This is a genomic window from Streptomyces sp. MS19 (genome assembly GCF_047200595.1).
In the GTDB taxonomy this organism is placed as follows: domain Bacteria; phylum Actinomycetota; class Actinomycetes; order Streptomycetales; family Streptomycetaceae; genus Streptomyces.
This window is the reverse complement of sequence record NZ_JBJZOH010000039.1, coordinates 1-49,927: the sequence shown is the minus strand read 5'-3', so window position 1 is coordinate 49,927 and position 49,927 is coordinate 1. Positions and strand designations below refer to the sequence as shown.

The following is a 49,927-nucleotide window of genomic DNA, read 5'->3' as shown; positions in this document are numbered from 1 at the left end:
CCCCCCCCCCCCAACCCCCCCCCCCCCCCCCCCCCCCCCCCCCCCCGGGGCCGTTCTCACCTGGTGACCACGAGCAGATCCCGGCTGCCTTCCGCACGTCCCGGGTGGTCGTCCAGCCGGCCTACGACGCAGCGCGCGCCGTCACCCGCCCGCTCGGCGATCCGGGCGGGTGGAACGCCACTGTTCAGCCACGTCATGAGGCACGTGTGGCGCAGGTTGTAGACACGTTTACCGGTCGGAGTCCTGAACTCGTATTCGAATAGGGCCGCGGACGCGGCGGTGACACGCGGGGCAACCCTGGCCGGGTCGTACGGGTGTTCTGGCGCTCGGCAGAACGCGGCTCGGTAGAACGCGGAGAACAGGCGGCCGGGCCCGCTGGGGTCGTACATCCCGGGCAGCGGCCGGGCCGGCATCTCCAGGACCAGGCCCTGGGCGGTCAAGTGGTCGGCGAGCGCGGACGGTTCGGCTGCGCCGCGCCCGAGCCGCTTCCTTGTCGTGCGAGGGGGCGCTGCTCCAGGTCGCGGGCGCCGGTCCCGCCGGGAGGCCGTTGCTCCAGATCGGAGAGGTCGCCCTGACGGGCATCGGCTTCGAGGAGGGCCCGATGTCCGCCGGCGAAGTCCTCCGCTCCTCGGCCCGGGGCGGCGGCCGGGTGACGCCCGGCAAGATGCGCGGGGCCCGGCACGTACGTCCGCCGCGTGGCGAGCGTGCGTGCCGGGCCCCGGAGTGGCGTTGGTCAGGCCATCGGCTGGGCGCCGCCCAGCAGTGCCGACGCCGTGCTCACCGGGGACCGGTCGGCGGCGGGCGCGGCGGCCGGGGCGTGGCAGACGAAGCCGAGCTTGGTCAGCGCCCGGCTCACCTCGCCCGCCGTGAAGTCGCGGCGGTCCTGTCCCGTGATCACTTCCCCGGCCTGCTTGACGGGGTAGGTGCGGCGGCCGATGGTCACGGACGCGCCCGAGACGGGCTCCGGCCTGACGCCCTTCATCGCCCGCAGGACGTCGTCCTTGTGGAGGTAGAAGGGGGAGTTGGCGATGACACAACGCATGATGCCTCACAAGGTCGCGGGGAACGAGCGGAGAGGGAGCCGACAGCGGGCGCTGTCAGGCGGTGGGCGCGGGAACGGCGGGGCCGCCGTCGTGTGTGTCGTCCTGCGGGGACGCGCCCGGCGGCGGCTGCGCGGCGGGGAGGTCGCGCAGGCGTGTCCGGTCGCTGTACCAGGGGCCGCCCCGGTGGGCCGCGAGCTGGGCGCGGGTGACGCGGCCGGAGCAGCGCCCGTCCGCGTCCTGGAGGACCAGGTACGGGACGCGGGCGCTGACCAGTACGGACATCGCCACGTCCACCGTCATGTGGTCGTCCACCTGAAGTCCCGGCGTGGTGGGGCGGATCGCCGGGCAGGGTGCGGGGGCAGGTGTCAAGACCTCTCCTGTCGTCGGGGGCGTGCGGCGCGGCGCGCCTTGGAGGGCGTACGGGTCCGCCGTCCGGCCGGGGCGGCCTGGGCCGCCGGGGCGGCGATCGTGACGGGGACGCCGGAGGGCTCCCTGGCGCCGGTGATGCGGCGCAGCGCGGCGTCGCCGGGACGGACCTCGGTCGTCCGGGCCTTCACGCCCGCGTGGACCATCAGGCGCTCCACGTCGCGGCGCTGCTCGGGCAGGACGAGGGTGACGACGCTGCCGGACCCGCCGGCGCGCGCGGTGCGCCCGCCGCGGTGCAGGTAGTCCTTGTGGTCGGCGGGCGGATCGATGTTGACGACCAGGTCGAGGTCGTCGATGTGGATGCCCCGCGCGGCGACGTTCGTCGCGACCAGGACGGTGATCTGCCCGGCCTTGAACTGCTCCAGGATGCTGGTGCGCCGCGACTGGGACTTCCCGCCGTGCAGCGAGGACGCGCGGACGCCGACGGCCAGCAGGTTCTTGGCCAGCCGGTCGGCCGCGTGCTTGGTGCCGAGGAACATCAGCACCCGCCCGTCCCTGGCGGCGATCTCGGTGACCGTCGCCTGCTTCTCCGCGCCGCGCACGTGGAGCAGGTGGTGCTCCATGGTGGTGACGGCGCCCGCGGAGGGGTTGACGGAGTGGACGACCGGGTCGTGCAGGTAGCGGCGGACGAGGAGGTCGATGTTCCGGTCGAGGGTCGCGGAGAACAGCATGCGCTGCCCGTCGGGCCTGACCTGGTCGAGCAGGTGGGTCACCTGGGGGAGGAAGCCCATGTCGGCCATCTGGTCGGCCTCGTCCAGGACCGTGACGGCGACGCGGTCGAGCGCGCAGTCGCCGCGGTCCACGAGGTCCCGCAGCCGTCCCGGCGTCGCGACGACGACCTCGGCCCCTGTGCGCAGGGCGCGTGCCTGGCGGGCGATGGACAGCCCGCCGACGACGGTGGTGAGCCGCAGGTGGAGCGGCCGGGCGTAGGGGGTGAGCGCCTCGGTGACCTGCTGGGCGAGTTCCCTGGTGGGGACGAGCACCAGCGCGAGGGGCTGCCGCGGCTCGGCGCGCTGCCCGGCGGTGCGGGCCAGCAGGGCGAGGCCGAAGGCGAGCGTCTTGCCCGAGCCGGTGCGGCCGCGGCCCAGGACGTCGCGTCCCGCCAGCGAGTCGGGGAGGGTGGCCGCCTGGATGGGGAACGGGACGGTGACCCCCTCGGCGCCGAGCGCGGCGTGCAGGGGCGCGGGCAGGTCGAGATCGGCGAACGCCTCGGCGGGCGGGAGCGACGGTGTGCTCGTGGCCGGCATGGTGAACTCGGCGTGGGGCGCGGCGGGGCGGCTGCCGCCCCGTCCGCCCTGGCGTCCGGGCTGGCCGGCACGGGGGCCGCCGCCGGTCCCGCGGGCGGCGCCCTGGGGGCGGCCGCGGCCGTCCCTGCCGGAACGGCGGGGTGAGCGGTGGGGACTGTCGTCCCTGCGAACGGTGCGGTTCATGGCGAACCTTCCTCGATACGGCGCGTATCGAGGGAATGCGTACCGGCGGCGCGAGCCGCACCACGATTCACAGGATCGAGCCGAAAAGAAAAAAGAGCAGAATCCAGGCTGCGAAGGAAAACCGTATTCTCGGTGAAACTCCGGTGAATTCGCTTTCCGTGGACGGGGCGGACGCGGTCCGGCCGTCGGCCTGGTCGGTGGGGGGGCGGTCACGGCCGCCGGGTGCGCCGCGCGGTGCGCGGGGCGGAAAACGCGCGGGGCCCGCACCCGTGGGTGCGGGCCCGGCCGTGCGACGGGCTTCGTCGTCAGGCGGGAACGATGTTCTCGGCCTGCGGGCCCTTCTGGCCCTGCGTGACGTCGAACGTCACCTTCTGGCCTTCGGTGAGCTCACGGAAGCCGGAGGTGGCGATGTTCGAGTAGTGGGCGAAGACGTCGGCGCCGCCGCCGTCCTGCTCGATGAAGCCGAAGCCCTTTTCCGAGTTGAACCACTTCACGGTGCCGGATGCCATAGGAAACTCCTTCGGGGGCAGTGCCCGGATTCCGCACCTTGCGGAACCGGAGTCGCTGCGATGATTTCCCCTCCGGAAAATCCGGAAACGACAAGCATACTCACGGGCATCCGCCCGGAAAGCATCTGAAATCTTCGGGAACCACAACTGCAACTCATTTCACCGTAGCACGGCCCGGCCGGAGAGGGCGACGGTCCTCCGGTTCCGGTTCCGCCGCCGGCGAATTCCCGGGCGGCCCGTTTCCCCGTTTCTACAGCGGCGACAGGAGTTATCCGCGCGGCGGGGGCACGGGCGAGGACGCCGTCAGGCGCCGTCCCGCTCCTGCCCGGCGGCGCGGCCGAGGCGCAGTTCGTCGTTGATGCGCCTGGCCTCCTCCAGCTGGTCCTCCAGGATGATGATGCGGCAGGCGGCCTCGATGGGAGTGCCCTGGTCGACCAGTTCGCGGGCCCGCGCGGCGAGCCGCAGCTGGTAGCGCGAGTAGCGGCGGTGCCCGCCCTCCGAGCGGAGCGGCACGATCAGCCTGGCCTCGCCGATGGCGCGGAGGAACGCGGGTGTCGTACCGAGCATGTCGGCCGCGCGGCCCATGGTGTAGGCGGGATAGTCGTCGTCGTCGAGTCTGCTCGACGGGGTGGACGGATGGTCTGCGGTCACTTGCACCTCTTCGGGAAACGCGTCGAGGGGCCCTGGTGCCGTGTCGCACCAGGGCCCCGAGGGGGATCAACACCATCTACCGGCTATTGCCTCGCCGGTCTCTCTCGTCCGCACGGCCACCGACGAGGGCGGGTGCGGGGATCGTGACTGCTCGACCGGGGACCACCTTCCCATCCGGGGTCTGCGTCACCCGGGCGGACGTTCCCGCCTGGGCGATCCTGATGGCGTGTACCTCCCTTCCTCCTCCTGCTCTCCGGTCACCGGCTGCGCCGCCGGCCCGGTACTGCGGTACTGCGTACTGCATGCGGCCCCTGGGGCCGCCGGGCCCGGCAGCCAGCGGTGGAACCCTCACATCCGCCGGTCCCACCACTCGACTGCCGTGCCACCGGAACATCACTCATGACTCATGACTCATGCGCGCCAGTTCGTCATCTGCCGCGCGGCTCCGACTCTCACGTACGTGTACGACCCTAACCCCGGAGGCGGATCATGTCTACTCCGGCGGTTACAGATTTTCTGCGCCGCCGGTGCGGCGATGTGCGGGACCGCGGGGGAAGGGATGCGCGGCGGTCCGGCCCGGCCCGTGGAGGTACGGCGGGACGTGACGGACGGGGTGTGTGACCGACGCCATGCGGGGCTCATATCCGCTGGGCGTACGCGGTGCGCCATTCCGGCGCGGGGTCGCCGCCGACGGTCGTCCAGTACTCGCGGCCGCTGACGATGCGGCCGTCCCTGACCGTCCAGAACGACGCGACGCGGAAGTCGCCCAGCGTCTCGTGCGGGACGGCGACCTCCGAGGCGACGGTCTCGCCGTCCGCGACGACCGAGAGCACCTCGATCGACCAGCCCAGCGGGTAGGCGGCGTTGACGCCGACGATGTTCTCCCGGCCCGCGAACCGCTCGCCGCTGGCGAGCCAGTCGATCACCACGCCGTCGGCCATCAGCTCGCGCAGGCCGTCCCAGTCGCGGGCGCCCATGCGGTTCCAGAACTCGCGCACGATCTCCGAAGGATTCATGCGGTCACTATGGCACCCCCCACTGACAGGGGCCGCTGCGCTGCGGTGCAGGTCAGGGCGCCGCCGGGTTCTCGGGGAGCCAGCGGTAGCCGTGCTCGGGGCGCCCGACGTGCCCGTAGCGCGGGCTGCGCGCGGCGCGGCCGGTCTCCGCCAGGTGCTCCAGGTAACGGCGGGCCGTGATGCGGGAGACGCCCGCCTCCGTCCCGGCCTCCGCCGCCGTCAGCCCCGCGTCGCCCGCCGCGCGCAGCACGCGGATGACGGCCGCCAGCGTCGGGCCGCTCATCCCCTTGGGCAGCGCCGCCGGTCCCGGGGCGCGCAGCGCGGCCAGCGCGCGGTCCACCTCGTCCTGTCCCCCTGCCTCGCCCGCGACCGTGCGGAACGCGGCGTACCGCACCAGCCGGTCCCGCAGCGTGGCGAAGGCGAAGGGCTTCAGCACGTGCTGCACCACGCCGAGGGACACACCCTCCCGCACCACCGCCAGGTCGCGCGCCGAGGTGACGGCGATGACGTCGGCGCCGTGCCCGGCCGCGCGCAGCGCCCGCAGCAGCGCCAGCCCGTGCCCGTCCGGCAGGTACAGGTCGAGGAGCAGCAGGTCCACGGGCGTGCGGGCGAGCACGCGCCGCGCCTCGGCCGCGCTGTGGGCGATGCCGCGCACGGCGAAGCCGGGGACGCGTTCGACGTACCGCCCGTGCGCCTCGGCGGCCAGCGGGTCGTCCTCCACGACGAGGACGCCGATCTCGTCGCCCTCCCCCGCCCCCGCCCCCGCGCGCCCGGGGCCGGTCACGCCGGCACCTCCGTCCGCAGCGGCAGCCGGACCGTGAAGCGCGCGCCGCCGGGCGTGCCCGCGCCACCGGTCTCGACGGTCCCGCCGTGGCGGCGTACGGCCTGCCCGACGAGAGCGAGCCCGAGTCCGCGTCCGCTGCCCTTGGTGGACCAGCCGCGCCGGAACGCGGCACCGACCGCCTCGGGGGCGAGTCCAGGCCCGGTGTCGCCGACGCGCAGCAGCAGTTCGTCCGCCGAGGCGAGCGCGGTGACGGTCACCCGGGCCTGGCCGGGCGAACCGGCGGCGGCGTCCAGGGCGTTGTCGATCAGGTTGCCGAGGATGGTGACCAGGTCGCGGGCGGGGAGGCTGGGGGGCAGCAGCCCGTCGTCCATGCGGCTGTCGTCGGTGAGGACGAGTTCGACGCCGCGCTCGGCCGCCTCCGCCGCCTTGCCGAGCAGCAGGGCCGCGAGCACCGGTTCGCCGACCGCGCCGACCGCGCCCACGACGCGATCCGTCAGCGCCTGGGCCAGCTCCAGCTCGGCGGTGGCGAACTCGACGGCCTCGTCGGTGCGTCCCAGCTCGATGAGGGAGACGACGGCGTGCAGCCGGTTCGCCGTCTCGTGGGCCTGGGAGCGCAGGGCCTCGGCGAAACCGCGGGCGGAGTCCAGTTCGCCCGCGAGGGCGCGCAGTTCGGTGTGGTCCCGCAGGGTGACGACGGTGCCGTGCCGTTCGCCGCCGGCCACCGGTGAGGTGCTGACGACCACGACGCGGTCCTCCGTCACGTGCACCTCGTCCACCCGCGGGTCGCGGGCGAGCAGGGTCTCGGTGAGGGCGGCGGTCAGGCCGAGTTCCGCCACGGCGCGTCCGGTGGGGTCCTCGCCGGTGAGGCCGAGGAGCGCGCGGCCCGCGTCGTTGACCAGGCCGACGCGACCGGCGCCGTCGATCAGCAGCAGGCCCTCGCGGACGGCGTGCAGCGTCGCGTGGTGGTACTCGTGCAGGCGGCTCAGCTCGGCGGCGTTCATGCCGTGGGTGTGGCGGCGCAGCCGGGCGTTGACGGCGTACGTGCCGAGGCCGCCGATCAGCAGCGCGGCGGCGGCGACGGCGGCCAGGGCGGCGACCTGCCCGGCGAGCCGTTCGCCGATGGCGTGGACCGTGATGCCCGCGCTGACCAGGGCGGTGATGTCCCCGGTCGCCGGGTCGCGGACGGGGGTGACGACACGGACGGACCGGCCGAGCGTGCCCGTGTACTCCTCGGTGAACGTCTCACCGGCCAGGGCGGGCGCGGTGTGGCCGAGGAACGTCGCGCCGATCTGCGCCGGGTCGGGGTGGGTGAAGCGGGTGCCGTCCGTGTCCATGATCGTGACGAAGGTGACGTCCGCGTGGCGGCGGACGTCCTCGGCGTACGGCTGGAGGCGCGCGGACGGGTCGGGGTCGCGCAGGGCGGCGGCCACCGAGGGCGAGTCGGCGACGGCGCGGGCCGCGGCCGTCACCTTGTCGCGGGCGGCCTCCTCGGCCTGGGCGCGGTCCGTCAGGTACGCGAACAGCGCGCAGCCCGCGACGACGACGGCGACCAGCAGCACCTGCATGGCGAAGAGCTGTCCGGCCAGGCTCCGGGGCCGGGGCGCGCGGGGCAGTCGCATGACCCCAGTGTGCACGGCGTGTCGCGTGCCGGACCGAGACCGAAATGAACGTAAGGGTGACCGGCGTCACACGCGGGTGGATAGTCGCGGAAGCTCACTCCGCGACGACGAGGAGGCACGCGCCGTGACTGCCGTGACCGAAGAGAAGGACGCCCCGAGACGGCGTGACCGTTCGCATTACTTGTACCTGGCGGTGATCGTGGCCGTGGCCGCGGGCATCGCGGTGGGCCTCGCCGCGCCCGACGCGGGGGTGGAGCTGAAGCCGCTGGGCAGCGGCTTTGTCAATCTGATCAAGATGATGATCTCGCCGGTCATCTTCTGCACGATCGTGCTCGGGATCGGTTCGGTCAGGAAAGCCGCGAAGGTCGGGGCGGTCGGCGGGCTCGCGCTCGGCTACTTCCTGGTGATGTCCACGTTCGCGCTGGCCATCGGTCTGGTGGTGGGCAACCTGCTGGAGCCCGGCTCGGGGCTGCACCTCACCGAGGCGACGGCGGAGGCGGGCGCGGCGCAGGCCGAGGGCGCGAGCGAGTCCACCGTGGACTTCCTGCTCGGGATCATCCCGACGACGATGGTGTCCGCGTTCACCGGCGGCGAGGTGCTCCAGACGCTGCTGGTGGCGCTGCTCGCCGGATTCGCGCTCCAGGCGATGGGGCCGGCGGGCGAGCCGGTGCTGCGGGGCGTGCGGCACATCCAGCGGCTGGTGTTCCGGGTGCTGGCGATGATCATGTGGCTGGCGCCGGTGGGCGCGTTCGGCGCGATCGCGGCGGTGGTCGGCGAGACGGGCACGGACGCGCTGCGCTCGCTGGCCGTCATCATGCTCGGCTTCTACACCACCTGCCTGATCTTCGTCCTGCTGGTGCTCGGCGTACTGCTGCGGGTGGTGGCCGGGGTGAACATCTTCTCGCTGCTGCGCTACCTGGGCCGCGAGTTCCTGCTGATCCTGTCCACGTCCTCGTCGGAGTCGGCGCTGCCGCGCCTGATCGCGAAGATGGAGCACGCGGGCGTCAGCCGCCCCGTCGTCGGCATCACCGTGCCGACCGGCTACTCGTTCAACCTCGACGGCACGGCGATCTACCTGACGATGGCGTCGCTGTTCATCGCCGAGGCGATGGGCGAGCCGCTGGCGCTCGGCGAGCAGATCTCGCTGCTGGCGTTCATGGTCATCGCGTCCAAGGGCGCGGCCGGGGTGACCGGCGCGGGGCTCGCCACGCTGGCGGGCGGCCTCCAGTCGCACCGCCCCGAACTCCTCGACGGCGTCGGCCTGATCATCGGCATCGACCGCTTCATGAGCGAGGCGCGCGCGCTGACGAACTTCGCGGGCAACGCGGTCGCGACCGTGATCATCGGCACCTGGACGCACGAGGTGGACCGCGACCGCATGCGCGAGGTGCTGGGCGGCGAGCGGCCGTTCGACGAGTCCACGCTGACCGACGACGGGCACGGCGGGCCCGTGGCGGACGACGACGCGGCGGCGGCGCCCGTCCCGGCGCAGCAGCAGCCGGTGGGCGCGCGGGGCGCCTGACCCCGCCCCTGGGCGGCGGCCGGGTCCGTCTTTCCCCGGACGGTCCGGCCGCCGGAAGGAACGTGGGGTGGAGCGGGGCCCGGCCGGCCACCCGCTCCACCCCACGCGCGTCAGCCGGGGGGGCCGCGCAGGTCCGTACGCCTGGAGCAAAGCTGTGATCAGCAGGGGAACGGTACTGTGCGGATTGGGCGGAGCGTGACTCACGGCCGCCTCGCCTCGGGTGGCCGCGCGAGCCATGGCCTTCTGGTAACTGGCGTAGGGAAAGTTCGCCGGCATGCTCTTCCCCGAGAAGCCTCGCTTCTGGAGCAGCCGCGCGACCGTGTCCGAGTCCACCCAGGAGGTCCAGTCTTCGAAATGCCACAGGAGCCAGATCTCGAAACAGGGCGAGCTGAGGGCGACGTCAATTCCCGCGCGGTCGGCCTGTACGCACGCTCTTTCGAGAGCGGCGTGCTCGTCGACATCGACGACGCACCAGACCGCGTCGAACGGGTCCCCGGCGCTCGCCTCCGCGTCACGGCGGCGTATCGCCTCTTTCACCACGCTCAACGGGTCTCTGCCGACACCGAAGGGACGGACGCTGACCACCCGGACCGCCTGCGCCCGCAGCAGGGCGGCTAACCTCTCGAACTACTGCGGTTCCGTGGTGGTCCCCTCGGTGACGACGAGGATCTTCGTGCACTCACGGCGCCTGTTCTTCGATTTCGTGATCTTCTGCGCTCCGCGCAGACGCCGATGGCTCACGCCTGCGGCTCGGGTTGCAGGGCGGCGAGCAGCTCTTCCCAGGCAAGAGCGGGCACCGCTCCGTATCGCCCACCGAGGCAGCGGCGTTCCACGTTGTGATCCTTCTTCACGGGAAAATCCGTCAGCGGATAGATTTCCGTCGCTCCTGCCGGGGACTTCTCCGTGAACCACAGTTCCTCGGCATCGAGGCCATCACCCGAAAGATGTCCGAGCAGTGCGGTCTCGTGCGAGGTGAAGACGAGCTGAGCGCCACTCGTGTTGATCTCAGGAGATCGGAAGAGGGCGATGAGCGCCGATACGAGTCGGGGGTGGAGACTGGAGTCCAGCTCGTCCACCAGCAGTACGCCGCCGGTGGCCGCCGCTCCTCCAAGCGGCGGCCCGCGGGAGGGGCGCACCGGCCCCCCGCGTCGGAGGCGGCGGCTCAGGCGGTGGCGCGCCAGTAGCCGAGGGCGTGGACCCGCCGCCGGGGCACGCCGGCCTCGCGGCGCAGGTAGGCGGCGAGCGCGCGTGTCGTCGCCGTGTCGCAGGCGGCCCAGACGTACGCGGTCTCCGGGTCGCCGAGGACGGCGGGCAGTTCGGCGCGTACCTGCTTGAGGAGGTGGCCGCCGTCGTCGATCCGCTCGACGAGCCGCAGGTCGTGCCGGTCGGCGTCGGTCCGCACGGGCAGGACGCGGTCCGTGGGGTGCGGGGTCTCGAACCAGATGGTGGCCGGGGTGGCGGGGAAGGCGTCGAGGAGGGTGTTCAGGGCGGGCAGTGAGGCGGGGTCGCCGATCAGCAGCAGCCGCGCGGGGGCCGGTTCCGGCTGGTCGAAGCCGGTGCCCTGGAGGGTGGCCTCGATGGTGTCGCCGGGCGCGGCGGTCCTGGCCCAGTCACTCGCGACGCCGTCGTGCAGGGCGAATTCGAGCGCGAACGTCCCGGCCACCGGGTCGGGGTCGACCAGCGTGAACGCCCGCTGGTGGGGCTTCCCCTCCCGGGCGAACCACAGCCGTACCCACATCGTCGGGTGCGGCGGCACGGCGGCGAGCAGCCCGCCGTCCGACAGGTGCACCCTGCGGTACCGCTCGGTGACCTGCTCGGTCCCGATGACGGTGAACGCGTAGTCCTTGCCACGCATCAGCCGCAGTACGGCGCCTTCCCAGCCGTGTGCCATCCGGCGGTCCCCTCTCTTCCCGGTTCTCCCCGGTTTCTTCACGTCTCCGCGACAGGTAAGTTAGGCAAGCCTAGCCTAACTTCACCGGAGCGGGGCGGAAAGAGCTTTGGGGGTTCTCCGTTGACCATCCACATCCACCGTGACGACCGGGGCATACCGCACCTGCGCGCCGCCGACGCGCGCGAACTCGCCCACGCCCAGGGCCTGAACGCCGCCCGCGACCGCGCCTGGCAGATCGAGGTGGAGCACCGCCGCCTGCGCGGCACCTCGGCCGCCCTCCTCGGCGCGGACGCCGCGGCCTGGGACGTCCTCGCCCGCCGCGCCCGCCTCGCGCACACCGCGCGGCTCTGCTGGCTGGCGCTCGACGACGCCACCCGCGACTGGCTCGCCGCGTACACCGAGGGGGTCAACGCCGCGCTGCCCGAAGCCGCCCGCGACGCACCGGAGTTCGCCGCCACCGGCGCCGCGCCCGCCCGCTGGCAGCCCTGGGTGCCGCTCGGCATCTGGCTGTCGGCGCACCTGCTGTTCACCGGCATGCCCGCGAAGCTGTGGCGCGCCGAGGCCGCCCACCGCGTCGGCGACGCGACGGCCGGGCTGTTCGCCACCGGCGGCATCGGCACGGCGGGCAGCAACGGCTGGCTGCTCACCGGCGGACGCACCGCCTCCGGCGCCCCGCTGCTCGCGGGCGACCCCCACCGGTACGTCGAGGACCCCGGCGGCTACCAGCAGCTACGCCTGGCCTGCCCCGAGTTCGACGTCGTCGGCTTCGCCGTCCCCGGCGTCCCCGGTATCCCGCACTTCGGCCACACCGGCACCGTCGCCTGGGGCATCACCCACGCCATGGCCGACTACCAGGACCTCTACCGCGAACGCCTGCGCCGCACCCCCGGTGGCGGCGTCGAGGCGCTCGGCCCGGACGGCTGGCGCCCGGCGGAGCACGGCACCGAGATCGTCGAGGTGGCGGGCGGCGCGCCGGTGACCGTGGAGGTGGTCGAGACGGAACGCGGGCCGGTCGTCGTCGGCGGCCCCGACGACCCCGAGGCGATCAGCCTGCGCCATGTCCCCCGCGTCACGCGCGACCTGGGGTTCGCCGCGCTCCCCCGCCTGCTGCGCGCCAGGACCGTCGCCGACGTGGACCGCGCGTGCGACGCGTGGGTCGAGCCGGTGAACGTGCTGATGGCCGCCGACTCCGAGGGCGGCACCCTGCACCGCGTCACCGGCCGCGTCCCGGTGCGGCACCACGCCAACCGGCTGCGTCCCGTGCCCGCCTGGGAGGCGCGGTACGCGTGGCGGCCCGGCGCGTACGAGCCGCTCCCCCGCGCCGATGTCACCGGGCTCGCGGTGATGGCGAACGAGGCGGGGCTCGCCGCGCCGCTCGGCGTCGAGTTCACGCCGGGCCACCAGCACCGGCGCATCACCGCGCTGCTGACCGGCGCCACCGGCCTGACGGCCGCGGACATGGCGGCTGTGCACGCCGACACCCTCGCCGGTGACACCGCCGCCGTCCTCGGGCCGCTGGCCGCGCTGGACGGCCTCGCGGCGGACGCGGCGCTGCTGCGGAAACGTCTCCTCGCCTGGGACGGCCGGATGGACGCCGGCTCGGCCGACGCCGCCGCGTACGCCGCCGTCCGCGCCGCGTGCGCCCGGCTGCTGGCGGGCAGGCCGGAGTTCGCCGCGCTCAGGACGCTCGCCCGCGACGGCCTGACCGGCGGCGACCCGGCGGACGGCAGGCCGGGCGCCGCGTACCCCGAGGCGCTGTGGCCCTGGCTGGACCTCAGGCCCCGCGTCGCCTTCGCGCTGCGCAACCTGCTCGCGCCCGGCGCCGTTCCCGGGCTCGACCCGGCCGCGCTGGTGCGGGCGGCCGTGGAGGAGGTCGCCGCCGCCGGGGGCGAGGAGCGCACCTGGGGCGAACGGCACCGGCTCGCGCCCTGGCGCGCGCTCCCCGGCGCGCCGTCCGACGCCGAGACGGCGGGCCTGTCGGGCGACCACGACTGCGTCCTCGCCACCGCCAGCGTCCCCGGCGTGACGGACCTGAGCGCGCGCGGCCCCGTGGCCCGTTACGTGTGGGACCTGGCCGGGCGCGACGACAGCGGCTGGATCGTGCCCTTCGGCGCGCACGGCACCGCGGGCCACCCCCACCACCGCGACCAGGCGCCGCTGTGGCGGGAGGGGCGGCTCGCGCCGGTCGTCACCGACTGGGCGCGGCTGACGCACGAGGAGTCACTGATCCCGCGCACGCCCGGCCGGGCCGCCGTGTTCACGCGCGCGGTCCCCGGCTTCGGCACCGTGACGCTGACGCCGGTGGACCCGGCGGGCGACCTTGACCTGATCCACGCGTGGGTGTCGGAGGAACGCGCCCGCTTCTGGGGCATGACCGGCGCGGGGCGCGAAGGGGTGCTGGAAATCTACGAGTTCCTCGACTCGCTGGACACGCACCACGCGTACGTCGTCCGCCGCGACGGCACGCCCGTGGCGCTCTTCCAGACGTACGACCCGGCCGCCGACGAGGTGGGGGCCTGCTACGACGTGCGGGCGGGCGACATCGGCGTCCACCTGCTGATCGCCCCGCCCCCCGGCCCGCTGCGGCGCGGCTTCACGACCGGGCTGATGCCGACGCTGATCGCGTTCGTGTTCGCCGACCCGGCCGTCCGCCGCCTCGTCGCCGAGCCCGACCTGCGCAACGACAAGGCCATCGAACGCGCCCTGCGCACCGGCCTCGTCCTCGGCCCGCTGATCGACCTGCCCCACAAGCGCGCCCGGCTGGCGTTCCTCTCCCGCGAGGCGGCGGAACGCGCGGCCGGGTGACCGGCCGCCGGCCGCCGGCCGTCAGCCGCGCGGGCGGGCGTTGAGGCGGGCGGCCTGGCGCGTCAGGTGCTCGCGCTCGCGGAGGTCGGGGGCCTTGTGGGCCGCCTCCGCGTACAGCCGCGCCGCCGTCGCCGGGTCGCCGTCGCGTTCGTGGAGATACGCCGCCACCGCCGTGTGGCGGGGCAGCGAGGAGTCAAGATCCGCCAGCGCCTTCAGCCCGGCGCGCGGCCCGTCCGCCTCGCCCACGGCCACGGCCCGGTTGAGCAGGACGACGGGGTTGTCGGTCAGGCGCGCCAGCTCGTCGTACCACTCGACGATCTGCACCCAGTCGGTCTCCCCGGCCGTGGGCGCGTCGGCGTGCAGGGCCGCGACGGCGGCCTGGGCCTGGAACTCGCCGAGCCGGTCGCGGGCCAGCGCCCCCTGGAGGATCGCGATGCCCTCGGCGATCGCGCCGGTGTCCCACAGGCTCCTGTCCTGCTCCGCCAGCGGCACCAGGCTGCCGTCGGGCGCGGTCCTGGCGGCGCGCCTGGCGTGGTGGAGCAGCATGAGGGCGAGCAGGCCCGCCGCCTCGGGGTGGTCGACGCGGGGCGCGAGCTGCCGGGTGAGGCGGATGGCCTCGGCGGCGAGATCGACGTCGCCCGAGTAGCCCTCGTTGAAGACCAGGTAGAGGACGCGCAGCACGGTGGCGACGTCGCCTGGCTGGTCGAAGCGCACGCCGGACACCGTGCGTTTGGCCCGGCTGATGCGCTGGGCCATCGTCGCCTCGGGCACCAGGTACGCCTGGGCGATCTGGCGGGTGGTCAGCCCACCGACGGCGCGCAGCGTGAGCGCGACGGCGGACGACGGCGTCAGCGACGGGTGGGCACACAGGAAGTAGAGCTGGAGCGTGTCGTCCGCGGCGGGCGCGGGCCCCGGAGCGGGCTCCTCGTCGGCGCGGTCCTCGCGGCGGCGGCGTGCGGCGTCGGCGCGTGCCTGGTCGAGGAACTTTCGCCAGGCGACGGTGACCAGCCAGCCCTTCGGGTCGCGCGGCGGGTCGGCGGTCCAGGCGCGGACCGCCTCCACCAGCGCGTCCTGCACGGCGTCCTCGGCCGCCGCGAAGTCGGCTCCGCGGCGGACGAGGACGGCGATGACGCCGGGCGTGAGGCTGCGCAGCAGGGCCTCGTTCATCGACGGGTCACTCCGCGACCATGTCGTGCGCGGTCAGGAACGGGCGCACTTCGAGCCACTCGTGGATCGGCCTGCCGCCCGCGCCCGGGGCGGCCGACAGCTCCCCGGCCAGCTCGATGGCGCGTTCGCGGGTGTCCACGTCGATCACCATCCAGCCGGCGATGAGGTCCTTCGTCTCGGCGAACGGGCCGTCGGTGACCGGCGGGCGGCCCTCGCCGTCGTAGCGGACCCACAGCCCGTCGGGGGAGAGGGCCTGGCCGTCGATGTACTCGCCGGTCTTCTCCAGGCGGGCGGAGAAGTCGTTCATGTACTTCATGTGCGCGGAGATCTCCTCCGGGGTCCAGCGGTCCATGGGGACGTCGTTCACGGCCGCCGGGTTGCCGCGGTAGTGCTTGAGCAGCAGGTACTTCGCCATGGTGTCTCTCCTCGGTGCGTGGTGCGAGCCTATTGTGGTCGCCTTCTTCGCAGCGGGGACGGAGCGGGCCGCGCGTTCTCGACATCGCCGCCGGATTTTTCTGAGATTTTCTTGGTGGCTTCTCCGGGGGCTCGTCCGGGGGCTCGTCCGGGCCCGCCGGGTCAGCGGTGTGGGCGGGCCGGCGTCGTGCCGGGGGGCGGGCGGCGGGTCAGGCGCCGGGGCGGGTGGCGGCGGTGACCGCTTCGACGGTCGCGGCGAGCGCCGCCTCGTACCGCTGCGCGCGGGGTGCCCCGTAGCCGATGGCGAGGGCCGGGCGGCGGGCGGCGCGGCGGGGGGCGGCGGCGAAGGTGCGGAGTCCTTCGAGCAGCAGCCCCCGTTCGCGGGCGGCCCGTTCGACGCGCTCCTCGGGTGTGCCGGGCGGCAGTTCGAGGAGGCAGTGCAGCCCGGCGGCGAGGCCGGTGACGCGGCAGCCGGGCAGGGCGTCCGCGACGAGGGCGGCGAGCCGTTCGCGGCGGGCGCGGTAGTGGGCGCGGAGGCGGCGGACGTTGCGGTCGTAGTGGTGCTCCGCCATGAAGACGGCGAGCGTCAGCTGGTGCAGCGCGTCCGCGCCGCCGCCGGCCGACGCCATGGTGTCGAGGAGGGCGGGCAGGAAGCCGTCCGGCACCATCGCCCAGGCGAGGCCGACGGCGGGGGCGAGGGCCTTGCTGGCCGTTCCGGCGTAGAGCACGTGCTCGGGCGCGAGGGCCTGGAGGGCGCCGATGCCGCGCCGGTCGTAGCGGAACTCGCCGTCGTAGTCGTCCTCGACGACCAGCCCGCCGGTCCGTTCGGCCCAGCGCACGGCCTCGACGCGGCGCGCCGCCTCCAGGGGCACGCCGGTGGGGAACTGGTGCGCGGCGGTGAGCAGGACGGCGCCCGCGCCGGTGCCGGGGAGTGCCGCGACGACGGCGCCGCCCTCGTCCACCGGGAGCGGCACGGGGGTGAGGCCCGCCGCGGTGATGATCCGGCGGTGCCGTTCGTGGCCGTACTCCTCGACGGCGATCCGGCGTACGCCGCGGGTGCGGAGCGTGCGGCAGACGTGGGCGAGGAGGTCGCCGAAGCCGCGGGTGACGAGGACGTGCTCCGGGTCGCCGTGCACGCCGCGGGTGCGGGCCAGGTAGTCGGCGAGGACGCGCCGGAGGGTGGCGGTGCCCTGCGTGGGCGGGTAGCCGAGATCGGCGTCGGGGGCGCGGGTGACGGCCGTGCGGGCCGCCGTGGCCCAGGCGCGGCGGGGGAAGCCGCTGACGTCGGGGATGCCGCAGCGCAGGTCGAGCGGCGGGGTGCCGGGGGCGGGGCGCCGCGCGGCGGGGCGGGGATGTCCGGCGCGTTCGCCGACCCAGGTGCCGGCGCCGACGCGTGCTTCGCACCAGCCTTCGGCGACGAGCTGGGCGTACACGTCGGCGACGGTGTTGCGGGCCACGCCGAGGTCGGCGGCGAGGGTGCGGGAGGCGGGGAGGCGGGTGCCGGGGGTGAGGCGGCCGTCGGCCATGGCGGCGCGGAGGGCGTGCTCCAGCGCCCGCGCGGGGCGGGTGGGGGACTTTTCCAGGTGGAGCTGGAGGTGGAGGTCGAGTCCTGACGGATTGGCCCATTTTTCCGGCATGGCATTGCACTGTAGACCCGGGCCGATCGGGACGTAGCGTCGGCGGCATGAACACAGGCACCACCACCACACCGGCCACCCGTACCTACGTCCCGATCCCCCGGCGTCTCGACTTCGACGCCCTGGCACCCGTCTTCTCGCGGGCGGTGAGCGCGCTGGACGACGGCGCCACGGCCGAACTCGACCGGGCGGGGATCGACGCGCAGCTGCGCGAGTTCGTGCGGCTGCGGGCTTCGCAGCTCAACGGGTGCGCGTACTGCGTCGATGTCCACACCGCCGCTGCCCGGGATGCGGGGGCGACGGACCAGCGAGTGCACGCGGTCGCGATATGGGAGGACTCGCCGTTCTTCACGGCGCGGGAGCGGGCGGCGCTGGCGCTGACCGAGTCGGTGACGCGGCTGAGCGAGACGCACGTCCCGTCGTCCGTCGTGACGGGCGCGCTGGCGGAGTTCTCGGAGGAGGAGACGGCGGCGCTGATCGCGCTGGTGATCGCGATCAACACGTGGAACGCGATCGGCGTCGCCACCCGCTGCTGGAGCCCGCAGCCGAAGGGCGACTGACGGGGGCGGCGGCCGGCTGGGTTCACCCGTTCGAGCGATACCCATCCGGCTACGTAGCGCTTACGGTGAAGCCATGAACGATTACCGTAAGTCACTGGTTGATCTGTCCGGGCGGTCGGCGCAACCACCGCCGGAGCCGGCGTCGGAACCACCGCCGGAGCCGGCGCTGTCGCCGGGGCCCCGGGCGGGGCCCGGCGCGCGCGGGTCAGACCAGCGCCAGCCCGTCGGCGACGACGCGCCCGGCCCGCAGGACGGTGCGGTCCGTGCCCCGGTCCATGACGGCCGAGGTGACCGTGTCCCCGTCCACCAGCAGCAGGTCCGCCTCGTCGCCCACGGCCACGCCGGGGCGGTCGGCGACGGACGCGAGGCGCGGCAGGTCCGCGTGCAGGATCGACGCGCCGCCGCGGGTGGCGACGGCGACGCAGTGCTCGATCAGGTCGTCCGCCCGGTAGCGGTGGGTGAAGGCGAGCTGCCAGGTGCGGTCGAGCATGTCGCCGTTGCCGTAGGGCGACCAGAAGTCGCGCTGCCCGTCCTCGCCGAGGCCGACGCGCACGCCCGCCTCCGTCAGTCCGGCGAGCGGCAGGGCGCGCGTCTGCGCCGGGGCGACGGTGGCCATGGCGATGTCGAGCTCGGCGAACTCCTCGGTGAGCCGCCGCGTCGTCGCCTCGTCCACGCCGCCGAGGTCGTAGGCGTGGGAGATCGTCACCTGCCCGGCCATGCCGAGGGCGCGCACGCGCTCCAGGATCAGGTCCACGCTGAAGACGCCGAGGTGCGCCGGCTCGTGCAGGTGGATGTCCACCGGCGCCCGGTGCTTCTCGGCGAGGCCGAAGACGATGTCCAGGTGCCGCACGGGGTCGCGGTCCAGCGTGCAGGGGTCGATGCCGCCGACGACGGCCGCGCCCGAGGCGAGCGCCCGGTCCATCAGCTCAAGCACGCCCTTCTCGCGCAGCAGACCGGCCTGGGGGAAGGCCATGATCTCCACCTCGCAGCGGCCGGCGTGCGCCTCCTTCGCGGCGAGGACGCCCTCGAAGCGCTCCAGGCCGCAGTCGGCGTCTATCTGGGCGTAGCTGCGGACGCGGGTCGTGCCGCGTTCGATCATGCGGCCGAGGGTGTGGGTGGCGCGTTCGGCGACGGTCCACGGGTCCTCGCGCCAGTGCGCGCGGTCGTTCATCGTCATGCCCCAGACGCCGGGGGCGCCGGTGTGGGGGCGGAAGGGCAGGCCGATGCGGGTGGAGTCGAGGTGGCAGTGCACGTCGGAGAACGACGGCAGCGCGATCCGGCCGCGGCCCTCCACGGTCTCCCGGCCTTCCCGGCGCGCCGGGTCGTGCGGGTGGAGGGCGCTGATGCGGCCGTCCTGGATCTCGATGTCGCTGGGGTCGCCGCCCCAGGGGCGGACGTCGGTGACGAGCACGGGTGGTTCTCTCCTTGTGGAAGGGGGCGCGGACGGGGGCGCGGAAGGTGGCGGGACGGGGGGCGGGGTCAGCCGGGCGGGAGGACACCGGTCAGGGTGGCGAGCGACGGTTCCCGGCCCCGTTCGATGTGGGCGTACGCCAGCGCGCCCGCCAGGTCGGCCTTGCCCGCGTGGATGGCGGCGCAGATGTCCCGGTGCTCGGCGCACTGGACACGCGGGTCGCGTCCGCCGGTGAGCGTGAACACCCACTGCATGAGACCGAGGGACGGCTGGAGGGCGTTGCACAGCAGCCGGTTCCCCGTGGTGGCGACGATCTCCGCGTGCAGGGCGGTGTTGGCGGCCGGGATGTCCCGCGCGTCGCCGCGCCGGGTGGCGTCCTCCGCCGCCTCCATGGCCTCGCGCAGCCGCTCGCCGCCCGCGCCGCGCCCGCGGGCCTCGGCGGCGCGGCGCGCGGCGAAGACCTCAAGGCTGAGGCGCAGGTCGAAGAGTTCGGCGACGTCGCGCAGCGACAGGTTCCGGACCGAGGCGCCGCGCCGGGGTGAGATCTCCACCAGACCCTCCCCCGCCAGCCGGGTCAGCGCCTCGCGGACCGGGATGCGGGAGAAGCCCAGGGTGTCGGACAGGTCGCGTTCCCGCAGGCGGGTGCCGGGCGGGTAGGTGCCGGAGAGGATGGCGGCGCGGAGGGTCCGTTCCGCGTGGTCGGCGTGGGAGGCGGCGCCAGGCTCGGGGGCCTGGCCGGCGGGCGTGTCCGGCACGGCGTCTCACCGACAGGCCGGGCGGGCGGGCGCGGCCGTGCCGCCGCGTCGGCGGGTGCGCATGCGGGCCTCCTGCGGATGGGGGTGCGGGCCGCTCCGCGCGTCCGGTGGTCCGGGGGCGGAGACGAGGCGACCCTAACACTTGGCATACCAGATGCCGATCCCCCAGGGAGCGCGATGGCCATCGCATCAGCTGGGAGGGGAAGGCATCAGCGATCCAGGCCCACCCGGTATACCAAATGCTCCTGCGCCAGGTCGCCGTCCTGCCGCTCACCCCGCCGCACGGTCCACCGCCTCCTCGACCGCCAGACCGCGGGGACGGGGGCGCTGCTCGCAGGCGTGCTCGGTCCTGACCGGGGTGGAACGCATGCAGTAGCAGCACCGTATGCGCTCCACCACGGGTGGCAGCCCGCGTCCGGTTATCACCGTGATCTCGGGATCGGGGTCCCGTACCGGCGCGGGCGTCAGCACCAGCGGGCGGTACCGGTCAGCCACACGACTCCACCGCCCCGAACACCCGCGTCAGCGCCGCGTACAGCGCGTCGGGATCGGTGAGGCACCGCCCCGACGGCCGGTACACCAGCCACTGCGCCTCGCCCTCCCCGGTCCACGGCTGGCCGACGCGGTCGGCGGGCGGCACGGCGAGGATGTTGCCCCGGCCGAGCGCCCGGACCCCCGGCGGCCAGTCGCGGCGGCCCGCCGTGCCGGGCGGGACGAGCCAGTGGAGGACATGGCGCACGCGGTCCTCCACCACAGGACCGCCCCGGCCGGCGGACCGGAGCCTCGTGAACGCGTAGAGGCCCTGGAACTCCGGCACCCGCACGGCGTCGAACCACTCGCCGAGCGGCCGTGCCCGCACACGGCCGTCATACGGCAGCCAGTCGGGGAGAGAGACTTGGGAACGCACCTGGCACCCCCGCCATGATCGGTGATCGACTGACCACAGAAAGTAGTGGCGCGTGTGCGGCCCAATATGAACGGCGGGAATATCCGCAGGTCAGTCGTCCAGGTGGAACCTTGACGACATCCGCCGGAGACGTTCGGAGACCCCCGCGCGTCCGGCGCTCCTGATGCGGCGCAGCGTGGCGCGCGCGATCGGGTGGTTGCGGATCAGCTGCGGCGCCGTCGCCTCGGCGATCTCCAACTCGTGCAGCGCCCGGTCGCGTTCGCCCGACCACAGGTACGCGCGCGCAAGGTCGAGACGGTAGTGGCCCCGCCGGGAGCGCGGCAGCGACTCCAGCGCGCCAGGTTCCATCTCGCGGTGCAGGCGCAGGGCTTCGGACTGGTGGCTCATCTCCAGCTCGACGTTGACGGCGTGAATCGCCACGTTGCCCCGGCTGAACGTCAGGCTGTGCCGGTCGAACGGGAGGAGCGCGCCGCCGAGCCGCCCGGCCGCCTCGTGCGCCTGCGCGACGCGGTGCCGCGCCTCCCCGGCCCGGGAGGCGCGGGCGGCGGAGACGGCGGCGCGCAGCTGGAGCGAGCCCCACACGCGCACGGCCGCCGGATCGCCGCGCCCGTAGAGCGGTTCGACGCGGTGCAGCGCCTTGTCGGACAGTGCCATCGCGTCGTCCCAGTCGGCGGTGGCCCACATGTCCCACACCCGCATCCAGTCGGCGACGGCGGGCAGCAGCTCGTCGCCCGACCGGTCGGCGGCCCAGGCCGCGCGTTCGCAGGTCATCGTGACCAGTTCGGGGTGCCCGAGCGCGTGCGCGGCGGTGTGGCCGAACTTGCAGACGACCGCGTAGACACCGAACGCCTCCTCGCGCTGCCGCCCCCGCGACACCTCCACGAGGGCGCGGGCCTCGCGGAGCAGGTCGGGCAGGAGGGCGAGGATCGACGTGTTCTTCGCGTCGTCGCGCAGGCTGTGCAGCCCGCGGGTCTCGGCCCACAGCACCGGCGCGGGGCGCGGCGTGCCGTCGAAGACGGGCGCGAGGTCGTAGCGGCGCAGTTCTCTTATGATCGACGCCGCCGAGACGCGCCACTGGTTGGCGGACGCGGTGGTGCGGTAGGGGCGTTCGATCAGCTCGTTGGGATGGATGTGCAGCACGCTGGCGACCGCGTTGATCATGCTCGTGCGGTCCAGCTCGATGCGGCCCTTCTCGGCCTTGGAGACCCAGCCCTGGGTGTAGCCGAGCGCGGCGGCGACATCGGCCTGCGTCAGTCCCAGCCTGAGCCGCGCGTCCCGCATGCGCTGGCCGATGCTCTGCGCGTCGTCCATCAGACGGCCGTGCCTTCGGCGGCGGACAGGAACGGATTCATGATGGTCCCTCACGGTGTTCCAGCGAATGGCACTCAGGACGCTACCCCTCAAGGGAGTTGAGGCAAGCGCACGGACAAGCCGCCCTGCGGATCACGCCGCAGCCGCTCAACTCACGTTCATCTCACGTCAGTTGTTCCGCCACACCGCTGTCCGCACCACCCCGCTGGCCGGATAGGGCACCCCGCCGGTCATCTCATCGGCGGCCCCACCGCCCGCTGTTGCCGGACCGGCGTGCGGTGACGCGGGGATCGGCCGCTGCGGCCCCGGGGCACTCCGCTCGTGGGAGGGAGCGGCCGTCGCCCGAGGCGCCATGCTCCTCGTCCCGCGCCGTTCGCGCGGGAGTGGGCGGACCCAGCTCCGTGGCGACCGTCCCGGCGGTGGAAGACTGGGCCGGTGTTCGCCGAGAGCCATGTCACCGTCTCCTCCGATCCGGATGTGCGGCTGTTCGTCGCCCGCAGCGACGGGCCCCCCGGGCGCACGCTGCTGGTGATCCACGGCGGCCCCGACTGGGACCACACCTACCTGCGCGAACCCCTCGCCCACCTCGCCGGGCGCCACCGCCTCGTCCTCCCCGACCTGCGCGGCTGCGGGCGCTCGACGCGCGGCCTGCCCGACGACGCGTACTCCCCCGCCGCCGCGACAGCCGACCTCGTCACGCTGCTCGGCACCCTCGGCACGGAACCCGTCGATGTCCTCGGCTTCTCCTACGGCGGCCTGCTCGCCCAGCGCCTCGCCCTGGCGGCGCCGGAGCGCGTACGGCGGCTGGTCGTCGCGTCGAGCAGCGTCCTGCCGGTACCGCCCGCCGCGTACGGGGACCTGCCCGAGCGCGCCGCCGAGGCCGCCGTGTGGGCCGACCCGTCGCTGTCCGGCCCCGCCCGCACGCGCGCGGCGGCCGTCGCGGGCGCCCGCGCGAACGTCTGGCGCGCCGACGCGCTCCCCCACTACCTGCGGCTGCTGGACGGCGTGCGCTTCTCCGCCGAATGGCTGCGCCCCCTGCGCGCGGGCACACTCCCCGGCCCCCGCGTCCCCGACGCCGCCGCACGCCTCGCCGCCCTCGGCGTCCCCCTGCTCCTGCTGCACGGGCGGCAGGACTTGGTGTTCCCGGCGTCGCTGGTCGAGGAGACGGTGCGGCTGATCCCCTCGGCACGCGGCGTGATCCTGGAGGAGGCGGGCCATATGGCGCACGTCGACCAGCCCGACGCCTGGCTGGCCGCCGTGGCCGACCACCTCGCCTGACGGCTGGGCCGGAAGTTCCGTCTGCGTTCTGCGACCGGCGGCGTAGTGTCCGCGCGAGAACGGCTTCAGGAAATCGGCGGGGGAAGCGTCTCGTTGCGCCTCAAGAAACCGTCCACCTGTGCCATCCGGCGCGAGAAAGCGACGGGTGAGTGTTCGGCGAGGAGATCGAGGTGGTCCCCTGTCCAGTCCTCGGGTCCGCCTTTCAGCAGAACGAGCCGCTGGTCGAACCGGTAATGCGCCCGGTGAACGCGCTGAACGACGGACAGCGCGTGTTCGATGCTTTGTTCCGTTGCCCCCGCCACCTGCACGAGGACCGATCTGTCAGGGGCGTCCACCCGCGCGGTCGGACGCACGACGGAACCACGGGGCAGAGTGACCGTCGGCCGGGGCGTATAGGAGAGGTGAGCGTGATCGAGAAATTCGTAGAGCTGCCGCACAAGCTGGCTGTCCCTCGGTGGGCTGGCCATCCAGCGCAGTCCGTCCGCGGTCAGCATCGCGCTCGCTACGTCGGCGGCCAGGGCATCAGCTTGGGCAAGAGGTCGTCGGCCGACGATCCGGCCGTCGAGTTCCCGGAGGTCGAAGGACTTGAGGATGCTCTCCCAGGCGCCTGCGGCGCGGGTACCTCCGTAGACATCGACCCCCGCGTCCCCCAGGCGGACCGCCGTCGTGCCGCCGTCGCTCGCCAGCGCCTCGTCGCCGGACACACGGATCAGCACCGTGACGCCGTCACCGTCGGCGAAGTACTGCCGCCCGGTGAGCGCCACCGACCCCGGGCGTCCACCTGGCGCCATGTGCCAGCACTTCAGCACGTCAGCGAGCCGACGATCGACAAACTCAGGACTGCTCACGGGTAGTCCTCCATCCCGTCGAACGCCTCCTGCGTCGCTGGAAGCTGCGGCGGTACCCATACATCTCCTCCCCCCACGATCATGCGGCACTCGGCAACGAAAACGCGTACCACCCGATCGTACTTTTCGTCCATACCCGCCAGGGTGGCGTTCATCACCGGTTTCGGATCGTGCCGGATGTCGTCGGGGGCGTACACCTCTTTGTCGCCCCACGCCTGACTCCATTTGTGCTTGTGGGTTCGATAGATGAACTGCTCGACGGAATGGCGCGGCGCATGCGTTCCCCGGATGTCCAGCCGCCGCAGACAGACATGGTGCAGCGGGCTCAGGAGCATCAGCGAGTACTCCCACAGGGGGAGATTGCGTGCAGAAGCGAGCAAGTGCCGACATCATTGCGTCGCTCTGTCCCCCGGAATGGTGAAGCTCGCATGCGGCTCGGCGTGGTCAGGGTGTGTCGGTGAGCACTTCCTCGATCACGCGGGCCTGTTCGGTGTCCGTGGGGTCGGCCGCCAGGAGGATCAGGGCCTTCCAGAGTGCCCAGCCGCGTGCGCGTGCCCAGGTGCCGGGGTCCTGGGCGACGGCTTCGCGGAAGGCCGCGCGTGACGCGCCGTGGAAGAGCGTCCACGCGATGACCAGGTCACACGCCGGGTCGCCGACGCCCGCGGTGCCGAAGTCGATGACGGCGGCGAGGCGTCCGTCGCGTACCAGCAGGTTGCCGAACGCGATGTCGCCGTGGAACCAGACGGGCGTGCCGTCGAACGGGGTGGCCAGTGCCTTCTCCCACACGGCGCGGGCGTGAACGGTGTCGATCACCCCGTCGAGCGCCGTCAGGGCGCGGCGCGTCCCGTCGTCGTAGTGGCCGGGCGGGCCGCCGCGCCAGAAGCTGTGGGCGCCGTGGCCGGGGCCGCCGTCCGCCGTGTCGGCCTTCTGGAGCGCGGTGATGAAGCCCGCGATGTCCAGGGCGAACGCGGTGAGGTCGCCGATGCGTTCCGGCCGCGCGGTCTCGCCGTCCAGCCAGCCGCGGACCGACCAGTCGTACGCGTAGCCCTCGCCGGGGCGGCCCTGGCCGAGGACCCGTGGGATGGGCAGCGGGAGTCGCGGCGCGAGGAAGGGCAGCCAGCGGTTCTCCTTGCCGACGGCGAGGGCGTATCCGGCGGCGGTGGGCAGGCGCGCGGTCATGCGGTCGCCGAGGCGGTAGGTGCGGTTGTCCCAGCCGTCGGCCGCGACCGGTGTCACGGGCAGGCCGGCCCACTGCGGGAACTGGGCGGCGACCAGGCGGCGTACGAGCGCGGCGTCGATCCCGGCGCGGCCGTCGCGGGGCGCGGGGGGCACGGAGGGGGCGGGCATCCGGCGATGCTGTCCCACGTGCCGGGGCGGCGCAACGGGTTTACGGGCGGGGGTGGACGCTGCCGGTCCACACGTCGGCCGTGCCGGGCGGGTCCCAGCGGACCTCGACGTCGGTGCCGTGCAGGTCCCTGGCCAGTTCCACGACGAGGGCGGTCGCCGCGCCGCGGGCGGCGTCCGGGTCGGTGTCGGCGAGGGCGCGGGCGAGGCGGCCGGAGGCCATGCCGCCCTCGGGGGTGAGGATGCTGTGCCGCCAGCCGTCGGGGGTCCGGAGCAGGACGATCCCCTCGGGCATCCCTGACGGCGGGTGCCGGTGTGCGGAAGTGTTCCCCATCGTCGTATTCCACGGGTGTCGGTCGGCGGCACGGCGTCCGGCGGGCGGCCGGACGGCGACACCGGGGCGAAGGTACGGCGTGCGGCGGGGCCGCCCGCGTGGGGCGGCCCCGCCTGGGTGGTTCGGGTGGGGCGGGTGGCGCTAGTCGTTGACGATGAAGCGGAAGGTGCTGGTGGTGTTGCGGAAGTTCTCCGCGTTGCCGCTCAGCGTCAGGTTGTCGAACGTGGCCGAGCCGACCGCCGGGCCCTGGCCGGGCTCCGGCATCTCGTTCGCCCAGACCCCGATGCCCGACTTGTGGTCGTAGCGGTCGCCGCTGCGCCGGGCGCCGGTGATGGTGACGTCCGTGAGGACCGTGTCCGTCACCGGGTTCTGCGGCTGGCCGCCCACGTAGTTGGTCTGGAACATGATGCCGACGTACGTGGGGTCGATGATGTCCACGTCACTGATCCTGATGCCCTGGAAGACCTTCGACGCCGAGAACAGCCAGATGCCGGGGAAGACCTGGTCGCCCCAGAAGTGGCCGCCGGCCCGTTCGATGGTGATGTTCTCGAAGCGGGTCGGGGTGGTGCCGAAGCCGTTCATCGGGTAGCCGAAGTCCAGCGAGCTGATGGTGATGCCCGAGTAGACCAGGGTGTCGGCGACGCGGATGTTGCGGAACACGTTGTCGTAGCCGCCGTAGACGGCGATGCCGGCCGCGCGCCAGGTCAGCGTGGACGTGAGGTTCTCGTACACGTTGCTGTGCTCGTCGGCGCCGCCCGCGTCGATCGCCGAGAAGAGCGCGAAGCTGTCGTCACCGGTGGCGCGCGCGTCGTTGTTGGTGACGTGGTTGTGCGTGCTGCCGTTGGTCATGTTGACGCCGTCGGCGAACATGTTGCGGATGCGGGAGTTGCTGATGGTGACGCGGTCGGTGTTGGCGCCCCAGTAGAGGCAGACCATGTGCTCGTTCCAGATGTCGTCGATCTCGATGTCCGCGACGTTGGAGAAGTCGAAGACCTTGCCGGGACCGTCGATGCGGGAGTCGTAGTTGCCGAAGTAGGCGAAGTGCGCGAACCGCGAGCCCGCCGCCTGCTGTTCGGCCCGGAAGCCGATGTCGGTGTTGGACTGCCCGGAGGGCGCGTGGAAGCGCGTGTACCAGACACCAGCGCCGACGACCTGGACCGGCTTGCCGTAGACCTGGAACTTGCTGGACGTCTGGTAGTCGCCCGGCGGCAGGTAGACGCCGGTGAGGGTGCCCGTGGTGTCCATCCGGACGCGGTCCAGGGCGTTCTGCACGTCCTGGTGGCCGAAGCCGGCGGGGGTCACGTAGCGGGCCGGGTCGGGGTTGGGGAGGACGGAGACCTGCTCCGTGTCGATGAAGTCGAACGTGTACTGGGAGGTGTTGGCCGCGTCCTTCTGGAGGCGGATGGTGCTGCCGGCCGGGATGGTCTGGTCGAACAGCAGGTTGGCCTCGTCGTAGATGTGGCGCGGGCCGCCCGCCGAGGGGGAGTTACCGGGGCTCGCCTCGTTGCCGTACAGCCAGGCGTAGCGCGAGGTGAGGGGGAGGGCCTGGCGGAACTGGCCGTTGACGTAGACGTTGATCGTGCTGTTGATGCCGCCGCCGCCCGGCGCGTCCGGGATGGAGAAGCGGGTCACCAGCGTGTTGGTCGCGCCGCGGGTGGTGAACTCGACGTATTCGCCGGTCGCGTCGAGGGTGACGGCGCGGCGGCCCGAGGCCTCGCCCGCGAGGTGGCCGACGTCGCGGCTGGGGCCGATGACGGTCGCGCCGCCGCCGGTCCTGCCGTCCTCCGCCTCGTAGGTGGTGTACGGCATGTGCGCGCCGCGGCCGACCGCGATGGCGCGGCTGGTCGTGTTGTTCTGGCGCTTGACCGGAATCTCGTTGGCGTCGGCGGCGACCGCGGCGGTCAGCGTGTAACTGCCGTTGGCGGCCGTCCAGTTGCCGAGGCTGATGACGGCTGACGTCGCCCCGGGCGCGAGGGCCCCGGTGAACGTGCCGGTCTGCGTGCGGACGGTCTGGCCGTCCGAGTTGACCAGCGTCAGCGTGACCGGGTGCGCGCCGCCGGCCGAGGCGAGGGTGCCGCGGTTCTCCAGGCGCGCGCTGAACGTGACCTGGTCCCCGGCGCTGGGCGTCGAGGGGTCGGAGGTGAGGGCCGTGACGACGAGGTCGGAGCTGGGCACCGGCTCGACGACGAGCGGCGCGGGCCGTTCGAAGGTGTTGTTGGCCTCGTTCTGCTCGGAGACGGCGTTCTCCGGGTCCACCTCGGCGGCCAACGTGTGCGAGCCCTCGGTGAGTTCGCCGACGCTCGCGCCGACGTTCACCGTGGCGCCGGCCGCGATGGCGGGGACGGTGGCGGTGGCCGCCTCCTCGTCGTCCACGAGGAACGTGACCTGCGTCGCCGGGGAGGCGACCGGGCCGGTGTTCCGCACGGTGGCGGTCAGTTCGACGTCGTCCGACTCCAGCGGGGTCGCGGGGTCGGCGGTGATGGCCGAGACGTCGAGGTCGGGCGCCGGGGCGGGTTCGCCGTGGACGAGCAGTTCGGCGACCTGCCCGGCGGGGGCGCCGGTGTTGGCGGTGAACGACAGGCGCACGTCCGTGGCGCGTCCGCTGACGGGGACGGTGACGGAGTTGCCGGTCGCCGGGGAGAAGGCGTAGTCGGCGGCGGGGACGAGCGTGGTGAAGGAGCCGTTCGCCGTGGCGCGGCCGAGGACGGCGAAGCGCTGCGTGCGCGGGCCCCACTCGTTGCCGGGGTTGAGGCGGACGGTCAGCGACGTCAGGTCGGCGGCGGGGCCGAGCTGGACGGTCAGGGTGCCGGGCCAGGCGCCGGAGCCGCCTTCCCAGTAGGTGTTGACGTCGCCGTCGTTGGCGTTCGTGGCGATGAAGGTGTGGACGTACGAGGACGCGGTGATCGGCTTGCCCTGGGCCAGTTCGCGCGCGTCGCCCGAGCCGCTCGCGCGGCGGGTGACGCTGGCGCTGTTCGGCGACTGGTTGCCCGCGGCGTCGCGCGCGCGGACGTAGTACGTCAGCGTGGTGCCGGTCGGCTGGGTGTCGGTGTAGGAGGTGGCGTTCCCGGCGACGCGGGAGCGCAGCGTGTCGTTGACGTAGATGTCGTAGCCCGCGACGCCCGTGTCGTCGGTGGAGGCGGACCAGGTGAGGCGGATCTGTCCCGGCGAGGGCTCGGTCAGCGCGAGGTTGCCCGGGGCGGTCGGGGCCTGGGTGTCGCCGGACGGGGAGCCGTAGATCTCCAGTTCGCCGATCTGGGCGCCGTTGTAGCCGGTGTTGGCGCTGACGAGGACGCGGATGTAGCGCGTGGTCGTGCTGTCGAACGCGAGGGTGACGGAGTTGCCGCCGCTCGCGTTGTCGAAGCGCTGGCCCTGCTCGGCGGTCAGGTCGGTGAACGTGGTGCCGTTGTCACTGGCCTGGATCTTCAGCGTCTGGGTGCGGGCGCTCCACGTGGTGGGCACGCGCAGGACGACGCGGTTGACGGAGCGGGACGAGCCGAGGTCGGCGCGCAGCCACTGCGGGAAGCCGCCGGCGCTCTGCCAGAAGGTGGCGCGGTCGCCGTCCTTGGCGGCGCCGGGGGCGTTGCCCTGGGAGCTGCTGCTGGCGGCGAGGGTGGCGGCGGTGGCCAGGTTGTCGCCGGACTCCTCGGAGGAGTGGACCTCCAGTTCGGAGAGCTGGGCGGCGCCCCAGCCGGTGTTGTCGGTGATCTCGACGCGGACGTAGCGCGTCTGCACGTCGTGCAGCGGGATCGTCACCGTGTTGCCGTCGGCGGGGTCGAAGACGTGGGTGGCCGAGGCGGCGAGGGTGGTGTAGCCGGAGCCGGTGAGGCTGCCCAGGACCGAGAGGGTCTGGGTGCGGCGTTCCCAGTGGGTGGGGAGCTTGAGCCTGACTTCGGCGACGCGGTGGGTGGCGCCGAGGTCGATCTGGGCCCACTGCGGGTAGGCGGCGCCCGCGCTCTCCCAGTAGGTGGCCTGGTCGCCGTCCGAGATGTTGGGCGCGTTGTAGGGGTTGTTGGAGCTGCTGGCGGTGGCGGTCCTGCCCACGCCGATGTTCGCTGCGGCGGCGGTCATGGCGCCGACCGACATGCCGGTCAGCACCATGAACATCGCGACCAGGGCGGCGGTCAGCGCGCGCGCTCTGGATCGTTGGCCTCTCATGCGGTTCCCAATCTCCGGCCCCGGCGCGGACGCGCGGGGGGTCGCGGCTCCTGGTGACGGGTGGTCCCCGTGGTTCTGCCTGCGCTTCCTCTTTGTGCGTGATCATGTACATGATTTTGCAGATTTCCGTCAGAGAGTTGCAGTCAACTGCGGGGCTGTCCACCGTTCGCGCACGGGGGAAAACGGGTGCGGGGTACGGGTGTCCGCGACGCGGCGGGCGGTACGCAAGCGCGCCCCACCGCGTGAACTGGCGCTTGCACGCCGTCTTGACAGGGGGACCCGTCAACCCGCAAGCGGCGCAAGGAAATTACGTTCCGATTGCGTAAGGCCGGGACGGGCGTCCCGGCGGTGGGTCACGCGCCGGGGGAAGGCGGCCGGGCGGCGCGGCTCAGCCGAGGCCGAACCGTTCGGCGACCTGCCGCGCCCGGCGGGCCCCGAGGTGAATCGGCCGATTCACCTCGGGGGTCACCCGGCGGCGCGCAGGCCCGCCGTCACGATCCCGATCACGCGGCTCCGCCCGTCGCCGTCGTCGGGGCGAGAGAGGCAGCCGATCAGCATGGCGTTGATGTCGGCCATGTCGATGCCGGTCCGTACCGCCCCCGACCGCTGTGCGCGCAGGAGCAGTTCGTACAGCCACCCCAGCACGTCGCGGTCGGGGTCGGCGGTGATGGTGGTGCAGTCGAAGCCCGCGCCCTTCAGCGCGTCGGCGAGGCCGCGGTCGACCGCGCCCTCCCGCACGAGGAACGTGAAGTACGCCAGGAACGCCTCACCCGGCTCCGCCGCGTCCGCGAGGGCGCGGGCGCGCTCGACGTAGCGCGCGAAGCGGTCGCCGAGGACGGCCACGAACAGCGCCTCCTTGGTGGGGAAGTGGCGGCTGACCGTGCCGGTCCCCACGCCCGCGCGGCGCGCGATCTCCTGCACGGGCACGGACAGCCCCTCGGTGGCGAACGCGTCGCGCGCGACGTCGAGGATGTGCGCGCGGTTGCGGCGCGCGTCGGCACGCAGCGGGCGGCCCCGCGTCGTGTCCGGTTCGGCGCGGTCGGTCGGTGTCGCCATGGGTACGGTCCGCTCTCGTGGAGGGCGACGGTGCCCGCTGGGCCCGGCCCGCTGGGGGAACGTCCGTATCGTAGCTCCGTTCGCCCGATATCCACCGCCCTGGGCGGGAGTTGGCGCCCAGGACCGGAAGCCCGCCCTCCGGCCCGCCGCGCACGGTCACACGCGGGGCGCGGGGCAACGGGCGGCGGGCACCGGCGGTTTCGGCGCAGCGCCCGGCACGCCCCCTGAACTGGTCTTCCCCACAAAAAGGTTGACGCCGGCACGCGCCCGCCCGCCCGTTGCCCCGCGCCCTGTACGCCGACCGGGCGACCCCCCGTGGCACGGTCGGACGACCGGCACGGGGCCGTCCGGGTCGTGTCCGGGTCTGGTGGGAACTGTGTGGCTTCTGTGTTCGATGGTGCGCGTAGGCTGCGCCTGTTTCCGGAGGAGACCGCTCCGCCGGTGGCTGCGGGGCGCGCGCCCCGCGACGGCACGGAGGAAGACAGCACCACGGCACCACGGCACGGAAAGAGGAACCACCATGGCAGGGAGACTGACCGGCAAGGTCGCCTTCATCACGGGAGCCGCACGCGGCCAGGGCCGGGCGCACGCCGTGCGCCTCGCGCGCGAGGGCGCCGACATCGTCGCGATCGACATCGCGGGGCCGCTGCCGCACGTGCCCTACGACTCGCCCACCCCCGCCGACCTGGAGGAGACCGTCCGCCTGGTCGAGGCCCAGGACCGCCGGATCGTCGCCGAACGGGCCGACGTCCGCGACCTGGCGTCGATGCGGTCCGTCGTGGACAGCGCGGTGGCCGAGCTGGGACGGCTCGACGTCATCGTGGCGAACGCGGGCATCTGCGTTCCGGCCACCTGGGACCAGACGACGCCCGAGGTCTTCCAGGACACCATGGACATCAACGTCGTCGGCGTGTGGAACACCGTCATGGCGGGCGTCCAGCACCTCGTGGACGGCGGCGGCGGCTCGATCATCCTGACCAGCAGCTACGCGGGCAAGAAGGTGCAGCCGTTCATGGTGCACTACACCGCGAGCAAGCACGCCGTCACCGGCATGACCAGGGCGTTCGCCGCCGAGCTTGGCAAGTACAAGATCCGGGTGAACAGCGTGCACCCGGGCGGGGTCAACACCCCGATGGGCTCCGGGTCGATGCAGTCCGAGCTGGAGGCGGCCGGGCGGACGAACCCGCCGCTGAATCAGATGGGCACGCCGTTCCTCCCCAAGTGGTCGGCCGAGCCCGAGGAGATCGCGGCGACCGTCGCGTTCCTCGCCTCGGACGAGTCGGCGTACATCACCTCGGAGCACCTCAGCATCGACGGCGGCGCGCAGTACTTCTGAGCCGGCCGGACGGCGTGTGACGGCGGCCCCGGCGCGGATTCACGCGCCGGGGCCGCCGCGCATCGCCTGCGCGACGACCTCGCCGATCAGCACGGCCGTCGCCGCCGGGCCGCGCAGCGGCGCCGTGGGCAGGATCGACGTGTCCGCGACGCGCAGCCCCCGCACGCCGCGCACGCGCCCGTACTGGTCCACCACCGCGCCCGGGTCGTCCGCCGGCCCCATCGGGACGGTGCCGCAGGCGTGGACCGAGGTCCCGAGCCGTTTCCGCACCCACGCGTCCAGCGCGCGGTCGTCGTCCAGCACGCCGCGCAGCGCGTCGGGCCCGTGCCCCGGCGGCCCGGCGGCGAGGGAGCGGAACGCGCGCGTCCCGATCAGCCCGGCCGCCGCCCTGACCGCCTCCCGCAGGCGCCGCCGGTCGCCGTCCGTCGCCAGGTAGCCGTGGTCGACGCGCGGCGTGACAGCCGGGTCCGCCGACGCGAGGCGCAGCGAGCCGCGCGCGACCGGTGTCTGCACGGACACCAGGAACGGCAGCGGCGCGCCCGGCAGGTCGTAGTCCCCCGCCACGAGGCCGCCCATCGGGACGAGCGACTGGAGGATCTCCACGTCCCCGCCCGCCCCGCCCCCGTCGGACGTCAGGTGCAGCGCGCCCGCGAGCCAGTTGTCGCGCGGTGGCGGCATGCGGCGCGCCGGGGTCCACTCGACGACGATCTGCGGGTGGTCGCTGAAGCGCGCCCCCACCCCCGGGGCGTCGAGCACGACCGGGATGCCGTGCCGCTCCAGTTCGGCGCGCGGCCCGATGCCGGACAGCTGGAGGAGCTGCGGCGTGGCGAACGCACCGGCGCACAGGACGACTTCGCCCGCGCGCAGGATCTCCCGGTGGTCGCCGCGCGCGATCTCGACGCCGGTGGCGCGCCCGCCGGCGACCAGGACGCGCAGCACGGTCGCGCCGCCGAGCACGGTCAGGTTCGGCCGGGGCGGGGCGCCGAGCAGGTAGGCGAGCGCGGTGTTGATCCGGACGCCGTCCACCGCGTTGGAGGGCACGGGTCCGAAGCCGGGCGGGCCCTGGTCGTTCTTGTCCGGCTCCTCGGGGTGGCCCAGCTCGGCCGCCGCCGCGCGGAACGCCTCGGCCGCCGGGTGGTCGAGCCGGGGGCGCCGCACGCGTACGGGCCCCGCGCCGCCGTGGACGGCCGTCGCGCCGAAGTCGAGGTCGGTCTCCAGGCGGCGCAGCGGCGGCAGGACGCGGTCCCAGGACCAGGCGGGCCCGGCGGCCGCCGCCCAGCGGTCGAAGTCGGCGCGCCGGGCGCGGATGAAGTACCCGCCGTTGACGGTGGTCGAGCCGCCGAGGAATCGTCCCCGGACGACGGTGTACGGCCGTTCGGGCGTCAGGTGGGCCGGGTAGGGGACGCTGCCGGGGTGGCCGGGGCGTGCGCCGGGGACGAGGCGGGCGTCGAGCAGTTCGGGCGCGAAGTCGGACGCGTGCCGGGGGGCGGCCCCGGCCTCGACGAGCAGGACGCGCCGGCCCGGGTCCTCGCTCAGCCGCGCGGCCAGCGGTGCCCCGGCGCCGCCCGCGCCGACGACCAGCACGTCGGGCGGCGGCCCCGTCCCCGCGTTCACCGGCCGCCGCCCTCGCCGTCGCCGTCGCCGTCGCCGTCGCCGCGGAACGTCTCGTCCAGCACGGCGAAGGCCGACGCGAACAGGTCCGGCAGGTCGGCGTCCTCCCGGCGCAGCCACTCCTCGTACGCCGACAGCGACGCGGCGAGGAACGTCCAGGCGATCACCTGGGGCCGCAGCGCGTCCGCCGGCTCGCCGAGGCGGCGCGCCGCGTACTCCGCGATCACCTGGCGCCACGCGGCGTACCGCAGCGTCGAGTGGGCGACGAGCGTCGGCACGCTGAGCAGCAGCTCCATGCGCCGCCTGTGGTACTCGACCTCCTCGGGCGGGAACTCGTTGAACCTGATCACGGCGGCGCGCAGCGCGTCGAGCAGCGGGACATCCGGCGGCGTGGCCGCGAGGTGCTCGCGCATCCGCTCGACGAGGGCGTCGAAGTCGCCCCAGGGCACGTCGTTCTTCGACGGGAAGTACCGGAAGAACGTGCGCCGCCCTATGCCGCACGCGGTGGCTATGTCGTCCACGGTGGTGGCGGCGAAGCCGTTGCGGACGAAGAGCTGGAGCGCGACGTGGCCGATCTCGGCCACCGACGTCGCGGGCTGCCTCCCGGCGCGTGGCGCGGGCTGCGGGACGTCGGCCGATGGGGTCACGGGAGGTTCCTTCTTCCATTTGACACCGGGTGCCATTATTGTTGCGATCATCGGGCCGGAGGCCCGCCGCGGACCGTGCGGCAGGCGTCCTCACGCCTCTCAAGGAGCATGGTATGAACGAGTCCATCGCCCAGCAGTCCGAGCAGCCCGAGCAGCCCGAGCAGCCCGGCGCGGTCGCGACCATCGACCAGGACGCCCCCGCCGCCGAAGCGCTGATCGAGGCCGACGAGCTCGTCGAAGAGGTCTCGATCGACGGCATGTGCGGCGTCTACTGAGCCGCCCCGTGAGCCCGCTGGACATCGACCGCGCCTGGGACCTGCACCCGCAGGTCTCGGTGCGGCCGGAACCCTTCGGCGCGCTGCTGTACCACTTCGGCACGCGCAAGCTCTCGTTCCTCAAGGACCGCGGCCTCCTGGCCGTGGTCCAGGGCCTGGCCGGCGCGCCCACCGCGCGCGCCGCCTGCGCGGCCGCCGGAATCCCGGAGGCCGAGCTGCCCCGGTACGGCCGCGCCCTCGCGACGCTCGCCGCGTCGTCGATGGTTGTGGAAAGGACGCCCGCATGACCGCCCCCGTGACCACGGCGCCGGGCACCACCCGGCTGGTGGACCTGTTCGAGTACGGCCTCGACGCGCCCATCTGCCTGACCTGGGAACTCACCTACGCCTGCAACCTCTCCTGCGCCCACTGCCTGTCCAGCTCCGGGCGGCGCGACCCCCGCGAGCTGTCCACGGCGGAGGCGAGGGCCGTCATCGACGAGCTGGAGCGGATGCAGGTCTTCTACGTCAACATCGGCGGCGGCGAGCCGACCGTCCGCCCCGACTTCTGGGAGCTGGTGGACTACGCCACCGCCCACCACGTCGGCGTCAAGTTCTCCACCAACGGGGTGCGCATCACCCGCGAGGTCGCCGCCAGGCTCGCGTCCAACGACTACCTGGACGTGCAGATCTCCCTGGACGGCGCCACCGCCGACGTCAACGACCATGTGCGCGGCGCCGGTTCGTACGACACCGCGATCCGCGCGATGGCGCACCTGCGCGACGCCGGGATGAGGAACTTCAAGCTGTCGGTCGTCTGCACCCGGCACAACATCCCGCAGATGGACGCGTTCAAGGCCATCGCCGACCGCTACGGCGCGCAGCTGCGCCTCACCCGCCTGCGCCCCTCGGGACGCGGCGCCGACGTGTGGGACGAGCTGCACCCGCTGCCCGGACAGCAGCGGGAGCTGTACGAGTGGCTGCGCGCGCACGGCGACAGCGTGCTGACGGGCGACTCGTTCTTCCACCTGTCGGCGTACGGCGAGGCGCTGCCGGGCCTCAACCTGTGCGGCGCGGGCCGCGTCGTGTGCCTGATCGACCCGGTGGGCGACGTGTACGCCTGCCCGTTCGCCATCCACGACGAGTTCCTCGCGGGGAACGTCAGGGAGCCCGGCGGGTTCGCCGGGGTGTGGGGCGGCTCGGAGCTGTTCCGGCGGCTGCGGGAGCCGCAGTCGGGCGGGGCCTGCGCGTCGTGCTCGTTCTACGACACCTGCAAGGGCGGGTGCATGGCGGCGAAGTTCTTCACGGGGCTGCCGCTCGACGGCCCCGACCCGGAGTGCGTCCAGGGGTACGGCGAACAGCTGCTCGCCGCGCGCACCGGCGACAGGTCCGGGGTACCCCGGCCGTCGCAGGACCACTCGCACCGCATCGCACCGGCCGCCGGACGGCGGACGGGCCCGGTGCCGGTGACCCTCACGCGCCGCCGGGACCTGGACCGGCCGCCGGTGAGCGCGTGCGCGGAGAGCCCGCTGGCCGGGTTCACGCCGGACTGACCCCCGGCCCGCGGCCCGTACGGGAGCCGCGCGGCGCCGCCGCCGGGCTCACGGACGAGGAGGGCAGGCTGCCGCCCGCCTCGCCCCGCCGCGGCGGCAGCGACGACATCGACCTGGACCGCGACCTCTTCGTCCGCGAACGGGCCCGCGCGCCCCGTGCGGTCGTCCTGGCCGTGGAACTGTCGGGCTCGCTGAGGGGCGGAACGGGTCCGCGGGGCCGCCGCGACCGTGGTTGCGCCGGCCGCCGAGCTGGAACGGGACGCGCTCGCCGTCGTCGCGTTCCGGTCGGACGCGGCGCTGCTGCTCGGGCTCGGCGACGAGATCAGGCCGTCCGAGCTGCTGGACACGATGCTGCGCATCCCCGCCCAGGGCCTGGCCAACGTGGCGTTCCCGCTGCGCCCGGCCGCGCGGCAGCTCGCGGCGGTGCCGGAACGCGGCGCGCGCGTCCTGCTGTTGGCGGGCCGCACGCACCACGACATCGCTCCGGCGCTGAGCGACATTTTCAGGGCCTGACCGCATCTTCCAGGAGTGAGAGAAATGTTCCGGAATCCATGGTTCGAGACCGTCCTCGAAGCGCAGCGCCGCGCCAAGAAGCGGCTGCCGAGCAGTGTGTACGGCGCGCTGGTCGCCGGCTCCGAGCGCGGCAGGACGATCGACGACAACACGCGCGCGTTCGGCGAACTCGGCTTCGCCCCCCGGGTCGTCGGGCACCACGCCGAGCGCGACCTGTCCACGACCGTCCTCGGCGTCGAGACGTCGATGCCGGTGCTGATCTCCCCCACCGGCGTGCAGGCCGTGCACCCGGACGGCGAGGTCGCCGTGTCCCGCGCCGCCGCGAACCGGGGCGTGATCATGGGCCTCAGCTCGTTCGCCGGCAAGCCGGTCGAGGAGGTCGCGGCCGTCAACGACAACGTGTTCTTCCAGATGTACTGGACGGGCACGCGCGACGCGATGCTCCAGCGGATGGAACGCGCCAGGGCCGCCGGGGCGAAGGCCCTGATCGCGACGCTGGACTGGTCGTTCTCCAACGGGCGGGACTGGGGCAGCCCGTCCATCCCGGAGAAGATCGACCTGAAGACCATGCTCACGTTCGCGCCGGACGTGCTGCCGCACCCGCGCTGGCTGTGGACCTTCGGCAAGACGGGCCGCATCCCGGACCTGACCGCCCCCAACCTCCAGCCGCCCGGCGGCGCGGCGCCCACGTTCTTCGGCGCCTACTTCGAGTGGATGCAGACGCCCCCTCCCACCTGGGAGGACGTGGAGTGGTTGCGCGAGCAGTGGGGCGGCCCGTTCCTGCTGAAGGGCGTGACGCGCGTGGACGACGCGAAGCGCGCGGTGGACGCGGGCGTGACCGGCATCTCCGTGTCCAACCACGGCGGCAACAACCTGGACACCACCCCGGCGACCATCCGCGTCCTCCCGTCGATCGCCGAGGCCGTCGGCGACCGGATCGAGGTGCTGCTCGACGGCGGCGTCCGGCGCGGCGGCGACGTCGCGAAGGCGCTGGCGCTGGGCGCCCGCGCGGTGCTGGTCGGCCGCGCGTACCTGTGGGGCCTCGCCGCGAACGGGCAGGCGGGCGTGGAGAACGTCCTGGACATCCTGCGCGGCGGCCTGGACTCGGCGGTCCTCGGCCTCGGCCACCGGTCGGCGCACGAGCTGTCGCGCGACGACCTGGTGATCCCGGACGGCTTCGCCCGTACGCTCGGCGGCGCGTCCGTCGCGTCGGCCCGTCCGGTCGCCTGACGCGGATGGCGGACCGAGGGGAGGGGACCGTGCCCGAACTGGCGCGCGCGGTATGGCCCGCCGTGCCGCGCGCCGCGCTGGTCCTCGTGCCGGTCGGCTCGATCGAGCAGCACGGGCCGCACCTGCCGCTGACCACCGACACCGTCGTGGCGCGCGCCGTGACCCGCCGGGTCGCGGCGCACCCGGCGCTCGCCGCGCCCGCGCCGCCGCTGGTCGCCCCGGCGATCGCGTACGGCGCGAGCGGCGAGCACGCCGGTTTCCCCGGCACGGTGTCGGTGGGCCACGAGGCGCTGCGCGCGGTGCTGACGGAGACGGTCAGGTCGCTCGCGCTGTGGGCGGACCGTGTCGTCTTCGTCAACGGGCACGGCGGCAACGTCGCGACGCTCGCCACCACCGTGCCCGTGCTGCGCGACGAGGGGCACGACGTGGCGTGGACGCTGTGCGCCGTCCCGGGCGGCGACGCGCACGCGGGCCGCACCGAGACGTCGCTGATGCTGCACCTGGCGCCCGGCGAGGTGCGCACGGCGGACGCCGTGGCGGGCGACACGCGGCCACTCGCCGAGATCATGGCGGACCTGACGACCCGTGGTGTCCTGGCCCTCTCCCCCTCGGGGGTGCTGGGCGACCCGGCGGGGGCGTCGGCCGACGAAGGAGCACGGATCATGGGCCAGTTGGTGGAGACGATCGCCCGCCGCGTCGCGGGCGGGGCGGTCAGCCCGCACGGGCGCCTGGTGGAGCCGGAGGGCGGGCCGGCATGACGCTCCCCGTCGGCTTCGCCGTGACGCTCGACCGCAGGGTCCGCGTCGTGGACGGCGGCAGGGCGCTCCTCGGCGGCTTCCCCACCCGGCTGCTCAGCCTCACCCCGCGCGCCAGGCCGCTGCTGACCGGCCGCACCGTCCGCGTCACGGGCCGGGCGAGCGCCGTTCTGGCGGACCGGCTGCTGGAGACGGGCATGGCCAACCCCGTGCTCGCCGAACTGCCGCCGCCGGGCGAGGACGCGCGCTGGACGTACGTGATCCCCGTCCGCGACCGCCCCGAAGCGCTGGACCGGCTGCTCGCGAGCATCGGCATCGGGCATCCGGTGGTCGTGGTGGACGACGCGTCGCTGCGCCCCTCGGACATCGCCGATGTCGCCGCGAAGCACGGCGCGCGCCTCGTCCCGCTGGCGGTCAACGTCGGTCCTGGCGGCGCCCGCAACGCCGGACTGCGGCTGGTGGAGACGCCGTTCGTGGTCTTCGCGGACTCCGACGTCGTGCTGCCGGAGGAGACCGTCCCGGCGCTGCTGCGGCACTTCGCCGACCCCCGCGTGGCGATGGCCGTGCCCCGGATCGCCGGGCTGCGCACCGGGGGCGCCGAGGGCTGGCTCGGCCGGTACGAGGACACCCGCTCGTCGCTCGACCTGGGCGGCGACCCGGCGGCGGTCAGGCCGGGCACGCCCGTCGCGTGGGCGTCGACGGCCTGCGTCGTCGCGCGCGTGGACGCGCTGGGCGGCGGCTTCGACGCCGCGATGCGCGTCGGCGAGGACGTGGACCTCGGCTGGCGGGTGCTGGAGCGCGGGCTGCGCATCCGGTACGAGCCGTCCGTCGTGGCGTGGCACGAGCACCGGACGCGGTTCGGCGACTGGTTCACGCGCAAGGCGGTGTACGGGACGGGCGCGCATCCGCTGGCGGTGCGGCACCCGGAGTACATCGCCCCGGCGATCCTCGCGCCGTGGAGCACGGCTCTGGTCGTCGCGCTGCTGGCGCAGCGCCGCTGGTCCGTCCCGGCGGCGGCCGCCGTCTACGCGGGGACGACGCTGCGGATCGCGCGCAAGCTGGACCGCGCCGAGCACCCCGTGCGCCTCGCCGCCTGGCTCACGGCGAACGGCACCGTCAGCGCGCTGTCGCAGGCGGGCAACCTGCTGACGCGGCACTGGTGGCCGCTGACGGCGGCGGGCTGCGCCGTCTCGTCGCGGGTACGGCGGGCGGCGGCCGTCGCGGCGCTGACGGACATCGCCTTCGAGTACCGCAGGGACGACGCGCGGCTCGACCTGCCGCGTTTCGCCGTCGCCCGGCGGCTCGACGACCTGGCGTACGGCGCGGGCGTGTGGCTGTCGGCGGCACGCGGCAGATCGCCCGCCGCGCTGCTCCCCCGCCTGGTACGCCGCACCCGGCGCCGCCCCTGACACGTCCCGGGCGCGGACGCGCGCGCGAGGAGTTGACGCGTGTCCCCGGTCCCGGGCGGCCGGCAAGGCGGAACCGCGCCGGAACTGCCGTGCTCAGCCCCGGAGTCGGCGGCGCGGTCACCGGTCCCGCGCGGCCGGCGCGGCGCCCTGACGGCGAGCCGGGACGGCTTTGCCAATCCTTCGCGATCGGAAATCACCGGCGGCCTCATACCGGTGCGCATACGGCGGGAACACCCGTTCCGCCGGGGCGCGGGCCTGCGCGGGCGGCGGCGGAATCTCAAGTTCTCGGCAAGCTTGCGAAGATCCCTTGGCCCGGCGACTTCCGCTGTCTAACATCGCGAGACGGCCGGTCCGCGGCGCGCCCCGGACTCTCACGGCAACCAGGGTGCGGACGAGCACGAGGAGTTGACCCATGTCCGAGGTGACGTTCAGGAAGACCGATGTCGAGGGGAAGCTCGGCTTCCTCACCGAGTCACCATGGCAAACGCACACGAACTTCCTGGCCGAGATCGACACCGCCGACATGGAACTCCAGGCGACCTCCTTCCGGCGGGCGAGCGGCGAGGCGGCCGAAGCGGGCAGCCTGGGCCGCGCCGCGACCAAGAAGGCCGCCGACGCCGGCCAGGCGGACGGGCAGTCGCTCGTGGACGCGGACGAGCGCGTCGCCACCACCTCCGGCGGCCTCCAGGACGACGGCGAGGACATGGAGACGGCCTCCGACGTCGTCGAGAAGTCGATGGCCCTCGCGCAGCAGACGGCCGAGCAGCTCGACGCCCTGGTCAAGGGGCCGACCGGCGAGAGGTTCACGGAGGCTCTCGACCCGCTGTTCGACAGCACACTGGCCCACACCGAGGACAACTGGGCCAACTGGCGGGAGAAGTTCGCCACCGAGCTCAACCCCTACGAACCGGGCACCGGCCTGCGCGTGCAGTACGGCGACCTCGTCGTCGATTTGCACGCGCCCGACTTCGGACCGCCGCTCGCCCTCGCGGTGCGGCTCAAGGAGGACGGGATCGAGCATGTCGCCGTGGCCGCGCGGAGCGCCGCCAAGGAGATGAAGGACACGCTCGCCCACTACCGGAAGACCCTCACCGGCTACGGGCATGAACTGGTCGGCATGGGCTACGACTTCTCCGGCAGCGAGCTGAGCCTGTGGACCAGCGGCGAGATGCTCGACTACGCCGTCGAGGCGATCAACAACGCCAAGCCGGGCGACGAGGACACGATCCGCCCGCACCTCGCCGCGGTCGAGGCGCTCCTCGCGGCGGCCGAGGGCGGGCGGGAACTCACCAGGGAAGAGGCGTCGTTCCTGGGTACGTTCCTCCACCGGCTCGACGACGGCAAGCTGCTGGCCATCTCGGAGCACGCCACCGACACCTCCTCGATCTACCCCGGCATGCCGGGCTGGGCCTCCGTCTCCGGTACGGAACGCACCTCGGCGGACGTCCTCGCCGACGCGGTCATGGTCCTCAACAATCCCGACTTCCACGAGTGGAAGCGTGACTTCATCGAGGCGCCGGGCGGTGTCCACCTGATCTACCCGCGCACGCACGGGGTGGACGACGTCTACACGGACCCGGGCGCCGACGACGGACCCGAGTACCTGAAGGACTACGACGCCATGACGCAGTTCCTCGCCAGGTCGGACATCCCGCCGGGTGACCTGATGGCGGAGCGGATGACCGAGTCCGCCCTGTACACGCAGGAGTTGTACACCCAGCACGAGGAGTACCGGGGCGGCGTGGCGAACCCGGGCGCCAACCGGCTGCTGGAGCTGGCCGCGAAGAACCCCGACGCCGCCGCCGGGATGCTGGCCGACGGGGAGTTCTCGGATCGGCTGTTCGACCAGAAGTGGGAGAACAGCTCGGGCGCCGCCGCCTTCGTCACCGCGGGCACCACCTACCCCGACGGCTTCGCCACCGACCAGCGCGACGAGTCCGACTACGACAAGGCACGGTCGAACGTGATCGACATCGGCAGGACCGACTACGACGCGGTACGCACCGGACGCGGCGAAACCCCCGAGGACATGCCCCTGGACCACACCGACCTGGAGGCGGCGGTCCAGCCGATACTGCCGACCTACCAGGTGCCGCTGCCACCCCACTGAACCGGCCCCAGGTGTTTCCGATCCCTTCGCGACTGGGAAACACCCGCCACGCGCATACCGGGGCGTATACGGCGGGAACGCCCGTTCCGGCGGGGCGCGGACCGGCGCGGACGGCGGAGAATCTCACGTTTCCGACAAGCTTTCCACAGTCCTTCCACCACGCGCCTCTTGGCGCCTAACATCACGAGACAGCCGGTCCGCGGCGCGCATCCGGGCCTCCGCGGCGGCCGGAGAGCGGACGAGTACGAGGAGTTGACCCATGTCCCAGGCGTCCTTCACCCGAGCGGATGTCGAGGGAGAACTCGGCAACCTCGAAAAGTCGCCCTGGCAAAGACATAAGGACTTCCTGGCCGAGATCGACACCGCCGACATGGAGATCCAGGCGACCTCCTTCCGGCGGGCGAGCGGCGAGGCGGCCGAGGCGGGCGACCTGGGACGCGCCGCGAGCGGCGAGGCCGCCGACGCGGGCCGGGCGGACGGGCAGTCGCTCGTGGACGCGGACGAGCGCGTCGCCACCACCTCCGGCGGCCTCCAGGACGACGGCGCGAACATGGAACAGGTCAGCCGGCTCGTCCTCCTGTCCCGGGACCGCGCGCTGGAGACCGGCGACGGCCTGGACATCGGAATCGACTCCCTGAACGCGAAGTTCGACCGCGAGCTGGCCCATGCCGAGGAGACATGGGCCGACTGGCGGTCACTCGTCACGGAGACGCCCACCGGCTCGCAGCTGCGGTACGGGAACTTCCTCCTGGAGTGGGAGGAGAAGAACCCCGCCTCGGCGCCGGCTTTCGCGGGACACCTCAGGCACAGGGGCATCGAAAAAGTCCGCGTCGAAGCGATCGTCACCGCTCGCGACATGGTGGAACTGCTCGCCGCCTACCGCCACGACCTCACCGGGCTCGGCCAGGAACTCACCGAGCTGGGCTACGACATCGCCGGCAGCCCGCTGGGACTGTGGACCAGCGAGGAGATGCTCGACTACGCGGTCGACGAGATCAACGCCGCCAAGCCGGGCGACGAGGCCGCCATCCGCCCGCACCTCGCCGCGGTCGAGGCGCTCATCGCCGCGGCCGAGGGCGGGCGCAAGCTCACCTGGGAGGAGTCGCATTACCTCAGCGTGTTTCTCAACAGGCTGGACGACGGCAAGCTGGTCGACATCTCGGAGCACGCCGTCGACACCTCCTCCCTCTACCCGGGCATGCCGGGCTGGGGCTCCGTCTCCGGCACCGAACGCACCTCGGCGGACGTCCTCGCGGACGCCGTCATGGTCCTCAACAATCCCGACTTCCACGAGTCGGAGCGCGACTTCGTCGATGCCCCGAACGAGGTCGGCCTGCTCAACCCGCGTACATACGGCGTGGACGACATCCGCAGGGACCCGGGCGCCGACGACGGCCCCGAGTATCTGAAGGACTACGACGCCATGACGCAGTTCCTCGCCAGGTCGGACATCCCGCCAGGCGAGCCGATGGCGGAGCGGATGGCCGAGTCCGCCTTGTACACCCAGGAGTTGTACGCGCGGAACGGCGACTACCGGGGCGGCGTGGAGAACCCGGGCGCCAACCGGCTGCTGGAGCTGGCCGCGAAGAACCCGGACGCGTCCGCCGGGATGCTGGCCGACAGCGACTTCGCGCAGCGGCTGTTCGACCAGAAGTGGGAGAACAGCTCGGGCGCCGCCGCCTTCGTCACCGCGGGCACCACCTACCCCGACGACCTGCGCCTGGACAAGCTTGAGGACTCCGACTACCACCACGCACGCACCGTCGTGGGCGAGATCGGCAGGACCGACTACGACGCGGTGAAGAGCGGACGCGGCGAGACCCCCGGCGACATGCGCCTGGACCACACCGACCTGGAGGCGGCGGTCCAGCCGATGATCCCGGTCTACGACGGGCCGATGCCGATCGAGTGAGCGTCTCCCGCGCTCAGTTCCGCGCCGTGGCGGGCGCGACCGGTCCCAGGGGGCCGTCCGCCCGTACGCGTCCGCCCGTACCCACCGGCGGCGGCGGCGCGGGGAAGAGCGTGCCGCGCGCGGCGGCCCGTACGGTCCTGGCCGCCACCGTCGCCCACGCGCACACCAGCCCGGCGTACAGCGCGACGGCCACCGCCTCCAGCGCCGTCGCCCCGGTGCGCGCGGCGAGCGCGCTCGTGCCGGTGACGCACGTGCCGAGCGGGAAGGTGAAGCTCCACCAGGTGAGGGAGAACGGCAGCCCGCCGCGCGTCGCGCCCGCCGTCCGCGCCGTGACGGACGCCGCGAGCGCGAGCCACAGCATCGCGAAGCCCCACACCGGCAGCCCGTACAGCAGCCCGAACGCCTCGGCACCGGCGGCGTACGGCCGCGGCAGCACGTCGCGGGCTGCGTTCCCCAGCGCGTTCACGGCGGTCACGGACTGGCCGAGCGGCCCGAGGACGATCCACAGGGTGGGGACCATCGCGGCGGGCCCTGGGCCGTGCCGCGTGAGGCGGTCCCACAGCTGCGCCAGGACGAGCAGCGCCGCGAGCAGGCTGACGCCCACCAGCGCGTAGCAGCCGAGGAGCAGCGTCAGCCTGACCTGGCCCTCCGGCGCGTGCGGCACGAGGGCCGCGCCGGTGGCGGCGGACACCATGGGCGGCACGACGGGCATCAGCCGGCCGCCGAACGCCGCGTGGGGCGCGTCGGGTTCGGCGGCGTGCCGCGTCATGGCGCGCAGGGGTATCCAGACGGCGACGAGGAGGCCGAGGGCCGTTCCCGCGCACCACAGGACGGTGGCGGCGGCGAGGGCCGCGCGTTCGCCGATCCAGTCGGCGCCGAGCGTGAGCGTCCCGGCCCCGACGGTCATCAGGGCCATGGGGGGCGCGCCCCAGAAGTGGGCCATCACGGGGTGGTCGGCGTGCGGGCGCGTGCGGCACCGCCCGTGGACGGCGGCGACGGCCGTGATCGCGACGAGCAGCGCGGCGGCCAGCGCCCACACGGCGGTGGCGGCGGTCCGCAGCCCCGGGAGGTGAACGGGCAGGGTCACGGCGGCGGTGGCGACGATGCCGGTGCCCATGACGGAGGCGTACCAGTTGGGCGCGATGTGGGGCGCCAGGTCACGCGGCGGGTGGGGGGCGTGTGGGGGCGTGCGGTGGTGCATGGTCCCAGCCTGGCGCCGCGGGGCCCGCTCCGGCAGGGACCGATCGCCGATGCGTCCATAGACTGGGCCTATGCCCCTGCCGCACCGAGTATCCGACCTGTCCGCCTTCGACCTGCTGCTCTCCGTCGCCGAGCTGGGCAGCATCGGGGCCGCCGCCCGCGCACACGCGATCACGCAGCCGACCGCGAGCGCCCGCCTGAGCGGTCTCGAACGCGGCCTCGGCATCGCGCTGCTCGACCGCTCGGCGCGCGGCTCGCGCCTCACGCCGGACGGCGCGCTGGTCGCGGACTGGGCGCGTACGGCGGTGGGCGCGGCGGCGGCCCTGGACGTCGGCATCACGTCGCTGCGCCGCTCGCGCGAGAGCCGCGTCCCGGTGGCGGCGAGCCTGACCGTCGCCGAGTACCTCCTCCCCCACTGGCTCGCCGCGCTGCGCCCGGCCGCCGAGGGCACGTCGGTCGCGCTGACGACGGGCAACTCGGACGACGTCGCCGCCGCCGTCCTCGCCGGGACGGCCCGCCTGGGCTTCGTGGAGGGCCCCGACGTCCCTGCCGGGCTGACGGCCGCCACGGTCGGCCGGGACACGCTGACCGTCATCGTCGCGCCGGGGCACCGCTGGGCGCGCCGCCGCTCGGGGATCACGGCGGCGGAGCTGGCCGGGGCCCCGCTGGTCAGCCGCGAGCGCGGCTCGGGCACCCGGCGTTATCTCGAACGGGCCCTGCGGCGCGGCACGCCGGCGCCGCTGGAGGAGCCGCTGCTCGAACTGTCCTCCACGACCGCCATCAAGGCCGCCGTCGCGGAGGGCGTGGCGCCCGCCGTGCTCAGTTCGCTCGCGGTGGCGGCGGAGCTGGCGGCGGGCACGCTGGTCGGCGTCCCCGTCATCGGCATCGACCTGACGCGCGACCTGCGCGTGGTCCACCCCGCGGGCAGCCCGCTGACGGGTACGGCGCTGACCCTCGCGTCGATCGCGCGCCGCTCCGCCTCCTTGCGGCCGTGACCCCCGGCGTGTGACCGTCGTTCCACCGACCGTGCGGGCCGAGGGAGTTGGTGTGGACGACGACAGGCGCATGACACGGCGGCCGGAGGACTGGGACGGCTGCCCGGTCACGCGGGGGCCGGACGGCGTGTGGCACGTGCGCGGCCTCCCCGAGGCCCGCGCCCTGCTGCGCAGCGGCGACACGGTGCAGGCGGGGCTCGGCGTCGAGACGGTGGAGATGCTGCCGAAGCGCGTACGCCGCCCCGTCCTCTACCGCGACGGGCCCGAGCACCGCGAGCAACGCCGCCAGACCGCCCGCTACTTCACGCCCCGCCGCGTCGACGGGCAGTACCGCGACGTCGCCACGCGCGTCGCCGACGCACAGCTGGCGAAGCTCCGCGCGTCCGGCAGCGCCGACCTCTCCGAGCTGGCCTTCCACCTGTCCATCGGTGTCACCTGCGCCGTGATCGGCCTCACCCACAGCAGGCCCGGCATCCGCCGCAGGCTGGAGAGCTTCTTCCCCGAACGGTTCGGCACGCCGGGGCTGACGACGCCGCGCGGCCTCTACTGGACGGTCCGGCAGGGCGTCAACTGGCTGCGGATCTACGTGTCCGACGTCCGCCCCGCCGTCCGCGCGCGGCGCCGCGCGGGCGCGGACGACCTGATCACGCACCTCGTCGGCCAGGGCAGGACGACCGCCGAGATCCTCGGCGAGTGCCTGACGTTCGCGGCGGCCGGGATGATCACGACGCGCGAGTTCGTCAACGCGGCGGCCTGGCACCTCTTCTCGGACGACGCGCTGCGCGCCCGTTACCGCGCCGCCGACGAGCCGGAGCGGCTGGCGCTCCTGCACGAGATCCTGCGCCTCGAACCGGTGGTGAACCTGCTGCGCCGCCGCACGACCGCGCCCGTCGCGCTGCCGGGGGCGACCGTCCCGGCGGGCGCGGTGGTCGAGGTGCACGTCGATCACGCCAACACCGACCCGCGCGCGGTCGGCGACGCCCCCACCGGGCTGTGCCCGGCGCGCCCCCTGGCGCACGGCGCCGAACCGTACGCCCTCTCCTTCGGCGACGGCGCGCACAAGTGCCCGGGGGCGCCGATAGCGATCCTGGAGACGGACGTGTTCCTGACGCGCCTGCTCGCGCTCCCGGGCGTCCGCATGACGTCGCCGCCCACGGTCCGGCCGCTGGACGCCATCGGCGGCTACGAACTACGCGGCCTGACCGTCGCCGTCGCCCCCTGACCGGGCGCCGCCCCCGAGCCCGCCCACCACGTCCAGCTCCTGCCGGGTGAACTCACCGGTCAGCAGCGGCAGCGCGCGGCCGATGGCCGCCTCGCTGCGCCAGACCTCCGTGACTCAGATCGTGTCGTCGTCGCTGCGCGAGACGCTGACGGGGTACTGCTCGCATCCCAGGGGCGCGCAGCCCGTCCACCCCTTCGAGCAGCAGGGACACCAGCTCGTCCCGGTGTCCCGGCACGGCCTTCATCGATCCGATGTAGCCGTACGTCGTCCCGCCTGTCGGTCGGCGGGCATTCTGCCACCCTTCCCCGGGGCCTCCCCCGGATCGGTGCGGCGGGTGTGGACGGGACGGACGAGATACAGGAAAGTGACGAGGGATTGCCCCGTACACGACAATCTCCCCCGCCCTTCTTCCTCTGGAGTGAGGACGCACTCATGATCCGGTCACGGCTCTTCCCCCTCTCCTCGGTCGCCGTCGCGGCCCTGGTCGCCACCGGCCTCGGCGCGACGCCCGCGGCGGCGCAAGGCAGCACGACCGTCGGCGCGGACTGGGACGGGCGCACCCTGTCCATCGTGTTCCAGGGCGGCGACGAGGCGAACGACCTGCACGTCTTCCCGATGAACACCGGCCCGGAGGTGCGGCGCATCGGCTTCTCGGACATCGTGCCGATCGAGCCGGGCGAGCACTGTCTCCATCTCGACCCGGACGACGAGACGTTCGTCGCCTGCGAACTGCCGGTGGGCGACCGCAGGCCCGATGACATCCGCGTCCTGCTCGGCGGCGGCGACGACGAGGTGATGACGAGCGACCCCGGCGTCACCCAGGTGCGCGGCGGCGACGGGAACGACGAACTGCACGCCCACACCGCCGAGTTGGTCAGGGGCGACGACGGCGACGACATGCTGATGGGCAACGGCGTCATGTTCGGCGGCGCCGGGGACGACCATCTGATGGGCGGGCCCATCGACGAGGTGCTGCACGGCGGCCCGGGTGACGACATGATCGACGGCTGGGACGGCGACGACATCGCCTACGGCGACGCCGGGAACGACCACATCACGGGCGGCGAGGGCGACGACATCCTCGTGGGCGGCGCCGGGGACGACCACATCACGGGCGACGGCGGCCGGGACATCGCCATCGGCTGGCCGGGCCGCGACCACGTCATGCCCTGACGTTCCACGCGCGGGGGCGGGCCCGTCGGCGCGCCCCCGCACCCGCTCAGGCGCGGGTCTTCGGCTCGTAGGGGCTGTGCATCGTGAGGTAGTGGACGTCGAGGTCGCCCTGGAGGTAGTCGAGGCGCGTCTCCCAGAACGCCTGCATGTGCGGGAGCGCGAGGTGGGCCTCCAGGTCGGCCTTCGAGCGCCAGGCCTCGTAGAACCAGAAGAGGCCGGGCTCCTCGCTGTCCTCGTGGAAGTGGTACTCCAGGCAGCCGGCCTCCTTGCGGGTCGGCTCGACGAACGACAGCAGGAGCTGCTTCAGCTCCTCGGCGCGCTCCGGCTTGGGACGGGCGGAACCGACGAGGGTGAAGGGCTGGGACATGGCGCTGCTCCTCGATCAAGGTAAGACGATATTCGTACCTCAGGGACGGTAGCCACCCCTTTAGGTACAATGCAAGTCGTACCTTCTGTGGCATGAGGAGAGACGCGGATGCCCGACAGCGAAGGCCACCCGGCGGTGGACGAGATGGCGCTCGGCGCGGTGCTCGCCGCGCTCGCGGACCCGCTGCGCCGCCGGGTCGTACGCGAGCTGGCGGCCGAGCCGGAGGGCGCGGCCCGGACGTGCAGTTCGTTCGCCCTGCCGGTGTCCAAAGGCACCGTGACGCACCACTTCCGCGTACTGCGCGAAGCCGGGCTGGTCAGGCAGGTGGACCGGGGAAACAGCCGCATGGCGACACTGCGCCGCGCGGACCTCGAAGCCCGCTTCCCCGGCCTCCTGACCCTCGTCACGACCGAGCCCGCCCCCTGACGTAGACCGGGCCTACGGCAGTCCGCGTCGGCAGCGGACGGCGCCGACCGGCGGGCAGCCGGGCCACGAGCAGCGTTCGCCGCGCAGCAGCGCGAGGTGGTCCTCGATCGCCCGCCCCATCGCATCGACCTCGGCACCGAGATTCCGCACGGGCGTCCGCTTGTCCCCCTCCTGGCCGTCCCCGTCCACGGCCGTACTCTCGTTCACCGCTCGTCCGCCCGTTCGGGAACACCCCGCAGGACGGCCAGCAGCCGGACGGCCGTTTCCACGTTGCAGCGCCCCAACTCGATAAGCGGGGCACGGTAGTACGGCTGCGACGTGACCGGATCGACCGCCAGCGAA

At 73.8% G+C, this 49,927-nt stretch carries 48 protein-coding genes and 1 pseudogene; 18 read left to right on the top strand and 31 right to left on the bottom strand.

Going from position 1 to position 49,927, the window contains the following annotated elements; all coding sequences use genetic code 11:
• Positions 1 to 56 precede the first annotated feature (56 nt).
• The 9 genes from ACL02R_RS25645 to ACL02R_RS25605 form a co-directional block, all read right to left on the bottom strand.
• Complete coding sequence (locus tag ACL02R_RS25645; RefSeq protein ID WP_412799336.1) at positions 57 to 440, bottom strand: hypothetical protein; 384 nt, start codon at positions 438 to 440, stop codon at positions 57 to 59.
• Between the two features lie 293 nt (positions 441 to 733).
• The gene (locus ACL02R_RS25640) at positions 734 to 1,042 is read right to left on the bottom strand and encodes an SCO5918 family protein (protein WP_412799335.1); all 309 of its coding nucleotides are present in this window, start codon (positions 1,040 to 1,042) and stop codon (positions 734 to 736) included.
• Positions 1,043 to 1,097: 55 nt separating this feature from the next.
• The gene (locus tag ACL02R_RS25635) at positions 1,098 to 1,412 is read right to left on the bottom strand and encodes a hypothetical protein (RefSeq protein ID WP_412799334.1); all 315 of its coding nucleotides are present in this window, start codon (positions 1,410 to 1,412) and stop codon (positions 1,098 to 1,100) included.
• Positions 1,409 to 2,899, bottom strand: coding sequence for a DEAD/DEAH box helicase (locus tag ACL02R_RS25630; protein ID WP_412799333.1), 1,491 nt, complete (start codon positions 2,897 to 2,899; stop codon positions 1,409 to 1,411). Before ACL02R_RS25630 ends, ACL02R_RS25635 begins: the two co-directional genes overlap by 4 nt.
• 305 nt (positions 2,900 to 3,204) lie before the next feature.
• Complete coding sequence (locus ACL02R_RS25625) at positions 3,205 to 3,408, bottom strand: cold-shock protein (RefSeq protein ID WP_362955360.1); 204 nt, start codon at positions 3,406 to 3,408, stop codon at positions 3,205 to 3,207.
• Between the two features lie 303 nt (positions 3,409 to 3,711).
• Complete coding sequence (locus tag ACL02R_RS25620) at positions 3,712 to 4,059, bottom strand: MerR family transcriptional regulator (protein ID WP_412799332.1); 348 nt, start codon at positions 4,057 to 4,059, stop codon at positions 3,712 to 3,714.
• 638 nt (positions 4,060 to 4,697) lie between these two features.
• Positions 4,698 to 5,075, bottom strand: coding sequence for a nuclear transport factor 2 family protein (locus ACL02R_RS25615; protein ID WP_412799331.1), 378 nt, complete (start codon positions 5,073 to 5,075; stop codon positions 4,698 to 4,700).
• Between the two features lie 52 nt (positions 5,076 to 5,127).
• On the bottom strand, positions 5,128 to 5,859 hold the full coding sequence (locus tag ACL02R_RS25610; RefSeq protein WP_412799330.1) for a response regulator: 732 nt from the start codon (positions 5,857 to 5,859) through the stop codon (positions 5,128 to 5,130).
• Positions 5,856 to 7,478 carry an ATP-binding protein gene (locus tag ACL02R_RS25605; RefSeq protein WP_412799329.1) on the bottom strand — a complete coding sequence of 541 codons (1,623 nt, stop codon included), beginning with the start codon at positions 7,476 to 7,478 and terminating at the stop codon, positions 5,856 to 5,858. The genes ACL02R_RS25610 and ACL02R_RS25605 overlap by 4 nt, the downstream gene beginning before the upstream one ends.
• Positions 7,479 to 7,602: 124 nt before the next feature.
• Here ACL02R_RS25605 and ACL02R_RS25600 point away from each other — a divergent pair, with 124 nt between their 5' ends.
• Positions 7,603 to 9,000, top strand: a complete 1,398-nt coding sequence (locus tag ACL02R_RS25600) for a cation:dicarboxylate symporter family transporter (protein WP_412799328.1) — start codon at positions 7,603 to 7,605, stop codon at positions 8,998 to 9,000.
• A gap of 159 nt (positions 9,001 to 9,159) precedes the next feature.
• Here ACL02R_RS25600 and ACL02R_RS25595 read toward each other — a convergent pair.
• The 3 genes and pseudogenes from ACL02R_RS25595 to ACL02R_RS25585 all read right to left on the bottom strand — a co-directional run.
• Positions 9,160 to 9,606: pseudogene (locus ACL02R_RS25595) on the bottom strand (RloB family protein); the annotation flags it as partial.
• Between the two features lie 131 nt (positions 9,607 to 9,737).
• Positions 9,738 to 10,136, bottom strand: coding sequence for an AAA family ATPase (locus ACL02R_RS25590; protein ID WP_412799327.1), 399 nt, complete (start codon positions 10,134 to 10,136; stop codon positions 9,738 to 9,740).
• A gap of 26 nt (positions 10,137 to 10,162) precedes the next feature.
• The gene (locus tag ACL02R_RS25585; protein WP_412799326.1) at positions 10,163 to 10,891 is read right to left on the bottom strand and encodes a siderophore-interacting protein; all 729 of its coding nucleotides are present in this window, start codon (positions 10,889 to 10,891) and stop codon (positions 10,163 to 10,165) included.
• 120 nt (positions 10,892 to 11,011) lie between these two features.
• Here ACL02R_RS25585 and ACL02R_RS25580 point away from each other — a divergent pair, with 120 nt between their 5' ends.
• On the top strand, positions 11,012 to 13,696 hold the full coding sequence (locus tag ACL02R_RS25580; RefSeq protein WP_412799325.1) for a GNAT family N-acetyltransferase: 2,685 nt from the start codon (positions 11,012 to 11,014) through the stop codon (positions 13,694 to 13,696).
• 21 nt (positions 13,697 to 13,717) lie between these two features.
• Here the strand turns inward: ACL02R_RS25580 and ACL02R_RS25575 are convergent, their stop codons facing one another.
• The 3 genes from ACL02R_RS25575 to ACL02R_RS25565 form a co-directional block, all read right to left on the bottom strand.
• Positions 13,718 to 14,863 (bottom strand): RNA polymerase sigma factor, encoded by a 1,146-nt coding sequence (locus ACL02R_RS25575; RefSeq protein WP_412799324.1) that lies wholly within the window; start codon positions 14,861 to 14,863, stop codon positions 13,718 to 13,720.
• 7 nt (positions 14,864 to 14,870) lie between these two features.
• Positions 14,871 to 15,278, bottom strand: coding sequence for a YciI family protein (locus ACL02R_RS25570; RefSeq protein ID WP_412799323.1), 408 nt, complete (start codon positions 15,276 to 15,278; stop codon positions 14,871 to 14,873).
• A 208-nt stretch (positions 15,279 to 15,486) separates the two neighbouring features.
• On the bottom strand, positions 15,487 to 16,914 hold the full coding sequence (locus ACL02R_RS25565) for a PLP-dependent aminotransferase family protein (protein ID WP_412799322.1): 1,428 nt from the start codon (positions 16,912 to 16,914) through the stop codon (positions 15,487 to 15,489).
• 47 nt (positions 16,915 to 16,961) lie between these two features.
• On the opposite strand from ACL02R_RS25565, the gene ACL02R_RS25560 reads away from it, so the two are divergent.
• A complete protein-coding gene (locus ACL02R_RS25560; protein ID WP_412799321.1) occupies positions 16,962 to 17,474 on the top strand; it encodes a carboxymuconolactone decarboxylase family protein in 513 nt (170 codons plus the stop codon).
• A gap of 205 nt (positions 17,475 to 17,679) precedes the next feature.
• Here ACL02R_RS25560 and ACL02R_RS25555 read toward each other — a convergent pair whose 3' ends face one another.
• From ACL02R_RS25555 to ACL02R_RS25535, 5 genes are all read right to left on the bottom strand, one after another.
• On the bottom strand, positions 17,680 to 18,885 hold the full coding sequence (locus ACL02R_RS25555) for an amidohydrolase family protein (RefSeq protein WP_412799320.1): 1,206 nt from the start codon (positions 18,883 to 18,885) through the stop codon (positions 17,680 to 17,682).
• Positions 18,886 to 18,953: 68 nt separating this feature from the next.
• Complete coding sequence (locus ACL02R_RS25550; RefSeq protein ID WP_412799319.1) at positions 18,954 to 19,640, bottom strand: GntR family transcriptional regulator; 687 nt, start codon at positions 19,638 to 19,640, stop codon at positions 18,954 to 18,956.
• Between the two features lie 270 nt (positions 19,641 to 19,910).
• The gene (locus ACL02R_RS25545; RefSeq protein WP_412799318.1) at positions 19,911 to 20,135 is read right to left on the bottom strand and encodes a hypothetical protein; all 225 of its coding nucleotides are present in this window, start codon (positions 20,133 to 20,135) and stop codon (positions 19,911 to 19,913) included.
• A complete protein-coding gene (locus ACL02R_RS25540; protein ID WP_412799317.1) occupies positions 20,128 to 20,499 on the bottom strand; it encodes a hypothetical protein in 372 nt (123 codons plus the stop codon). The genes ACL02R_RS25545 and ACL02R_RS25540 overlap by 8 nt, the downstream gene beginning before the upstream one ends.
• A 138-nt stretch (positions 20,500 to 20,637) precedes the next feature.
• Positions 20,638 to 21,861 (bottom strand): helix-turn-helix domain-containing protein, encoded by a 1,224-nt coding sequence (locus tag ACL02R_RS25535; protein WP_412799337.1) that lies wholly within the window; start codon positions 21,859 to 21,861, stop codon positions 20,638 to 20,640.
• A gap of 432 nt (positions 21,862 to 22,293) precedes the next feature.
• Between ACL02R_RS25535 and ACL02R_RS25530 the strand changes: the two genes are divergently transcribed.
• Complete coding sequence (locus ACL02R_RS25530) at positions 22,294 to 23,136, top strand: alpha/beta fold hydrolase (RefSeq protein WP_412799316.1); 843 nt, start codon at positions 22,294 to 22,296, stop codon at positions 23,134 to 23,136.
• A 65-nt stretch (positions 23,137 to 23,201) separates the two neighbouring features.
• On the opposite strand, the gene ACL02R_RS25525 is transcribed toward ACL02R_RS25530, so the two are convergent.
• The 6 genes from ACL02R_RS25525 to ACL02R_RS25500 all read right to left on the bottom strand — a co-directional run bounded on the left by ACL02R_RS25525 (position 23,202) and on the right by ACL02R_RS25500 (position 30,873).
• Positions 23,202 to 23,984, bottom strand: coding sequence for a hypothetical protein (locus ACL02R_RS25525; RefSeq protein ID WP_412799315.1), 783 nt, complete (start codon positions 23,982 to 23,984; stop codon positions 23,202 to 23,204).
• Positions 23,981 to 24,319 (bottom strand): hypothetical protein, encoded by a 339-nt coding sequence (locus ACL02R_RS25520; RefSeq protein ID WP_412799314.1) that lies wholly within the window; start codon positions 24,317 to 24,319, stop codon positions 23,981 to 23,983. The genes ACL02R_RS25525 and ACL02R_RS25520 overlap by 4 nt, the downstream gene beginning before the upstream one ends.
• A gap of 109 nt (positions 24,320 to 24,428) precedes the next feature.
• The gene (locus ACL02R_RS25515) at positions 24,429 to 25,331 is read right to left on the bottom strand and encodes an aminoglycoside phosphotransferase family protein (RefSeq protein WP_412799313.1); all 903 of its coding nucleotides are present in this window, start codon (positions 25,329 to 25,331) and stop codon (positions 24,429 to 24,431) included.
• A gap of 40 nt (positions 25,332 to 25,371) precedes the next feature.
• The gene (locus ACL02R_RS25510) at positions 25,372 to 25,662 is read right to left on the bottom strand and encodes a hypothetical protein (protein WP_412799312.1); all 291 of its coding nucleotides are present in this window, start codon (positions 25,660 to 25,662) and stop codon (positions 25,372 to 25,374) included.
• Positions 25,663 to 25,803: 141 nt separating this feature from the next.
• Positions 25,804 to 29,817 carry a discoidin domain-containing protein gene (locus ACL02R_RS25505; protein WP_412799311.1) on the bottom strand — a complete coding sequence of 1,338 codons (4,014 nt, stop codon included), beginning with the start codon at positions 29,815 to 29,817 and terminating at the stop codon, positions 25,804 to 25,806.
• 465 nt (positions 29,818 to 30,282) lie between these two features.
• The gene (locus tag ACL02R_RS25500) at positions 30,283 to 30,873 is read right to left on the bottom strand and encodes a TetR/AcrR family transcriptional regulator (protein ID WP_412799310.1); all 591 of its coding nucleotides are present in this window, start codon (positions 30,871 to 30,873) and stop codon (positions 30,283 to 30,285) included.
• 520 nt (positions 30,874 to 31,393) lie between these two features.
• Between ACL02R_RS25500 and ACL02R_RS25495 the strand changes: the two genes are divergently transcribed.
• Positions 31,394 to 32,209 carry a mycofactocin-coupled SDR family oxidoreductase gene (locus ACL02R_RS25495; RefSeq protein ID WP_412799309.1) on the top strand — a complete coding sequence of 272 codons (816 nt, stop codon included), beginning with the start codon at positions 31,394 to 31,396 and terminating at the stop codon, positions 32,207 to 32,209.
• A gap of 39 nt (positions 32,210 to 32,248) precedes the next feature.
• Here ACL02R_RS25495 and mftG read toward each other — a convergent pair whose 3' ends face one another.
• The gene (gene mftG, locus ACL02R_RS25490) at positions 32,249 to 33,823 is read right to left on the bottom strand and encodes a mycofactocin system GMC family oxidoreductase MftG (protein WP_412799308.1); all 1,575 of its coding nucleotides are present in this window, start codon (positions 33,821 to 33,823) and stop codon (positions 32,249 to 32,251) included.
• Positions 33,820 to 34,467, bottom strand: a complete 648-nt coding sequence (gene mftR, locus ACL02R_RS25485; protein WP_412799307.1) for a mycofactocin system transcriptional regulator — start codon at positions 34,465 to 34,467, stop codon at positions 33,820 to 33,822. Before mftR ends, mftG begins: the two co-directional genes overlap by 4 nt.
• A gap of 113 nt (positions 34,468 to 34,580) precedes the next feature.
• On the opposite strand from mftR, the gene mftA reads away from it, so the two are divergent.
• The 9 genes from mftA (at position 34,581) to ACL02R_RS25440 (ending at position 44,202) form a co-directional block, all read left to right on the top strand.
• A complete protein-coding gene (mftA, locus tag ACL02R_RS25480; protein ID WP_412799306.1) occupies positions 34,581 to 34,742 on the top strand; it encodes a mycofactocin precursor MftA in 162 nt (53 codons plus the stop codon).
• Positions 34,743 to 34,750: 8 nt separating this feature from the next.
• Positions 34,751 to 35,029: a mycofactocin biosynthesis chaperone MftB gene (gene mftB, locus ACL02R_RS25475; protein WP_398840633.1), complete on the top strand. Its 279-nt coding sequence runs from the start codon at positions 34,751 to 34,753 to the stop codon at positions 35,027 to 35,029.
• Positions 35,026 to 36,273, top strand: coding sequence for a mycofactocin radical SAM maturase (mftC, locus tag ACL02R_RS25470; protein ID WP_412799305.1), 1,248 nt, complete (start codon positions 35,026 to 35,028; stop codon positions 36,271 to 36,273). Before mftB ends, mftC begins: the two co-directional genes overlap by 4 nt.
• Positions 36,274 to 36,501: 228 nt before the next feature.
• Complete coding sequence (locus ACL02R_RS25465; protein ID WP_412799304.1) at positions 36,502 to 36,786, top strand: hypothetical protein; 285 nt, start codon at positions 36,502 to 36,504, stop codon at positions 36,784 to 36,786.
• 24 nt (positions 36,787 to 36,810) lie between these two features.
• A complete protein-coding gene (gene mftD / locus ACL02R_RS25460) occupies positions 36,811 to 38,016 on the top strand; it encodes a pre-mycofactocin synthase MftD (RefSeq protein WP_412799303.1) in 1,206 nt (401 codons plus the stop codon).
• A gap of 5 nt (positions 38,017 to 38,021) precedes the next feature.
• Complete coding sequence (mftE, locus tag ACL02R_RS25455; RefSeq protein WP_412799302.1) at positions 38,022 to 38,774, top strand: mycofactocin biosynthesis peptidyl-dipeptidase MftE; 753 nt, start codon at positions 38,022 to 38,024, stop codon at positions 38,772 to 38,774.
• Complete coding sequence (mftF, locus tag ACL02R_RS25450; RefSeq protein ID WP_412799301.1) at positions 38,771 to 40,180, top strand: mycofactocin biosynthesis glycosyltransferase MftF; 1,410 nt, start codon at positions 38,771 to 38,773, stop codon at positions 40,178 to 40,180. Before mftE ends, mftF begins: the two co-directional genes overlap by 4 nt.
• Positions 40,181 to 40,592: 412 nt before the next feature.
• Entirely contained in the window at positions 40,593 to 42,290 is a 1,698-nt protein-coding gene (locus ACL02R_RS25445) for a hypothetical protein (protein ID WP_412799300.1), read from the top strand.
• Positions 42,291 to 42,549: 259 nt separating this feature from the next.
• Positions 42,550 to 44,202: a hypothetical protein gene (locus ACL02R_RS25440; protein WP_412799299.1), complete on the top strand. Its 1,653-nt coding sequence runs from the start codon at positions 42,550 to 42,552 to the stop codon at positions 44,200 to 44,202.
• A gap of 13 nt (positions 44,203 to 44,215) precedes the next feature.
• Here ACL02R_RS25440 and ACL02R_RS25435 read toward each other — a convergent pair whose 3' ends face one another.
• Positions 44,216 to 45,403, bottom strand: coding sequence for a TDT family transporter (locus ACL02R_RS25435; protein ID WP_412799298.1), 1,188 nt, complete (start codon positions 45,401 to 45,403; stop codon positions 44,216 to 44,218).
• A gap of 70 nt (positions 45,404 to 45,473) precedes the next feature.
• On the opposite strand from ACL02R_RS25435, the gene ACL02R_RS25430 reads away from it, so the two are divergent.
• The 3 genes from ACL02R_RS25430 (at position 45,474) to ACL02R_RS25420 (ending at position 48,792) form a co-directional block, all read left to right on the top strand.
• Positions 45,474 to 46,397, top strand: coding sequence for a LysR family transcriptional regulator (locus tag ACL02R_RS25430; protein WP_412799297.1), 924 nt, complete (start codon positions 45,474 to 45,476; stop codon positions 46,395 to 46,397).
• Between the two features lie 52 nt (positions 46,398 to 46,449).
• The gene (locus tag ACL02R_RS25425; RefSeq protein WP_412799296.1) at positions 46,450 to 47,619 is read left to right on the top strand and encodes a cytochrome P450; all 1,170 of its coding nucleotides are present in this window, start codon (positions 46,450 to 46,452) and stop codon (positions 47,617 to 47,619) included.
• A gap of 432 nt (positions 47,620 to 48,051) precedes the next feature.
• Positions 48,052 to 48,792, top strand: coding sequence for a calcium-binding protein (locus ACL02R_RS25420; RefSeq protein ID WP_412799295.1), 741 nt, complete (start codon positions 48,052 to 48,054; stop codon positions 48,790 to 48,792).
• A 46-nt stretch (positions 48,793 to 48,838) separates the two neighbouring features.
• On the opposite strand, the gene ACL02R_RS25415 is transcribed toward ACL02R_RS25420, so the two are convergent.
• Positions 48,839 to 49,159, bottom strand: a complete 321-nt coding sequence (locus tag ACL02R_RS25415) for a putative quinol monooxygenase (protein WP_362955238.1) — start codon at positions 49,157 to 49,159, stop codon at positions 48,839 to 48,841.
• 108 nt (positions 49,160 to 49,267) lie between these two features.
• Here ACL02R_RS25415 and ACL02R_RS25410 point away from each other — a divergent pair, with 108 nt between their 5' ends.
• On the top strand, positions 49,268 to 49,585 hold the full coding sequence (locus ACL02R_RS25410) for an ArsR/SmtB family transcription factor (protein ID WP_398840612.1): 318 nt from the start codon (positions 49,268 to 49,270) through the stop codon (positions 49,583 to 49,585).
• A 12-nt stretch (positions 49,586 to 49,597) separates the two neighbouring features.
• Here ACL02R_RS25410 and ACL02R_RS25405 read toward each other — a convergent pair whose 3' ends face one another.
• Entirely contained in the window at positions 49,598 to 49,792 is a 195-nt protein-coding gene (locus tag ACL02R_RS25405; RefSeq protein ID WP_412799294.1) for a hypothetical protein, read from the bottom strand.
• Positions 49,793 to 49,927 lie beyond the last annotated feature (135 nt).

Bases quoted from the DNA above. Each gene is read 5' to 3' on its own strand.
- ACL02R_RS25640 (WP_412799335.1), bottom strand. From the start codon at position 1,042: ATGCGTTGTGTCATCGCCAACTCCCCCTTCTACCTCCACAAGGACGAC.
- ACL02R_RS25630 (WP_412799333.1), bottom strand. From the start codon at position 2,899: ATGAACCGCACCGTTCGCAGGGACGACAGTCCCCACCGCTCACCCCGC.
- ACL02R_RS25625 (WP_362955360.1), bottom strand. From the start codon at position 3,408: ATGGCATCCGGCACCGTGAAGTGGTTCAACTCGGAAAAGGGCTTCGGC.
- ACL02R_RS25615 (WP_412799331.1), bottom strand. From the start codon at position 5,075: ATGAATCCTTCGGAGATCGTGCGCGAGTTCTGGAACCGCATGGGCGCC.
- ACL02R_RS25605 (WP_412799329.1), bottom strand. From the start codon at position 7,478: ATGCGACTGCCCCGCGCGCCCCGGCCCCGGAGCCTGGCCGGACAGCTC.
- ACL02R_RS25585 (WP_412799326.1), bottom strand. From the start codon at position 10,891: ATGGCACACGGCTGGGAAGGCGCCGTACTGCGGCTGATGCGTGGCAAG.
- ACL02R_RS25575 (WP_412799324.1), bottom strand. From the start codon at position 14,863: ATGAACGAGGCCCTGCTGCGCAGCCTCACGCCCGGCGTCATCGCCGTC.
- ACL02R_RS25570 (WP_412799323.1), bottom strand. From the start codon at position 15,278: ATGGCGAAGTACCTGCTGCTCAAGCACTACCGCGGCAACCCGGCGGCC.
- ACL02R_RS25565 (WP_412799322.1), bottom strand. From the start codon at position 16,914: ATGCCGGAAAAATGGGCCAATCCGTCAGGACTCGACCTCCACCTCCAG.
- ACL02R_RS25560 (WP_412799321.1), top strand. From the start codon at position 16,962: ATGAACACAGGCACCACCACCACACCGGCCACCCGTACCTACGTCCCG.
- ACL02R_RS25520 (WP_412799314.1), bottom strand. From the start codon at position 24,319: ATGCTCCTGAGCCCGCTGCACCATGTCTGTCTGCGGCGGCTGGACATC.
- ACL02R_RS25515 (WP_412799313.1), bottom strand. From the start codon at position 25,331: ATGCCCGCCCCCTCCGTGCCCCCCGCGCCCCGCGACGGCCGCGCCGGG.
- ACL02R_RS25510 (WP_412799312.1), bottom strand. From the start codon at position 25,662: ATGGGGAACACTTCCGCACACCGGCACCCGCCGTCAGGGATGCCCGAG.
- ACL02R_RS25505 (WP_412799311.1), bottom strand. From the start codon at position 29,817: ATGAGAGGCCAACGATCCAGAGCGCGCGCGCTGACCGCCGCCCTGGTC.
- ACL02R_RS25500 (WP_412799310.1), bottom strand. From the start codon at position 30,873: ATGGCGACACCGACCGACCGCGCCGAACCGGACACGACGCGGGGCCGC.
- ACL02R_RS25495 (WP_412799309.1), top strand. From the start codon at position 31,394: ATGGCAGGGAGACTGACCGGCAAGGTCGCCTTCATCACGGGAGCCGCA.
- mftA (WP_412799306.1), top strand. From the start codon at position 34,581: ATGAACGAGTCCATCGCCCAGCAGTCCGAGCAGCCCGAGCAGCCCGAG.
- mftC (WP_412799305.1), top strand. From the start codon at position 35,026: ATGACCGCCCCCGTGACCACGGCGCCGGGCACCACCCGGCTGGTGGAC.
- mftD (WP_412799303.1), top strand. From the start codon at position 36,811: ATGTTCCGGAATCCATGGTTCGAGACCGTCCTCGAAGCGCAGCGCCGC.
- mftE (WP_412799302.1), top strand. From the start codon at position 38,022: ATGGCGGACCGAGGGGAGGGGACCGTGCCCGAACTGGCGCGCGCGGTA.
- mftF (WP_412799301.1), top strand. From the start codon at position 38,771: ATGACGCTCCCCGTCGGCTTCGCCGTGACGCTCGACCGCAGGGTCCGC.
- ACL02R_RS25445 (WP_412799300.1), top strand. From the start codon at position 40,593: ATGTCCGAGGTGACGTTCAGGAAGACCGATGTCGAGGGGAAGCTCGGC.
- ACL02R_RS25440 (WP_412799299.1), top strand. From the start codon at position 42,550: ATGTCCCAGGCGTCCTTCACCCGAGCGGATGTCGAGGGAGAACTCGGC.
- ACL02R_RS25435 (WP_412799298.1), bottom strand. From the start codon at position 45,403: ATGCACCACCGCACGCCCCCACACGCCCCCCACCCGCCGCGTGACCTG.
- ACL02R_RS25430 (WP_412799297.1), top strand. From the start codon at position 45,474: ATGCCCCTGCCGCACCGAGTATCCGACCTGTCCGCCTTCGACCTGCTG.
- ACL02R_RS25420 (WP_412799295.1), top strand. From the start codon at position 48,052: ATGATCCGGTCACGGCTCTTCCCCCTCTCCTCGGTCGCCGTCGCGGCC.
- ACL02R_RS25415 (WP_362955238.1), bottom strand. From the start codon at position 49,159: ATGTCCCAGCCCTTCACCCTCGTCGGTTCCGCCCGTCCCAAGCCGGAG.
- ACL02R_RS25410 (WP_398840612.1), top strand. From the start codon at position 49,268: ATGCCCGACAGCGAAGGCCACCCGGCGGTGGACGAGATGGCGCTCGGC.